This window comes from Bradyrhizobium sp. 187, assembly GCF_023101005.1.
Taxonomy (GTDB): Bacteria; Pseudomonadota; Alphaproteobacteria; order Rhizobiales; family Xanthobacteraceae; genus Bradyrhizobium; species Bradyrhizobium canariense_D.
Genome location: NZ_CP064693.1, coordinates 7436193 through 7493246 on the forward strand (window position 1 = coordinate 7436193; position 57054 = coordinate 7493246).

49 protein-coding genes, 1 tRNA gene and 1 pseudogene (1 of these 51 cut by a window edge) are annotated in these 57054 nt (G+C 63.1%); 30 read left to right on the top strand and 21 right to left on the bottom strand.

Going from position 1 to position 57054, the window contains the following annotated elements; genetic code table 11:
• The 6 genes from IVB19_RS35730 to IVB19_RS35755 form a co-directional block, all read right to left on the bottom strand.
• Window positions 1–1251: the 5' portion of a methyl-accepting chemotaxis protein gene (locus IVB19_RS35730; protein WP_204514044.1), read on the bottom strand. It extends 426 nt beyond the left edge of the window; 1251 of the gene's 1677 nt are visible here — the first part of the coding sequence; it begins with the start codon at window positions 1249–1251; its stop codon lies off the left edge, out of view.
• Between the two features lie 358 nt (window positions 1252–1609).
• Window positions 1610–2419, bottom strand: a complete 810-nt coding sequence (locus IVB19_RS35735; protein ID WP_018455898.1) for a hypothetical protein — start codon at window positions 2417–2419, stop codon at window positions 1610–1612.
• Between the two features lie 67 nt (window positions 2420–2486).
• Window positions 2487–2996, bottom strand: a complete 510-nt coding sequence (locus IVB19_RS35740) for an OsmC family protein (protein WP_018455897.1) — start codon at window positions 2994–2996, stop codon at window positions 2487–2489.
• A 69-nt stretch (window positions 2997–3065) separates the two neighbouring features.
• Window positions 3066–3851, bottom strand: coding sequence for an ABC transporter ATP-binding protein (locus IVB19_RS35745; protein ID WP_018455896.1), 786 nt, complete (start codon window positions 3849–3851; stop codon window positions 3066–3068).
• Window positions 3852–3855: 4 nt separating this feature from the next.
• Window positions 3856–4698, bottom strand: a complete 843-nt coding sequence (locus IVB19_RS35750; protein WP_247295993.1) for an ABC transporter permease — start codon at window positions 4696–4698, stop codon at window positions 3856–3858.
• Between the two features lie 231 nt (window positions 4699–4929).
• Entirely contained in the window at window positions 4930–5901 is a 972-nt protein-coding gene (locus IVB19_RS35755; RefSeq protein WP_247295914.1) for an aliphatic sulfonate ABC transporter substrate-binding protein, read from the bottom strand.
• 187 nt (window positions 5902–6088) lie between these two features.
• Between IVB19_RS35755 and IVB19_RS35760 the strand changes: the two genes are divergently transcribed.
• Window positions 6089–8878 carry a [protein-PII] uridylyltransferase gene (locus IVB19_RS35760; protein ID WP_085361945.1) on the top strand — a complete coding sequence of 930 codons (2790 nt, stop codon included), beginning with the start codon at window positions 6089–6091 and terminating at the stop codon, window positions 8876–8878.
• A gap of 24 nt (window positions 8879–8902) precedes the next feature.
• On the opposite strand, the gene IVB19_RS35765 is transcribed toward IVB19_RS35760, so the two are convergent.
• Window positions 8903–9802, bottom strand: a complete 900-nt coding sequence (locus IVB19_RS35765; protein ID WP_018455891.1) for a LysR family transcriptional regulator — start codon at window positions 9800–9802, stop codon at window positions 8903–8905.
• A gap of 159 nt (window positions 9803–9961) precedes the next feature.
• On the opposite strand from IVB19_RS35765, the gene IVB19_RS35770 reads away from it, so the two are divergent.
• Window positions 9962–10360, top strand: a complete 399-nt coding sequence (locus IVB19_RS35770; protein WP_247364288.1) for a nuclear transport factor 2 family protein — start codon at window positions 9962–9964, stop codon at window positions 10358–10360.
• 94 nt (window positions 10361–10454) lie between these two features.
• Here the strand turns inward: IVB19_RS35770 and IVB19_RS35775 are convergent, their stop codons facing one another.
• Window positions 10455–10985, bottom strand: coding sequence for a methylated-DNA--[protein]-cysteine S-methyltransferase (locus IVB19_RS35775; protein ID WP_018455889.1), 531 nt, complete (start codon window positions 10983–10985; stop codon window positions 10455–10457).
• A 90-nt stretch (window positions 10986–11075) separates the two neighbouring features.
• On the opposite strand from IVB19_RS35775, the gene IVB19_RS35780 reads away from it, so the two are divergent.
• The 3 genes from IVB19_RS35780 (at window position 11076) to IVB19_RS35790 (ending at window position 14258) form a co-directional block, all read left to right on the top strand.
• Entirely contained in the window at window positions 11076–11438 is a 363-nt protein-coding gene (locus IVB19_RS35780) for a DUF1304 domain-containing protein (RefSeq protein WP_231189569.1), read from the top strand.
• 135 nt (window positions 11439–11573) lie between these two features.
• Window positions 11574–12800, top strand: coding sequence for an ABC transporter substrate-binding protein (locus IVB19_RS35785; RefSeq protein WP_026233046.1), 1227 nt, complete (start codon window positions 11574–11576; stop codon window positions 12798–12800).
• A 231-nt stretch (window positions 12801–13031) separates the two neighbouring features.
• Window positions 13032–14258 (top strand): ABC transporter substrate-binding protein, encoded by a 1227-nt coding sequence (locus IVB19_RS35790; protein WP_085385519.1) that lies wholly within the window; start codon window positions 13032–13034, stop codon window positions 14256–14258.
• A gap of 84 nt (window positions 14259–14342) precedes the next feature.
• On the opposite strand, the gene IVB19_RS35795 is transcribed toward IVB19_RS35790, so the two are convergent.
• Entirely contained in the window at window positions 14343–14768 is a 426-nt protein-coding gene (locus IVB19_RS35795; protein WP_018455884.1) for a DUF1330 domain-containing protein, read from the bottom strand.
• 167 nt (window positions 14769–14935) lie between these two features.
• Here IVB19_RS35795 and IVB19_RS35800 point away from each other — a divergent pair, with 167 nt between their 5' ends.
• Both IVB19_RS35800 and IVB19_RS35805 read left to right on the top strand, forming a co-directional pair.
• On the top strand, window positions 14936–17149 hold the full coding sequence (locus IVB19_RS35800) for a transglycosylase domain-containing protein (protein WP_018455883.1): 2214 nt from the start codon (window positions 14936–14938) through the stop codon (window positions 17147–17149).
• Between the two features lie 355 nt (window positions 17150–17504).
• A complete protein-coding gene (locus tag IVB19_RS35805; protein WP_247295909.1) occupies window positions 17505–18164 on the top strand; it encodes a hypothetical protein in 660 nt (219 codons plus the stop codon).
• Between the two features lie 175 nt (window positions 18165–18339).
• On the opposite strand, the gene IVB19_RS35810 is transcribed toward IVB19_RS35805, so the two are convergent.
• From IVB19_RS35810 to IVB19_RS35825, 4 genes are all read right to left on the bottom strand, one after another.
• Entirely contained in the window at window positions 18340–19179 is an 840-nt protein-coding gene (locus IVB19_RS35810) for a M48 family metallopeptidase (protein WP_026233044.1), read from the bottom strand.
• A gap of 217 nt (window positions 19180–19396) precedes the next feature.
• Complete coding sequence (locus tag IVB19_RS35815; RefSeq protein ID WP_018455880.1) at window positions 19397–20725, bottom strand: polyhydroxyalkanoate depolymerase; 1329 nt, start codon at window positions 20723–20725, stop codon at window positions 19397–19399.
• Between the two features lie 121 nt (window positions 20726–20846).
• Window positions 20847–21665, bottom strand: a complete 819-nt coding sequence (locus IVB19_RS35820) for an ABC transporter permease (protein ID WP_018455879.1) — start codon at window positions 21663–21665, stop codon at window positions 20847–20849.
• Between the two features lie 109 nt (window positions 21666–21774).
• On the bottom strand, window positions 21775–22578 hold the full coding sequence (locus IVB19_RS35825; protein WP_085349757.1) for an ABC transporter ATP-binding protein: 804 nt from the start codon (window positions 22576–22578) through the stop codon (window positions 21775–21777).
• Between the two features lie 105 nt (window positions 22579–22683).
• On the opposite strand from IVB19_RS35825, the gene IVB19_RS35830 reads away from it, so the two are divergent.
• Together IVB19_RS35830 and IVB19_RS35835 are read left to right on the top strand one after the other, a co-directional pair.
• Window positions 22684–23994 (top strand): ActS/PrrB/RegB family redox-sensitive histidine kinase, encoded by a 1311-nt coding sequence (locus IVB19_RS35830; protein ID WP_018455877.1) that lies wholly within the window; start codon window positions 22684–22686, stop codon window positions 23992–23994.
• 103 nt (window positions 23995–24097) lie between these two features.
• Window positions 24098–24652, top strand: coding sequence for an ActR/PrrA/RegA family redox response regulator transcription factor (locus IVB19_RS35835; RefSeq protein WP_007598178.1), 555 nt, complete (start codon window positions 24098–24100; stop codon window positions 24650–24652).
• A 120-nt stretch (window positions 24653–24772) separates the two neighbouring features.
• Here IVB19_RS35835 and IVB19_RS35840 read toward each other — a convergent pair whose 3' ends face one another.
• A complete protein-coding gene (locus IVB19_RS35840) occupies window positions 24773–25261 on the bottom strand; it encodes an MmcB family DNA repair protein (protein ID WP_018455876.1) in 489 nt (162 codons plus the stop codon).
• Window positions 25262–25520: 259 nt separating this feature from the next.
• Between IVB19_RS35840 and IVB19_RS35845 the strand changes: the two genes are divergently transcribed.
• Window positions 25521–27218: an alpha-amylase family protein gene (locus tag IVB19_RS35845; RefSeq protein ID WP_018455875.1), complete on the top strand. Its 1698-nt coding sequence runs from the start codon at window positions 25521–25523 to the stop codon at window positions 27216–27218.
• Between the two features lie 158 nt (window positions 27219–27376).
• Here IVB19_RS35845 and IVB19_RS35850 read toward each other — a convergent pair whose 3' ends face one another.
• Window positions 27377–28975, bottom strand: coding sequence for an alpha-amylase family glycosyl hydrolase (locus IVB19_RS35850; protein WP_018455874.1), 1599 nt, complete (start codon window positions 28973–28975; stop codon window positions 27377–27379).
• 171 nt (window positions 28976–29146) lie between these two features.
• Between IVB19_RS35850 and IVB19_RS35855 the strand changes: the two genes are divergently transcribed.
• Window positions 29147–29827 carry an MBL fold metallo-hydrolase gene (locus tag IVB19_RS35855; protein ID WP_018455873.1) on the top strand — a complete coding sequence of 227 codons (681 nt, stop codon included), beginning with the start codon at window positions 29147–29149 and terminating at the stop codon, window positions 29825–29827.
• Between the two features lie 118 nt (window positions 29828–29945).
• Here IVB19_RS35855 and IVB19_RS35860 read toward each other — a convergent pair whose 3' ends face one another.
• Window positions 29946–31112, bottom strand: coding sequence for an extracellular catalytic domain type 1 short-chain-length polyhydroxyalkanoate depolymerase (locus IVB19_RS35860; protein WP_026233043.1), 1167 nt, complete (start codon window positions 31110–31112; stop codon window positions 29946–29948).
• 147 nt (window positions 31113–31259) lie between these two features.
• Window positions 31260–32665 (bottom strand): annotated as a pseudogene (locus IVB19_RS35865) (MFS transporter).
• 230 nt (window positions 32666–32895) lie between these two features.
• Here IVB19_RS35865 and IVB19_RS35870 point away from each other — a divergent pair.
• A complete protein-coding gene (locus IVB19_RS35870; protein WP_018455870.1) occupies window positions 32896–34131 on the top strand; it encodes an LLM class flavin-dependent oxidoreductase in 1236 nt (411 codons plus the stop codon).
• A gap of 64 nt (window positions 34132–34195) precedes the next feature.
• Window positions 34196–35572, top strand: a complete 1377-nt coding sequence (locus tag IVB19_RS35875) for a cytochrome P450 (RefSeq protein ID WP_247820808.1) — start codon at window positions 34196–34198, stop codon at window positions 35570–35572.
• Between the two features lie 99 nt (window positions 35573–35671).
• Here IVB19_RS35875 and IVB19_RS35880 read toward each other — a convergent pair whose 3' ends face one another.
• Window positions 35672–36514 carry an SDR family NAD(P)-dependent oxidoreductase gene (locus tag IVB19_RS35880; protein ID WP_018455868.1) on the bottom strand — a complete coding sequence of 281 codons (843 nt, stop codon included), beginning with the start codon at window positions 36512–36514 and terminating at the stop codon, window positions 35672–35674.
• A gap of 195 nt (window positions 36515–36709) precedes the next feature.
• Between IVB19_RS35880 and IVB19_RS35885 the strand changes: the two genes are divergently transcribed.
• From IVB19_RS35885 to IVB19_RS35955, 16 genes are all read left to right on the top strand, one after another.
• Entirely contained in the window at window positions 36710–37675 is a 966-nt protein-coding gene (locus tag IVB19_RS35885; RefSeq protein WP_085349750.1) for a sensor histidine kinase, read from the top strand.
• A gap of 208 nt (window positions 37676–37883) precedes the next feature.
• Window positions 37884–39620: a putative bifunctional diguanylate cyclase/phosphodiesterase gene (locus tag IVB19_RS35890; protein ID WP_018455866.1), complete on the top strand. Its 1737-nt coding sequence runs from the start codon at window positions 37884–37886 to the stop codon at window positions 39618–39620.
• 219 nt (window positions 39621–39839) lie between these two features.
• Window positions 39840–41024, top strand: a complete 1185-nt coding sequence (locus IVB19_RS35895; protein ID WP_018455865.1) for a substrate-binding domain-containing protein — start codon at window positions 39840–39842, stop codon at window positions 41022–41024.
• A 167-nt stretch (window positions 41025–41191) separates the two neighbouring features.
• Window positions 41192–41968, top strand: a complete 777-nt coding sequence (locus IVB19_RS35900) for an ABC transporter ATP-binding protein (protein ID WP_247820810.1) — start codon at window positions 41192–41194, stop codon at window positions 41966–41968.
• Window positions 41965–42687, top strand: coding sequence for an ABC transporter ATP-binding protein (locus IVB19_RS35905; RefSeq protein WP_018455863.1), 723 nt, complete (start codon window positions 41965–41967; stop codon window positions 42685–42687). The genes IVB19_RS35900 and IVB19_RS35905 overlap by 4 nt, the downstream gene beginning before the upstream one ends.
• A complete protein-coding gene (locus IVB19_RS35910; RefSeq protein ID WP_247295907.1) occupies window positions 42684–43694 on the top strand; it encodes a branched-chain amino acid ABC transporter permease in 1011 nt (336 codons plus the stop codon). Before IVB19_RS35905 ends, IVB19_RS35910 begins: the two co-directional genes overlap by 4 nt.
• The gene (locus IVB19_RS35915) at window positions 43691–44776 is read left to right on the top strand and encodes a branched-chain amino acid ABC transporter permease (protein ID WP_026233042.1); all 1086 of its coding nucleotides are present in this window, start codon (window positions 43691–43693) and stop codon (window positions 44774–44776) included. Before IVB19_RS35910 ends, IVB19_RS35915 begins: the two co-directional genes overlap by 4 nt.
• A gap of 136 nt (window positions 44777–44912) precedes the next feature.
• On the top strand, window positions 44913–48023 hold the full coding sequence (locus IVB19_RS35920) for a bifunctional diguanylate cyclase/phosphodiesterase (RefSeq protein ID WP_247295905.1): 3111 nt from the start codon (window positions 44913–44915) through the stop codon (window positions 48021–48023).
• 1 nt (window position 48024) lies between these two features.
• Window positions 48025–48759, top strand: a complete 735-nt coding sequence (locus tag IVB19_RS40150) for a sensor domain-containing diguanylate cyclase (protein ID WP_253075554.1) — start codon at window positions 48025–48027, stop codon at window positions 48757–48759.
• Window positions 48760–48770: 11 nt separating this feature from the next.
• Window positions 48771–49079: a diguanylate cyclase domain-containing protein gene (locus IVB19_RS40155; protein ID WP_253075500.1), complete on the top strand. Its 309-nt coding sequence runs from the start codon at window positions 48771–48773 to the stop codon at window positions 49077–49079.
• 74 nt (window positions 49080–49153) lie between these two features.
• Window positions 49154–49230, top strand: a tRNA-Arg gene (locus IVB19_RS35930).
• 64 nt (window positions 49231–49294) lie between these two features.
• Entirely contained in the window at window positions 49295–49825 is a 531-nt protein-coding gene (locus tag IVB19_RS35935; protein ID WP_247820811.1) for a hypothetical protein, read from the top strand.
• Window positions 49822–50505 (top strand): helix-turn-helix domain-containing protein, encoded by a 684-nt coding sequence (locus IVB19_RS35940; protein WP_247820812.1) that lies wholly within the window; start codon window positions 49822–49824, stop codon window positions 50503–50505. Before IVB19_RS35935 ends, IVB19_RS35940 begins: the two co-directional genes overlap by 4 nt.
• Before the next feature lie 129 nt (window positions 50506–50634).
• Window positions 50635–50961, top strand: a complete 327-nt coding sequence (locus tag IVB19_RS35945) for an eL24 family ribosomal protein (protein WP_247820813.1) — start codon at window positions 50635–50637, stop codon at window positions 50959–50961.
• Between the two features lie 25 nt (window positions 50962–50986).
• Window positions 50987–51235, top strand: coding sequence for a hypothetical protein (locus IVB19_RS35950; RefSeq protein WP_247820815.1), 249 nt, complete (start codon window positions 50987–50989; stop codon window positions 51233–51235).
• A gap of 221 nt (window positions 51236–51456) precedes the next feature.
• On the top strand, window positions 51457–52692 hold the full coding sequence (locus tag IVB19_RS35955; RefSeq protein WP_247820816.1) for a phage major capsid protein: 1236 nt from the start codon (window positions 51457–51459) through the stop codon (window positions 52690–52692).
• Between the two features lie 393 nt (window positions 52693–53085).
• Here IVB19_RS35955 and IVB19_RS35960 read toward each other — a convergent pair whose 3' ends face one another.
• From IVB19_RS35960 to IVB19_RS35970, 3 genes are all read right to left on the bottom strand, one after another.
• Complete coding sequence (locus IVB19_RS35960; protein WP_247820817.1) at window positions 53086–53649, bottom strand: hypothetical protein; 564 nt, start codon at window positions 53647–53649, stop codon at window positions 53086–53088.
• A gap of 277 nt (window positions 53650–53926) precedes the next feature.
• Entirely contained in the window at window positions 53927–54745 is an 819-nt protein-coding gene (locus tag IVB19_RS35965; protein ID WP_247820818.1) for a HEPN domain-containing protein, read from the bottom strand.
• A gap of 9 nt (window positions 54746–54754) precedes the next feature.
• A complete protein-coding gene (locus tag IVB19_RS35970; protein ID WP_247820820.1) occupies window positions 54755–55942 on the bottom strand; it encodes a DUF262 domain-containing protein in 1188 nt (395 codons plus the stop codon).
• A gap of 673 nt (window positions 55943–56615) precedes the next feature.
• Between IVB19_RS35970 and IVB19_RS35975 the strand changes: the two genes are divergently transcribed.
• Window positions 56616–57044: a hypothetical protein gene (locus tag IVB19_RS35975; RefSeq protein ID WP_247820821.1), complete on the top strand. Its 429-nt coding sequence runs from the start codon at window positions 56616–56618 to the stop codon at window positions 57042–57044.
• The last annotated feature ends 10 nt before the right edge of the window (window positions 57045–57054 follow it).

Consider the following 57054-nt stretch of genomic DNA (forward strand, 5'->3'; position numbering starts at 1 on the left):
CTGCTCCACCGCGCTCATCGCCGTCTCGCGCGATTTGGTCATGGCCTCGGAAATCTCCCGCACCGAGGCGTTCAGCTCTTCCGATCCGGCGGCGACCGATTCCATCATGCCGCGGACGCGCTCGTTGCCCATGCGGACCAGCACCTGTTTCGTGACGTCGGTCGCATATTTCACGACCTTGAACGGCTTGCCGTTGAGATCCATGATCGGATTGTAGGAGGCCTGGATATAGACCTCCCTGCCGCCCTTGCCGATGCGCTTGTATTCGGCCGCCTGATACTGGCCGCGGTTGAGCGCCGCCCAGAACTCGCGATAGCCATTGCCATCGCGCTCCGAGGGCTCGACAAACATGCTGTGGTGCTTGCCCTTGATCTCAGCCAGCGAATAGCCGAGGGCGCCGAGGAAATTGGCGTTGGCGGTGATGATCGTGCCGTCCATGTTGAACTCGATCACCGCCTGCGCCTTCTCGATCGCCGTGATCTGGCCCGCAAGGACGGCATTCTTCAGCTTCTCCGCCGTGACGTCGGTCGCGAACTTGGCGACGCCGAAGGGCTTGCCGTTCTCATCGAGTAGCGGATTGTAGGAGGCGAGAATCCAGACCTCGCGGCCGCCCTTGCCGATGCGCTTGAACTCGCCAGCCTGGTATTCGCCGCGGTTGAGCTTGGCCCAGAACTCGCGATAGGCCGCGCCGTCGCGCTCGGCCTGGGGCATGAAGAGGCTGTGATGCTTGCCCTGGATCTCGGTCAGCGAATAGCCAAGCGCGTTGCAGAAATTCTCGTTGGCCGTGACGATGGTGCCGTCGAGCTTGAACTCGATCACGGCCTGGGCGCGGCCGATAGCGGCGATCTTCGAAGACTCCGTCATGCTCCGGATCTTCTTCTCGGTGATTTCGGTCGCAATCTTGGCGACCATCACCGTCTTGCCGTTGCCGTCGAGCACCGGATTGTAGGATGCTTCGATCCAGATCTCACGGCCGCCCTTCGCGATCCGCTTGAACTCGCTTGCCTGATACTCGCCGCGGTTCAATGCAGCCCAGAACGCCTTGTACTCGGCGCCGTCGCGCTGGTCGGCCGGCATGAACATGGCGTGCTTCTTTCCCTTGATTTCGTCGAGGGAATAGCCGAGGGCGTTCAAGAAATTCTGGTTGGCGCTCAGGATCGTGCCGTCCATGGCAAACTCGATCATGGCCTGCGAGCGGCCGATGGCGGCGAGCTTAGCATCCGCGTCGTTGCGGGACTTGCGGCCAAACATCATTGAATCTCCAAAATCATTAAATTGCGAGACGGGATCAGGTGACGTGACGGCGCGGCACACGCGCTGAATTCCAATCGAATTCCGCCGGTAAAACTCGCGTTGCGAAGACCAAGGCGGATACGCAAGATGATTCAGTACCCATAAGATTCGAATAAAGTGCTAACGAATTCTGGGAAAAGCGATCGCCGACAGAGCAGCCTAAAGCTGCACGACGGTAGGCCTTACACGCTGCTCGGTCGGCGCTGTCACTTGAATGCTTGGTCCTTCAGGAGTTTGAAGGAAAGCGTCTCGCGATCGGTCATGGCGAGTTTTGCTACGGAAGTATCCGGCGACGCCGCGCCGCATGTCCGTAGTGTCACGGCGCTTGCCGCGCCTTGTGCTGCGTACGCCGCCCGATCCCCCACAGCGTCAGATTCCAAACAATGCAGGTGGCGAGTGCAAGCCCAAGACCGACGGCGGAGCCGAACCACGCCACCGCCACGTGCAACACCGCGATCGCCATTCCGAATCCGAGCAGCCCCCAAGCCGAATTGGCCAGCACCGCGGCGGTCGGCGGACCGCCGATTCGCGGATGCAGGATCACCATGATGCTGGAAAACACCACCGGATACAGCGCGATGATGCCGCTGATCCGGGGACCGACCCAGCCCGAGGTCGAGACGACGATTGCGACGAGGGTCGCGACCAGCGCGGCCCGCATCGGCACGTCATACCAGCGCCGCGTCACCAGCGGCATCTTTACATGGCGATAGCCCGCGAGCAGCGGAATGCAGATGCCGAACGCGATCAGATTGGCGGCGAGCCCGGCGGTGAGCGGCCAGTCGAACTGCTTGATGATCGAGGCGAACACGATCCAGACCGCGACCGCGCTTCCGCAACTCACCAGAAGGCTGCGCCGCTGCGCCAGCACCACATAGGTGAGACACATGAAGATCGTCGCGGCATTGACCGGCAAGCTCGACAGCGCGCCCTGCGCGATGAAGGCGGCATCGTGGTCGAGCGCGAGGAAGACGTAGGATGGTCCGGCCGAAACCGGCAAGGTCGCGACCAGCGCGCCGATCACCGGCCCTGAACGCTCGGTGATGATCGACGCCGTCACGACGAACGCCGCCGCGACCATCATGCGCAGAACGAGGATGAGGATGAGGTGGAGCTCGGGGGACATTTTTTTCTTTTGTCGTCCCGGGCTTCGCCGAGACGACACGAATTGTTGGGCGAGCGGCCTTCGCTCGCTACATCCGCTGCATCGACACCGAGACCTTCGGGCCGTTCTTGATGGTCTGATAGACCACGCAGTAGCGCTCGGTGAGCTTGAGCAGCAGGTCGAGCTTGTCTTGCGGCGCATCAGTATCGACGTCGAAGCGCAGACGTATCTCGGCGAAGCCGACCGGCGTCTCCTTGTCGACGCCGAGCGTGCCGCGGAAATCGAGATCGCCCTCGGCGTAGACGTTGCCGGTCTTCAAGGGTACCTCGATCGCGGTCGCGACCGATTTCAGCGTGACGCCGGCGCAGGCGACCAGCGCTTCGAGTAGCATGTCGCCCGAGCAGAGCTCGAGGCCGGAGCCGCCGGTTGCGGGATGCAGGCCGGCCATTGCGATGGCGCGGCCGGTCTCGACCTTGCAGGCGATGCCCTCGCTGTCGGTCGAGCCCTTGGCCCTCAACGTGATCATCGCGGTCTTGGGGTCGGTCTTGTAGCGCTCCTTGATCGGGGCCTGCATCTGGCGCAGTGCTGCGGCGTCCATTTTGTCTCTCCCGGGAAAATCGTCTCTACGAAGTACCGGCTTGCGATGTACCGGCTCGGAGCGAAATTGTCACCACCACATGGCCTGACCGGGACCCTGGGTTGCGTCACGGTCGGGCACGCTGCGGTCGAGCGAACGATCGAGTGACGTCAGCACACTTCGCTTGAAATTCTCGAACAGCGGCGAATTGCGGTCGCGTGGCCTGCCCAGGTTGATCTCGATCTGGTCGAACAGCCGGCCCGGCCGCGGCCGCATCACCAGCACGCGGTCAGCCAGCACCACGGCCTCGTCGACGTCATGGGTGACGAGGATGAGCGTCGGCCGCGTGTCGGCCCAGAGATCGAGCAGATGATCCTGGAGGTCCCTGCGGGTGAAAGCGTCGAGCGCCGAGAACGGCTCGTCGAGCAAGAGCACCTCGGGCTGCGGCACCAGCGCGCGGGCGATCGCGACGCGCTGTGCCTGCCCGCCCGAGAGCTCGCGCGGCCAGGCCTGCGCCTTCTCGGCGAGCCCGACACGCTCGAGCGCACGCGCCACCTTTTCACGCCGCTCGGTCGCGGGCCCATCGGCAAGACCAAAGCCGATATTGTCGGCGACGCTGAGCCAGGGCAGCAGCCGCGGCTCCTGGAAGATGATGCCGATCTTGGCATGCGGCGCGGCGATCGCCTCGTTGTCCAGCGTCACCGTGCCCGAGCTTGCGCGGTCGAGGCCCGCGATGGCGCGCAGCAGCGTGGACTTGCCGCAGCCCGAGCCGCCAATGATGGCGACGATCTCGCCTTGCCTGATCTCGGCGGAGAAGCGCGCCAGCGCCTGCACGCCGTTGGGATAGGTCTTGCTGACCCGGTCGAGCGCCAGCATCGCCTTATGCTCCCGTTGTACGCCCAAAGGCGTCCTGCCAGCGCAGGAAGGGCGCAGCCGCGATCTCGATCAACCAATCCGTGAGCTTGCCGAGGATCGCGAAGATCACGATGGCGGCGAGGATCTGCGCGGGCTTGCCGAGCTGCTGGCCGTCGAGCAGGAGATAGCCGAGGCCTTCGGACGCGCCGATCAGCTCGGCCGCCACCACGAACATCCAGCCCAGACCAAGACCGACGCGCAAGGACACGACATAGGCCGGCAGCACCGCGGGCAGCAGGATACGGCGGATCATGGCAGGCCCGGAGAGACGGAATGTGCGACCGACCTCGACGATCTTGCGATCGACGATGAGGATCGCGCCCATCACGCCGAGATAGACCGGAAAGAACACGCCGACTGCGATCAGCGCGATCTTCGAGGTCTCGAAGATGCCGAGCCAGAGGATGAACAGCGGCACCCAGGCCAGCGACGGGATCGCGCGCAGCGCCTGCACGGTCGGGTCGAGCAGCCGCCGCGCCAGCGACCAATAGCCGGATATGGCGCCGAGCAAGGTCCCCGCGACCACGCCGAACGCAAAGCCAAGGCCGACACGCCACAGCGTTGCGGCGATGTGACGGAACAGTTCGCCGGAGCGCGCAAGATCAACGACGGTGGCGAACAAGCGCGAGGGCGGCGGCACCAGCCGGCCGTTGGACCAGCCGGACCAGACCACGAGTTCCCAGCCAAGCGCGAGGGTCAGTGGCAACAGCAATCCCAGCGTCGGCCCCGCATAGCGCGACAGCCGCGAGGGCGCGGCGCTCTCGGCCGGTTCCGTAGTCTGTTGCAGGACTGGCGCGTCAGAGATCATGGCCGGTAGGAAGCGCGTCCTGTGCGAGATTGCAAGGGCGCGCGGCATTCTCGGCGTCGTCCCGGACAAGCGCAGCGAAGCGGAGCGCAGATCCGGGACCCCTAACCACGGGAAGGCGTGGCTACGGTGACTCGGAGTTGCCCCTTTGGCGCCAAACCACTTCCTGTGGTTATGGGTCCCGGGCTCGCTTCGCGCCCCGGGACGACGACCGAGTTTGCCGCCCGCCTGCCTTTAATTCGTCGGCAGCGGGACCTGATCGTCGATCAACGCATCCAGCGTCGCCTTCACATCGACCTTGGCGTCGACGACGCCGGCCTGTTGCAGGGCGAGGCCCGCGGCGAGGATCGATTCGCGCTGGGGCGCGCCGATGCGGCTGTGGGTCAGCTCGGTGCGCTCCTTGAGTTGCTTGTCGACGACAGGCTCCGGCAGCTTGGTCACGGCGATGAAGGTCTTCTTGAGCTCGTCGTAATTCGCGAGCGAATATTTGCGCGCCTCTTCGTACACCGCGAGCACGCGGCGGGCGGCGTCCGGATAGTCTTTCAAAAACTGCTCGCGCACATTGAGGATGCCCCAAGTGTTGGCGTCGGCCTTGCGATAGAACAGTTTCGCGCCGTCCTCGACCTCGGCCTGCGCCATCATCGGATCGAGCCCGGCCCACGCATCGACGTCGCCGCGGATCAGCGCGGTCTTGCCGTCGGCGTGCTGGAGCAGCACCGGCGTGATGTCCTTTTCGGTGAGACCTGCGCCAAGCAATGCGCGCACCAGGAAGATGTGCGGATCGGTGCCGCGCGTCACCGCGACCCGCTTGCCCTTGAGATCGGCGACATTAGCAATCTTGGAATCCTTTGATGTCACCAACGCCGTCCATTCGGGACGCGAATAGACGTAGATCGACTTGATCGGGTTGCCGTTGATACGCGCGACCAGCGCCGCCGAGCCCGCGGTCGAGCCGAAGTCGATCGAGCCCGCATTGAGGAATTCGAGCGCCTTGTTGGAGCCGGCCGACTGCACCCAGGTGACGGTGATGCCGTCCTTGGCGAACTCCTTTTCCAGGAGTCCCTTCTGCTTCAGGACCATCGACACCGGATTATAGGTCGCCCAGTCGATACGGATTTCCTTGAGCGGATCCGCCGCCCGCGCCGCGGGGGACATGGCAAGAGCGACCGCTCCCGCCAACAGTATGCGTCGTGTAATCCTGGTCATGCCCGACCTCCTCAAAACTTCATTGTTTTTCAATGAGTTAGATCTAGAAATCAACGAGAAAATCCATCCCTCGAAAGCGCGCCGGCTGAGAACAGCTTTGCCCAAAGCCGCACCTTTCCAGCATGGAACGACTATTGCGAGAGAATGGCGGGTGACAGCGCCGGCCGCCTCTTATATCCGGTGAGACATGGACAGCGTCGCGACTGAACACAAGGCCGAGGTGGACGATCGCTTCGACACCGCGCGGATCACCGCCGCGGTCGATGCGCTTGCCGAGAAGCACCAGGGACGCGAGGACGCGTTCCGCACGGCCATGGCGCAACTGCTCAAGGCCGAGCTGATTGCCTCGCGCGCTGCGGCACAGACGATCCTGCTGAAGGACCGTCATGGCCGGCGCTGCGCCGAGCGACTGTGCCACGTGCAGGACGAGATCATCCGCATCCTGTATTCGGCCGCGACCCGCCATCTCTACCGCTCGCCGATTCCGAGCGGTGCCGAGCGCATGGCAGTGGTGGCGACCGGCGGCTATGGCCGCGGCCTGATGGCCCCCGAGTCCGACATCGATCTGCTCTTCATCCTGCCCTACAAGCAGACCGCCTGGGGCGAGCAGGTCGCCGAGGCCATTCTCTATTGCCTCTGGGACATGGGGCTGAAGGTCGGTCACGCCACGCGCTCGGTCGACGAGTCGATCCGGCAGGCGCGCGGCGACATGACCATCCGCACCGCGATCCTGGAGACGCGCTTCCTTACCGGAGACCGGCCGCTCTATGACGAGCTGGTTGCCCGCTTCGACAAGGAGGTCGTGCAAGGCACCGCGTCCGAGTTCGTCACCGCGAAACTCGCCGAGCGTGAGGAGCGGCATCGCCGCGGCGGCCAATCGCGTTATCTGGTCGAACCCAACGTCAAGGACGGCAAGGGTGCGCTCCGCGACCTGCACACGCTGTTCTGGATCGCGAAGTACGTCTACCGCGTGAGCGACACCGACGAACTGGTCGACCGCGGCGTGTTCGACGCGCAGGAATACCGCACCTTCCGCCGCTGCGCCGACTTCCTCTGGTCGGTGCGCTGCAATCTTCACTTTTACTCCGGTCGCCCTGAAGAGCGCCTCTCCTTCGACCTCCAGCGCGAGATCGCGGTCCGGCTCGGCTACACCTCGCATCCCGGCATGCAGGACGTCGAACGCTTCATGAAGCACTACTTCCTGGTCGCCAAGGAAGTCGGCAACCTCACCGCCATCCTCTGCGCCAAGCTCGAGGACCAGCAGGCCAAGCCCGCGCCGGTGCTGAGCCGGATGATGGCGCGGCTGCGCCCCACCGCGGTGAAGCGGCGAGTGCCCGACAGCGACGACTTCATCGTCGACAACAACCGCATCAACGTCGCCGCGCCCGACGTGTTCAAGCATGATCCGGTCAATTTGATCCGCATCTTCCGCCTGGCGCAGAAGAACAATCTCGCCTTCCACCCGGACGCGATGCGCGACGTGACGCGTTCGCTCGGCCTGATCAACGCGCAGATGCGCGAGAATCCCGAAGCCAACCGGCTGTTGATGGAGATCCTGACATCCGACAACGCGGAAATCGTGCTGCGGCGGATGAACGAGACCGGCGTGCTCGGCCATTTCATCCGTGCCTTCGGCAAGATCGTCTCGATGATGCAGTTCAACATGTATCATCACTACACCGTCGACGAGCATTTGATCCGCTGCGTCGGGTTCCTCCAGGACATCGAACGCGGCGGCATCGAGGAATTCGCGGTGGCGAGCGACCTGATGCGCAAGATCCGGCCGGAGCATCGCTCCGTGATCTACATTGCGACGCTGCTGCACGACGTCGCCAAGGGCCGGCCCGAGGATCACTCGATCGCCGGCGCCAAGGTGGCGCGACGGCTCTGCCCGCGGCTCGGCTTCAGTCCGGCCGACACCGAGCTCGTGGCCTGGCTGATCGAGGAGCATCTGACGATGTCCACGGTCGCACAGTCGCGCGATCTCTCCGACCGCAAGACCATCGAGAATTTCGCCGCCGTGGTGCAGTCGGTCGAGCAGATGAAGCTCTTGACGATCCTGACCACCGCCGACATCCGCGGCGTCGGCCCAGGCGTGTGGAACGGCTGGAAGGCGCAGCTCTTGCGCTCGCTGTACTACGAGACCGAACCGGTGCTGACGGGTGGCTTCTCGGAGGTAGACCGCGGCAAGCGGCTCACGGCCGCGTATGCCGAATTCCGTAACGCCTTCGCGGAATGGCCGGCGGAAGAGCTCGACGCCTATATCGCCCGGCACTATCCGGCCTATTGGCTCAAGGTCGAGCTGCCGCGCAAGATCCGCCACGCGCGCTTCGTCCGTGCCAGCGAGCAGGCGGGCCACAAGCTCGCGATCAATGTCGGCTTCGACGAGGTGCGTGGCGTCACCGAGCTGACCATCTTCGCCGCCGACCATCCCTGGCTGCTGTCGATCATCGCAGGCGCCTGTGCCTCGGCCGGTGCCAACATCGTCGATGCCCAGATCTACACCACGACCGACGGTCGCGCGCTCGACACCATCTCGATTTCCAGGGAATACGACCGCGACGAGGACGAGGGACGGCGCGCCACACGCATCGGCGAGATGATCGAGGACGTGCTGGAAGGCAAGCTGCGTCTGCCCGAAGTGGTGGCCCGGCGCACCGTGCGCGGCAAGGCGCGGCCGTTCGTGATCGAGCCGGAAGTGACCATCAACAACCAATGGTCCGACCGCTACACAGTGATCGAAATGTCCGGCCTCGACCGCCCCGGGCTGCTCTACGAGCTGACCACCGCGATCTCGAAGCTCAACCTCAACATCGCCTCGGCCCATGTCGCGACCTTCGGCGAGCGCGCGCGCGACGTGTTCTACGTCACCGATCTCCTGGGCGCACAGATCAGCGCGCCGACACGTCAGGCCGCGATCAAGAGCGCGCTGACCCACGTGATGGCCGGCGACAAGGCGGTTCAGCCAGCGGCCTGACTTCTCTCGTCATTCCCCGCTGAATCATCGCGCCGACTTTTGTTCGGAGAATCGCAGCGCGTTCACCAGCGCAGACAGCGTCGCCGGTTGATGCCGACGACTGGGATAATACATGAAGAAGCCCGGAATTGGCGGAGTCCAATCCTCCAGCACCCGGACAAGGCGGCGCTTCGCAACATATTCGGCGACCTGCTCTTCATAAGCGAGTCCCACACCAACCCCGGCGAGCGCCGCCTGGATCACCAGGTGGGTATCGTCAATGATGAGTGGGCCGTTCACGTTGATCGTGACCGACTTTCGTCCCTGCTGAAACTCCCACCGATATGGTCCACCCGCAAGACGCAGCGTAACGCACCGATGATCGTTCAGATCCTTTGGTTTCTTGGGGATGCTTCGTGAAGCGAAATAGCTTGGCGAGCCCACTACCGCCAATCGCAGTTCGGGCGTGAGGCGAACCGCGATCATATCCTTTTGAATGTACTCGCCAAGCTGGATACCGGCATCGAACTCGCCTGCAACAAGGTCCACGGGGCCAGTGACGGTAACAACGTCCAGAACGATGTCCGGGTAGGACTCAGCGAAAGCTCTCAACCGCGGCAACAACACCATCACGGCAGCTGATCGTGACATTACGATTCGGAGACGACCTTCGGGTCGCTGCCGAACACTTCGGGCCTTGTCGAGGGCGTGACGAATTTGCTCAAGCGCCGGAGACAAGTCTTCCAAAAGAGCTGCCCCCGCAGCGGTTGGCGCAACGCTCTTGGTTGTTCGAGCGAGCAGCTGCAGCTCAAGCCGTTGCTCAAGCCTCCGGATTGTGTGACTCAAGGCAGACTGAGACACACCCAGCTTTATCGCAGCGCGCGTAAAGCTTCGTTCACTGGCCACGATTGCGAACGTCGCGAGCTCGTTCAATTCGTTTGTCATCGTCTATGAATATCGATCATAAGCCCATGCCGCGCAAGTCGGCTGGCTTCATAAACAACTATGCCGTAGGCTCCCACCCGCAATTCGACGACCTACGGTGCTTTTCTGCACGGGCGCCAGGCTGACGCTCGGCACGGCTGGCCGGGCCGGGCCGCATGAATGCCCGGTGTAACGGCTTTGAGGATGACAATGAATACGGACGTTCCCGCCTTGCACTCCCTTGCGCAAACCTATTTCGATGCTGCCTATGAAATGGATGCCGAGAAATTTGCATCCATATTTCACCCCTTGAGTTCCGTGACGAAGGTCGCCGAGGACGGCAACGTGGGCGTGACGCCGATTGCGACCTGGCTGGCAGCGGTCCGCGACATGAAAGCTCCAAAGCAACAGGGCTTCGAGCGAGACGATCAGATCCTGTCGACGGATGTTGAAGGAGAGCTCGCGCTTTTGAAGGTGAAATTGCGCATCCCGCCGCGTTACTTCACAGACCTGTTGTCGTGCTTGAAGGTGAACGGGACCTGGAAGATCGCGCAGAAAGTAATGACGTCGAACGTCTGATGGATTCGGTCACGGCGGGGGAGAGCGGCCGAAGGCTCGCTCGACGGCCCATCGCCGGCCGCCGCCAATCGCTCAACCGTTGTCAAACAGGCGCTTAGACCGCCACGCCTTCATGCCGCAGCAGCCAGCGCTTGCGCTCGAGGCCGCCGCCATACTTCACCAGAGAACCATCGGCGCCGATCAGGCGGTGGCACGGCAGCACCACGCTGATCGGATTGGAGCCGTTGGCATGGCCGACGGCGCGAATGGCTTTGGGCGTGTCGATCCTTGCGGCGAGCGCGCCGTAACTCATTGTGGTGCCGGCAGGGATTTGCGCCAATGCATTCCAGACCTTCTGCTGGAACGGCGTGCCGGCGATGCGCCAGGCGATGTCTGAGAGCTGGCCGAGATCGCCGTCGAAATAGTCCGACAGCGCAGTCCGCATGGCCGCGGGCGCGGGCTGGTCACTCAGGTCCACCAGACCGTAATGCAGGCGCAAGAGCTCGCGCATGCGGTGCTCGTAATCCTCCCAGTCGAGCGCGCGCAAGGCGCCCTCAGCGTCGGTGATCAGCAGCGCGATCCCGATCGGCGTCGCCAGCCGATCGAGGCCGAAGCTTACAGGCGGTTTGGTCGGTCGCGCGGGCATTGCGGCACCATTGCATCGAAACACGCCATCGCACTTGCCACGCCAGCCGTGCTAGCGTCCACCCGAAAGCTGACGCTGGGGGAGCTCAACTTGATCTGGATCGCGAATATCCTGGTGGCGCTGGTCGCCGCACTGCACGCTTACTTCCTGATCCTGGAGATGTTGCTCTGGGACAAGCCGCAGGGCTTGAAGGTTTTCCGCAACACGCCGGAGAAGGCAGCGATCACCAAGGTGCTGGCCGCGAACCAGGGACTCTATAACGGTTTCCTGGCCGCCGGCCTGGTCTGGGGGCTGGTGCACGGCAATCCGGCCTTCGCGTTCCAGATCAAGGCGTTCTTCCTGCTCTGCGTGATCGTGGCCGGCGCTTATGGCGCGGCGACCGTCAGCACGCGGATCCTGATCGTGCAGGCGCTGCCGGCGGCGCTCGCGCTGTTGGCCTTGTTCCTGACCTGAGATGCCATAGCGCGGCACCGCGATCCTTGCGCGGCGCCTGCCGTTCCTCCACAATCTCCGACAGCGATGGCGACCGTTGGCAATCAACGGGACAAGACCGTCGGTCGGAAATTCCGTCAGGAGGAACAAGCCCACATGAGCAATCGCAGAGCCTTCATCACCGCCACGGCGGCGCTCGCCTTCGCGTTCTCCGCCAACCAAGCTCTCGCCCAGAAGAAATACGACACCGGCGCGAGCGACACCGAGATCAAGATCGGCCAGACCGTGCCGTTCTCCGGGCCCTATTCCGTCTACGCCAATATCGGCAAGACCCAGGCCGCCTACTTCAAGATGATCAACGATCAGGGCGGCATCAACGGCCGCAAGATCAATCTGATCCAGTATGACGACGCCTATTCGCCGCCGAAGACGGTCGAGCAGGTGCGCAAGCTCGTCGAAGGCGACGAGGTGCTGTTCACCTTCCAGATCATCGGCACGGCCGCGAACGCTGCCGTGCAAAAATATCTCAACGGCAAGAAGATCCCGCAACTGCTGGCCTCGACCGGCGCCGCGCGCTTCAACGATCCGCAGAACTATCCCTGGACCATCGCCTATAATCCCAACTACGTGTCCGAGGGACGCATCTACGCCAAGTACATCCTCAAGGAGCATCCGAACGCCAAGATCGGCGTGCTCTACCAGAACGACGACATGGGCCGCGACTATCTCGCCGGCCTCAAGAGCGGTCTCGGCGACAAGGCCGCCAGCATGATCGTCGGCGAGGTGTCCTACGAGGTCACCGATCCGACGGTGGACTCGCAGGTGGTCAAACTGAAGTCGTTGGGCGCCGATCTTTTCTATGATGCCTCGACACCCAAATTCGCGGCGCAGGCGATCAAGAAGGTCGCCGAGCTCGGCTGGACGCCGGTGCACATTCTCGACATCAACGCGAGCCCGATCTCGGCGACGTTGAAGCCGGCCGGTCTCGACATCTCCAAGGGCATCATCTCCACCCAATACGGCAAGGAGCCCGGCGATCCGCAGTGGAAGGACGATCCGGGCGTGAAAGCGTTCTTTGCCTTCATGGACAAGTATTTCCCCGAAGGGGACAAGCTCAATACCGTCAACACCTATGCTTATTCAGTCGCCGAATTGCTGACGCAGGTGCTGAAACAGTGCGGCGACGACCTGTCGCGTGAGAACGTGATGAAGCAGGTCGCTAACATCAAGGACTTCACCCCGAGCTTCGCGCTACCCGGCATCAAGATCAACACCGGGCCGAACGACTACCGCGTCAACAAGCAGATGCAGATGATGAAGTTCAACGGCGAACGCTGGGAGCTGTTCGGCCCGATCATGGAGGATGCGGGTCCAGCGGGTTAGCCTCTCGGATATCTCATAGGGCGGGTTACGCCCGGCGGACTGCACTTCGCGCATCCGCCGGCGCTGCCCACCTTACAAACCTGCTGCGCAGCCGCGCATGCTACGAACTGCGGGCGCACGCCCAAACTTGCGTTGCAACAACGCCTCATCCACTATCGCCGTCAGCGGTGACATCAGGTGCGCACAGGCGCACCTGATTGATCACCGGCAACAAACATTGAGGAAATGCGAATGAGGAATGGAATGCTGCATCTGGCCACGGCAACGGCGCTGACCCTGGCGCTATCGGTCTCGGCGGCCAATGCCCAGAAGAAATATGATCCGGGGGCCAGCGATACCGAGATCAAAGTCGGCCAGACCGTGCCGTTCTCGGGACCGGCATCGGCCTACGCGTCGATCGGCAAGACCCAGGCCGCCTATTTCAAAATGATCAACGACCAGGGCGGCATCAACGGCCGCAAGATCAATCTGATCCAGTATGACGACGCTTACTCGCCGCCAAAAGCAGTGGAGCAGGTGCGCAAGCTGGTCGAGAGCGACGAGGTGCTCTTGACCTTCCAGATCATCGGCACGCCATCGAATGCGGCCGTGCAAAAATATCTCAACTCCAAGAAAGTGCCGCAGCTGTTCGCGGCCACCGGCGCCTCGAAGTTCACGGACCCGAAGAACTTTCCGTGGACGATGGGCTACAACCCTAACTATTTCGTCGAGGGCCGCATCTACGGCCAGTACATCCTGAAGGAATATCCAAACGCCAAAGTCGGCGTGCTCTATCAGAACGATGATCTCGGCAAGGACTATCTGAACGGCATCAAGGCCGGGCTCGGCGACAAGGCCGCCAAGATGATCGTCAACGAGTCCTCCTACGAAGTCTCGGACCCGACCGTCGATTCGCAGATCCTCAAGATCAAGGATGCCGGCGCCGATCTGTTCTTCAGCGCCAGCACGCCGAAGCAAGCGGCGCAGGCGATCAAGAAGATCGGCGAGATCGGCTGGAAGCCGGTGCAGATCGTCGACATCAACGCCACCTCGGTCGGCGCGGTGATGAAGCCTGCCGGTCTCGACGCCGCCAAGGGCGTGATCAGCGTCAATTACGGCAAGGATCCGCTCGATCCGACCTGGAAGGACGATGCCGGCCTGAAGAAGTATTTCGACTTCATGGCGAAGTACTATCCGGACGGCGACAAGGATTCGAACTTCAATACCTACGGCTACGGTACCGCCCAGCTTTTGGCCCACGTGCTGCAGCAGTGCGGCGACAACCTGACGCGCGAAAACGTCATGAAGCAGGCGGCTTCGCTGAAGGACGTGACCAGCGATATCGCCCTGCCCGGCATCAAGGCCAACACCTCGGCGACCGACTACCGCGTCAACAAGCAGCTTCAGATGATGAAGTTCAACGGCGAACGCTGGGAGCTGTTCGGCCCGCTCCTGGAAGATGCGGGTCCGGCGGGTTAGTTTTCTCGGAGCAAGCAGGTGAGGCGTGGATGGCCGAGTCAAGCCCGGCCATCCACCTTGAGGAGGGAGTTCCGCCGACGCCGCTCAGGCCGGCACCTCGCCAAAGTTCTTGCCCACCGGCAGCACCGCGTGCCGAATGAGCCGTGAATCCTCCACGGCGGCCTGCCTGTGCTTAACCGCTTCGCGATAGACGGGATCGCGGATCATCTCGACGAACGCGGCGACGCTTGGGTATTCGGCGATGAAGCAATGGTCCCAGCGCTCAGTCTCGGGGCCGATCAGCATCAACTCGAATTTGCCTTGCCAGACGATGCGGCCGCCGAGGCGTTCGAACACCGGGCCGCTCTCGCGGCCATAGGCCGCATAGGCTTCCGCGCCGCTCGCCTTGCGGCCATCTGGATAGGCTGCCTCCTTGCGTAAGCGCACCAGGTTGAGCATGTGGATCGGGCCGGGACGGTCGTTGTCCCGGAACTGCGCGAAAATCTCCTTGGTTGGATCGATGTGGCCCATCTGAGTTTCCTTTTCTTTTATGCCGGCGATCCTAGCTCTGCCGACCTCCCAGCGGAACTGCGGCCAGCGAATGCCGCACCTCCTAATCGCGCGTTAAGCTCTGGGTAACCGGGCCTTAAACAGCGACCGCTAGCGTGCGGCGGGGCGGGCTGACCGGGCGTTTGCGTATGGGGTTGGGAAAGAAAAAGGGTGGGCGGAAGGAGCCGTTGTTCGGCTTGCCTGCGGCACTCGCCGATCTGCGCCTGACCGCGGCCGACCGCATTCCTGGCGGCGATGAGAAGCCGAAGAAATCAACGAAGTCATCTGCCAAGCGCAAGAGCGAGGATGCCGGCGACGAGCCGCCGCGCGAGCGGAAGGCGCCAGCCGGCCGCGGCAGCCCCAAGCGGCGATCGAAGTCACGCATCGGCGCGAGCCTTGGTCGCCTGGTCTATTGGGGCGCGGTGCTGGGCCTATGGGGCGCCATCGCCGTGATCGGCGTCGTGATCTATGTCGGCGCTCATCTGCCGCCGATCCAGTCGCTGGAAATCCCCAAGCGGCCGCCGACGATCCAGATCGTCGGCATGGACGGCAGCATGCTGGCGCAACGCGGCGAGATGGCCGGCGCCAACGTCTCGCTGAAGGATCTGCCGCAATATCTGCCCAAGGCGTTCATCGCCATCGAGGATCGCCGCTTCTATTCGCATTTCGGCATCGATCCCGTGGGCATCCTCCGCGCGCTCGTCACCAACGTGCTCCATCGCGGCGTGTCGCAGGGCGGCTCGACGCTGACGCAGCAATTGGCGAAAAACCTGTTCCTGACCCAGGAGCGCACCATGGCGCGCAAGCTGCAGGAAGCGGAGCTCGCGATCTGGCTGGAGCGCAAGCATTCCAAGAACGAGATCTTGGAGCTCTATCTCAACCGCGTCTATTTCGGCTCCGGCGCCTACGGCGTCGAGGCCGCCGCGCAGCGCTATTTCGGCAAATCGGCCAAGAACGTCACCGTCGCGGAAGCGGCGATGCTGGCCGGTCTCGTCAAATCGCCCTCGCGGCTCGCGCCTAACCGCAACCCCGAGGGCGCAGAAGCGCGCGCGAAAATCGTGCTCACGGCGATGGCGGATGCCAAATTCATCACCGAAGCGCAGGCGCAGGCCTCGATCGGCCAACCCTCCTACAATGTGAAGCCGGTCGGCGCCGGCACGGTCAATTACGTCGCCGACTGGATCGGCGAGGTGCTGGACGATCTGGTCGGCCAGATCGACGAGAGCATCAAGGTCGAGACCACGATCGATCCGAAGCTCCAGAGCGTGGCGGAAGCCGCCATCATCGACGAGCTCGCGGCCAAGAGCGTGAAATTCAATGTCAGCCAGGGCGCACTGGTGGCGATGACGCCCGACGGCGCGGTTCGCGCCATGGTGGGCGGGCGGAACTATTCCGAGAGCCAGTACAACCGCGCGGTCACCGCCAGGCGCCAGCCGGGCTCCTCGTTCAAGCCGTTCGTGTACCTGACCGCGCTCGAGCAGGGGCTGACGCCCGACACGGTCCGCCAGGACGCGCCGATCGAGGTCAAGGGCTGGAGGCCTGAGAACTACACCCACGAATATTTCGGCGCGGTGACGCTGACCCAGGCGCTCGCGATGTCGCTCAACACGGTCGCCATTCGCCTCGGCCTCGAGGTCGGGCCGAAGAACGTGGTGCGCACCGCGCACCGGCTCGGCATCTCCTCGAAACTCGAGCCCAACGCCTCGATCGCGCTCGGCACCTCCGAAGTCTCGATGGTCGAGCTGGTCGGCGCCTATGCACCCTTCGCCAATGGCGGCTTCACGGCGACGCCGCATGTCGTCACGCGGATCAGGACGCTCAGTGGCAAGCTGCTCTACATGCGCCAGGCGGACGAGCACAACCAGGTGGTCGACCCGCGCTATGTCGGCATGATGAACGCGATGATGCGGGAAACGCTGATCAGCGGCACCGCCAAGAAGGCGGAGATCCCGGGCTGGCCAGCGGCCGGCAAGACCGGCACCAGCCAGGACTACCGCGACGCCTGGTTCATCGGCTACACCGCCAACCTCGTCACCGGCGTGTGGCTCGGCAATGACGACAACTCGCCGACCAAGAAGGCCACCGGCGGCGGCTTGCCGGTCGAAGTCTGGTCGCGCTTCATGCGCACAGCGCACGAGGGCGTGCCGGTAGCAGCCTTGCCGAGCTCTCCAGGTGGCTGGGGCCTGTCGAACCTGGCGCAGGCGACGTCGCAGGTGTCGCCGCCAACAGCGGCAGCGCCCGGACCCGCACCGGCCAGCAACGGCGGCTATCGCCCACCCCCCACGCGCGCCAATGCGCGACCGGAGGCAGCCGCAGGACTCGATGGCTGGCTGATGGACCGGCTGTTCGGCGGGAATCGCTAGCGCCGACCTGAGGTCCGGGTGACCTCAAAACAAAAACAAGCGAAAACAACCCCATGCACAGTAGCCGAGGATAACGAAATCAACGGCTTGCGTGAGGCGCAAGACGGCTGATTCTGACAGCAAAGCCATTTGACACCTCGGGCAAAACAGAACCGTTCCGCCATCATCCCGAACGCGGCCGCTATCTCGGCTCTCCCGGTTCGCCACCGGTGTCGTCTTCGGCAAGTCCTGCCTACCATGGCAAAATCGGCCGATCCCCGCAGCTCCCGGAACGCAAAAACACCAGTCTCTTCAAGCTCCGGTCGGCGGCCCGGGATTTGCTCTCACAGGTTGAGCAAGTATCGGAGAGCGTTCCATGATGTCGGGTGTATCCAGCGCGGCGTTGCCTCATCTGCGACCCGCATCAACGTCCGCTTCGAATAGGACATCGAGTCTTCAGCCGGCGGGACCGGATGCGACTGATGCTGCGACCGACGGCTTTCGGATTGACGTCTCGCAGGTCAAGCCCCTGACAGGCGCCAAGTCGATATCGGCGGCGGACAATCCTCACCTGCGCGACCTCATGGCATCGAACTGGCTGATGACCCATGACACGAGCGCAACTCAGTCGGTCGTCTCGGACGATGCCCCTGAGAACACCTATGCTCAGGTGAAGGTCGACGGCAAGGTGGTCGCCACCCTGTACAATGGCGGGTCCTCAACGATGACCAACGAGGCGGCTGGAAAGATCGGCAAGCTGGAGGATCCACCCGATCTGAGTGGACCGGATCTGGCGCAGTGGCGGGCCGACAGATACGCCGAGCGGCTCGGTGGCACCGTTGAAAAAGCTTCCACCGCGATCACGCAATCGCAATGGACCCCGCGTGAAAGCAGCTCCGCAACCTATAGCCGCGATCAACTCGACGCAGCCTTCCAGGCGATGCTGGCCGAGGGCCAGAAGGCCGGCGTGCAATTGCAGTCATCCTATCTCGCCTCGCGCACGCAGCCGGGGACAAGCGCGGATGTCAGCGCCTGAGCAGAGGGATGAATTGAGTACGCGCGGACGTCGCTGCATTCTCAACTGTCATTCCCGCGAACGCGGGAATCCAGTACGCCGCGGCCTCTCGGTTCAATAACAACCGCCTCGGAACACTGGATCGCCCGGTCGAGCCGGGCGATGACAGCGTCAGATGGAGGTTGGCAGCGAGGGCCTAATCCTCGACCCCGTAGCGGTGCAGGTCGTTGCCGTACGTATCGAGCCACTTCTTGGCGCGCTCCATCGACGGGCAGACCTTGCCGCAGACGCGCCAGAACCGCGCCGAGTGGTTCATCTCAACGAGATGGGCGACCTCGTGGGCGGCGAGATAGTCGAGCACGTAGGGCGGCGCGAGGATCAGGCGCCAGGAGAACGACAGCGAGCCGGCCGAGGTGCAGGAGCCCCAACGACTGGATTGATCGCGGATCGAGAGCCGCTTGACCTTGACGCCGAGCTCGGCGGCATAGGATTCCGCCGCACGCTGAAGGTCGCGGCGAGCCTCGCGCTTGAGGAAGTCGCTGATGCGACGGTCGGCATGCTCGACGCCGCCGGCGACGCAGAGAATGCGCTCCCCGCTGTCGCGCACTTCCGTCCACACCGTACCGCGCGTGCCGGCGCGATGAACGATGCGATGGGCCGTGCCGCGAAGTGGTATCACTGTGCCAGGCTGGAACGGCGCGGCCTTCGGCAAACGGCCGAGACGTGCCGCGATCCACGCGCCGTGGCGCTGCGCGAAGTCTTTTGCTTCGGCGAGCGTGCCGCGCGGCGGCATGGTGAGGATGGCTTCGCGATCGCTCGGATGAATTCTGAGCGTGTAACGGCGCGCGCGGCGATGCCGGCGCAGTCGAATCGCAAAATATTGCGATCCATGGGTGATCAGGAGGGTCTTCGGCTCGTGGGGCCGCCGATAGAGGAGTGCGCGAGTGGCCATGTCTGTCAGTCCGGGGGGCAGGAGAGCGCCCGGATTCTGCCATAACCGCCGCCAGGGAAAGCGCTCGGCGCAAAAACAAATCATTTGCCCAATATACAGGGGTCTGGCGTCCGGGAGACCCTACAGACTGGGGTTGGAACCGGCTTTTTTCGCCCCCGTTCGGCGCATGTGGCACCCCCAAGGGGTGAGGTTGGACTCACTCCTACAAAGCTACCTAAATACCGCGAATCTAGCGGGAACTCGCCCCTGTCGGAGCCTCCGACAGGGCGTCGATTTTCAGCGGGAAAGCCGAAAAACGCGATTATTCGGCCGCGAGAGCCTGCAATGAGCTCGGATTCGCCGCCGAGACCATGAAGTCGTGGATGCGCGGCACGATTTCCGATTTGAAGCGCGAGCCATTGAACACGCCGTAATGTCCGACGCCCTTCTGGACGTAATGAACGCGGCGGTGATCGGGAATCGAGCTGCACAATGTGTGCGTTGCTTCGGTCTGACCGATGCCGGAGATGTCGTCGTTCTCGCCTTCGACGGTCATCAACGCGACGCGCGTGACCTTGGAGGGATCGACGCGTGTTCCACGATGGGTCATCTCGCCCTTCGGCAGCGAATGCTTCACGAACACGGTGTCGACGGTCTGCAGGTAATACTCGGCGGAGAGATCCATCACCGCGAGATATTCGTCGTAGAAGTCACGATGCTTGTCGACGAGGTCGCCGTCGCCCTTTACCAGGTTGGCGAATAGCTGCTTGTGGGCATCCATATGCCGGTCGAGATTCATGCTGATGAAGCCGTTGAGCTGCAAGAAGCCCGGATAGACGTCGCGCATCATACCCGGATGCGGGAACGGCACCTTGGTGATGACGTGGTTGCGGAACCAGTCGATGCCGCGCTCCTGGGCCAGGTTGTTCACCGCAGTCGGATTGCGCCGGGTGTCGATCGGGCCGCCCATCAGCGTCATCGAGGTCGGCACAAAGGGATCGCGTAGCGCTTCCATAATCGAAACGGCAGCGACGACGGGAACCGAGGGCTGGCACACCGCCAGCACATGCGTGTTGCCGCCGAGGACATGCAGCATCTCGATGACGTAGTCGATGTAGTCGTCAAGATCGAAGCGGCCGTCGCTGAGCGGCACCATGCGGGCATCGGCCCAATCGGTGATGTAGACCTCATGCGCCGGCAGGAAAGCCTCGACGGTACCGCGGAGGAGCGTCGCGTAATGGCCGGACATCGGAGCGACGATCAGCACGCGTGGATGCGGACTGCGCAGTGGACGGGCGAACTTGCGATCGAAGTAGAGCAGGCGGCAGAACGGCTTTTCCCAGACCGAGCGGACCTCGACGGGAACGCGGATGCCGTTGACCTCGGTGTCGTTGAGGCCCCATTCCGGCTTGCCGTAGCGGCGGGTGGTGCGTTCGAACAATTCGCAGGCCGCGGCAACCGACTTGCCAACCTCGGTGCGTGCCCAGGGGTTCAGCGGATTCTGAAACAGGAGCTTGGTCGCGTCCGTGATCGCACGCGCCGGATTGAGAGAGGCTTGCCCCATCTCGTACATCCAGTACATCGGCGTCGTCAGGACAGGACTGCCTTCGGCCACCAGGGGCGGCGCCCCGCCAAACTCACCAATCGGCATCGCTATATTCCTCTTCGCATCGCAGCATACTGCCGAATGCGTAATATTGCGTCAATGCATGGTTCCGTACATCTACGTGGCCGAGGTGCCCAAACCGGGCAGAATCCACGAGAAAGTGACGTTATTCGCCGCCTGACAGCAGCGAGCCCTGCATCCTGGCGCTGCGCAAAAGGGCAAGGAATGCCCCAAAAGATGCAAGCAACAGCACCGCGTTGATGGCCAACGCGCTCAGCATCAGATCGGTCCTGAAGGTGTTTTCGATCAGCAGCGCGCGCATCCCTTCGAACACGTAGGTCGGCGGCAGCGTCCAGGCGATGTATTGCAACCAGACCGGCAGCACGCTGACGGGATAGTAGACGCAGGCGAGCGGCATGATGCCGAACATCAAGGTCCAGACGATGCTCTCGGCGCCGAGGCCGTTTCGCAGCACCAGTCCGGAGACGAAAATGCCGACCGACCAGCTCGTGAAGATCAGATTGCAGAAGAACGCGATCAGCGGCACGCCGAGCGCATAAACATTGAAGTGAAACAGGAATAACGCGAGCAGCGTCATGGGGATGACGCCGATCGCGAGCCGGATCAGGCTCATGATCATCAGGGACAGCAGAAATTCGATCGGCTTCAACGGGCTCATCATGAGATTGCCGAGGTTGCGCGCCCACATCTCTTCCAGGAACGAGATCGAAAAGCCGAGCTGCCCGCGAAACAGGATGTCCCAGAGAATGACGGCGCCGATCAGGGTGCCGCCGGCACGCGCGAAGAAGTTGGCATTCTGCGCGATGTAAAGCTGCAGAAAGCCCCAGGTGATGACCTGCAGCGCCGGCCAGTAGAGCAGCTCGAGCAGCCGCGGCCAGGACGACAGCAACAGGTACCAATAGCGCAGGATCATCGCGCCAATGCGGTGGACGGAGATGCCGCGGTGGAGGGAGAGTTCGGTCATTGCGGCACCGCGTAGCCCGAATGAGCGAAGCGATATCCGGGACCTTGCTGGCGGCGTTCCCGGGTATCGCTTCGCTCACCCGGGCTACGGTCGCAACATACGGCCTGGCTCATCGTGCCACCTCCTGCGCGCCGTTCACCCTTCCGCGCGCGACGTCCAGAAACACCTCTTCCAGCGTGGTGCGGTTGTAGCGGGCCATGATGGCTTCGGGCGTATCGTCGTCCTCGATACGGCCGCGCTTCATGATGATGACGCGATCGCAGAGCCGCTCGACCTCGAGCATGTTGTGCGACGCCAAGAGGATGGTGGCGTTGTTCGCCATGCGATAACGCTCCAGATGCCCCCGGACCCAGTCGGCGGTGTCGGGATCGAGCGAGGCGGTCGGCTCGTCCAGCAACAGCAGCTCGGGCTGGTTGATCAGCGCCTTGGCAAGCGCAACGCGCGTCTTTTGTCCTGCGGAGAGCTTGCCGTTGGCGCGGTCGATGAACTCGGTGAGATCGAGATCGTCGGCGAGCTCAGCGATGCGATCGGAGAGGTTCTTCACCGCATAGAGCTTGCCGAACACCGTGAGGTTCTGACGCACCGTGAGCCGCATCGGCATGTCGACATAGGGGCTCTCGAAGTTCATCCGACCCAGCACGGACGCGCTGTCCTCCGGCATCCGATGCCCGAGCACCTGCACGCGGCCGGAGGTCGGCAGCACGAGGCCCATGATCGTCGCGATGGTCGTGGTCTTGCCGGCGCCGTTGCCGCCCAGCAGCCCGGTGATGCTGCCGCGCGGAAGCGAAAAGGAGATGTCGTCGACGGCGCGGGTCTGCTTGTAGACCTTGACCAGGTGATCGACCGCGATTGCCGCGGAGAGGCTGCGATCCGCGACAGTCGGCCAGCTTGAAGCCTTGTCATTCTCCGTCATGCTGGGCGTTCTTCTGCTATTGCAGCGGAGAGCGCAAGGCTTGTAATCCGGCGGTTCCGTGAGCCGCGCGCTTGTGATCGAGAAGGCACCGCCCCATTGGCCGAAATGACCGAACTTGCCGCTTCCGACTTTCGCCCCGCGCAGCGGCATATCCGCCTGGATACGATCCTGCGACTGCGCTGGCTCGCGGTGCTCGGCCAGCTCGCCGCGATCTTCATCGTGGCGCAGGGGCTGGAATTCAATGTCGAGATCGTTCCCTGCGTCAGCATCATCGCCCTGTCGGCGGCGCTCAATCTGGCGCTCCAGACCGTGTCCAATCCGCTGCAGCGGCTGGAGCCGATGCAGGCGGCCGGACTGCTCGCGCTCAATATCGTGGAGCTGGCGGGTCTCCTGTTCTTCACCGGCGGACTCCAGAACCCGTTCTCGTTCCTGTTCCTCGCGCCCGTGCTGATCTCCGCGACGGCGCTGCCGGCCCGCTTCACCTTCGGCCTCGGCGTGCTGGCTGTCGCCTGCGCCTCGGTCCTGTTCTTCTTCCATCTGCCGCTGCCCTGGGATTCTGATGATCCGCTGGTGCTGCCGCCGATCTATCTCGTCGGCGTCTGGCTCTCGATCGCGCTCGCGATCGGCGTGACCAGCCTCTACTCGTTCCAGGTCACCGAGGAGGCGCGCAAGCTCGCCGACGCGCTGGCCGCGACCGAGCTGGTGCTGACGCGCGAGCAGCATCTGACCCAGCTCGACGGCCTGGCCGCAGCCGCAGCGCACGAGCTCGGCACGCCCCTCGCGACGATCTTCCTGATCTCGCGCGAGCTGGAGAAGACGGTGAAGGAGCCGAACTTTGCCGCCGACCTGAAGACCCTGCGCGAGCAGACGCAGCGTTGCCGCGACATATTGAGCAAGATCACCCAGCTCTCCTCCACCGGCGCGCCGTTCGACCGCATGAAGCTGTCGGAGCTGATCGAGGAGGTGGTGGCGCCGCACCGCGATTTCGGCGTCGATATCAAGGTGCGCATCGCCGTCGCCATCGTGGCCGAACCGGTCGGCTCGCGCAATCCGGCGATCCTCTACGGCGTCGGCAATATCGTCGAGAACGCGGTCGATTTCGCCCGCACCACCGTCGAGGTGAATGCGTGGTGGAACAAGGACACAATCGAGCTCGTGATCTCCGACGATGGTCCCGGCATTCCGCCTGACATCCTGAACCGGATCGGCGAGCCCTATTTGTCGCGGCGGCGCAGCAAGGACGAAGGCGGCGGCCTCGGGCTCGGCGTGTTCATCGCGCGCACCTTGCTGGAGCGCACCGGCGCCAAGGTCTCGTTTACCAACCGGACCTTTCCGGACCATGGCGCAGTGGTCCAGATCACGTGGCCGCGAGACCGTTTTGAGGCTATCGAGACCTTCGAAGAAACAATAGGATAGGCCGCGACCTTGCGTCGCACAACGGGGCCGATCGACCATTGGCGCCCTTGGCACCGCCCGATTGCGCCGCCATATGTAGACGCGCTGGAGAGAGGACCAAACCTTGAACGCCATCGCCGAACTGAACGAACAGACCGACCGCTCGCTGCTGATCGTGGAGGACGACAAGCCGTTTCTGGAGCGGCTGTCGCGCGCCATGGAAACGCGCGGCTTTGCGGTGACGTCATGCGACACCGTCTCGGACGGTCTGGCGCAGATCGGCAAGGCGGCGCCGGCATTCGCCGTGGTCGATCTGCGGCTCGGTGATGGCAACGGTCTCGACGTGGTCTCGGCGCTGAAGAAGAAGCGCCCCGACGCCCGCGCGATCGTGCTGACCGGCTATGGCAACATCGCCACCGCCGTCACCGCGGTGAAGATGGGCGCGGTCGATTATCTCTCGAAACCCGCGGACGCCGACGACGTCGTCGCGGCGCTGCTATCGACCGGCTCGGACAAGTCCGAGTTGCCGGCGAACCCGATGTCGGCCGACCGCGTGCGCTGGGAACACATCCAGCGCATTTACGAGATGTGCAACCGCAACGTCTCGGAGACGGCACGCAGGCTCAACATGCATCGGCGCACGTTGCAGCGGATTTTGGCCAAGCGCGCGCCGCGATAACGGTGCCGTAGGGTGGGCAAGGCGCAAAGCGCCGTGCCCACCATGTCTGCTTCAATCTTTGACCTGGATGGTGGGCACGCTCCGCTTTGCCCACCCTACGGCATCGCGCTCGCGGCGCCGCTATTCCCAAAACTCCGCATGCCCCTGCGGATCGACCAGCCGGTTGATCCGCAACGCCGCCGCCATGGCGAACCGCACCGTCATCTGCTTGCGCGTGGCCGCAGCGAGCTTGTGCTCGGGCGCCTCGCATTGCAGGTGCGCACCATAGGCATCCGCGATGATCAAGCCGGTATCTTGCGGAAAGATCTCGCAAGGCAGGTCCTGCGTGAAGGCGAAGAACAGCCGGTCGCAATGCGCCCGGTATTCGTGCCATTTCTGATCGGCGCGCAAATCCTCCACCGACGATTTGATCTCGACGATCCAGACCTCGCCGCGTTCGTTCAGCGCGACGAGATCGGCGCGTCGCCCCGAGGGCAGCGGCAATTCGCTGATGCAGGTGAAGCCGAGCGAGCGCAGCAACCGCGCCGTCCCGCGCGCGATCGCCAGCGCCGTCTCGGATTGTCGGCGGTCCGGCGGCGGTACGAGGGCAATGCGGGCGGTGTTGTCCATCGGGGGAGGATAGCCGATTCCTCCGTCGTCGTCCTGGCCTAGTGCGCAATTGCGCACGGGAGCCAGGACCATGACCCCAAGGGATCGTTGGTGCACGAGGGGATCACCACCAGTCCTCGTCAAATTTCGGCCTGTGGTATTCGGTCCTGGATCTGCGCTTCGCTTGTCCAGCACGACGGCGGGGTACGGAACCGCTCTCGCTCTTAACACTTATCACGCAGCCGCCGCACCTCGGCGGAACCACCGAGGCTGCGCGCGCATGATCGACGATCTCTGGTACAAGAACGCCATCATCTATTGCCTGTCCGTCGGCACCTATATGGACGCCAACGGCGATGGCATCGGCGATTTCAAGGGCCTGTTGCGCCGGCTCGATTATCTGCACGGCCTCGGCATCACCACGATCTGGCTGATGCCGTTCCAGACCTCGCCCGGCCGCGACGACGGCTACGATGTCGCGGATTATTACAGCGTCGATGCCCGCTACGGCACGCTCGGCGATTTCGTCGAGTTCACTCATGGCTGCAAGCAACGCGGCATTCGCGTCATCATCGATCTCGTCGTCAACCACACCTCCGACCAGCATCCCTGGTTCAAGGCGGCGCGGAGCGACAGGAATTCGCCCTACCGCGATTGGTATGTCTGGTCCGACAAGAAGCCGGCCAACGCCAATCAGGGCATGGTCTTTCCCGGCGTTCAGAAATCGACATGGACGCGCGACAAGGAAGCCGGCGCCTGGTACTTCCACCGCTTCTACGATTTCCAGCCCGACCTCAACACCTCGAACCCGCGCGTGCAGGCCGAGATTTTGAAGATCATGGGCTTCTGGATCCAACTCGGCGTCTCGGGCTTTCGGATGGATGCCGTGCCTTTCGTCATCGCGACCAAAGGCGCCAAAGTGAAAAAGCCGGCCGAACAATACGACATGCTGCGGACGTTCCGTGAATTCCTGCAATGGCGGCAGGGCGATGCCATCATCCTCGCCGAGGCCAACGTGCTGCCGAAGACGGACATGGAATATTTCGGCCGTGATGCCGACCGCATGCATATGATGTTCAATTTCCAGGTCAACCAGCATCTGTTCTATGCGCTGGCCTCGTCCGATTCCCGCCCGCTGGGGAAAGCGCTGAAGGCGACCAAGCCGCGGCCCGCCTCGGCGCAATGGGGCCTGTTCCTGCGCAATCATGACGAGCTCGATCTCGGGCGATTGACCAAGGCGCAGCGCGACACCGTGTTCAAAAGCTTCGGTCCTGACAAGGACATGCAGCTCTACGACCGCGGCATTCGCCGTCGCCTGGCACCGATGCTCGGTGGCGACCGCCGGCGGCTCGAGCTCGCCTACAGCCTGATGTGCACGCTGCCGGGAACGCCCGTGATCCGCTACGGCGACGAGATCGCGATGGGCGATGATCTTTCGCTCCCCGAGCGCAATTGCGCGCGCACGCCGATGCAATGGTCGACGGAGCCGCATGGCGGCTTCACCACCAGCGACAAGCCGGCCTTGCCCGTCATCGACGAAGGACCGTACGGCTATCCGCACGTCAACGTCGCCAAGCAGCGGCGCGATCCCAACTCGATGCTGAACTGGACCGAGCGCATCGTCCGCATGCGCAAGGAGGTGCCGGAGATCGGCTGGGGCGATTTTTCGATCATCGCGACGCGCGATCCCGCCGTGTTCATCATGCGCTATGACTGGCGCAACAATTCCGTGCTGTTCGTGCACAATCTCGACGAGAAGCCGCGCGAGATCGCGTTCTCGGCGGGGCTGCCAGGCGAGGCCGGCGCGCACCTGATCAATCTGCTCGCGGAGGACCACAGCCACGCCGACAAGCGCGGCCAGCACCGCGTCGTGCTGGAGCCCTATGGCTATCGCTGGTACCGCGTCGGCGGATTGGACTATCTGTTGAAGCGGAGCGATATCGACGGGACGGTGCGAGGGAACAAGCATCCGGGGTAGTCAGTGCGACCACGCACTCCGTTGTCGTCCTGGCGAAAGCCAGGACCCATTACCCCAATAGGTGATTGTTGTACGAAGCTATCACCACGAATCTTCGTCAAACCACTCCCTGGGGCAATGGGTCCTGGATCTGCGCTTCGCCTTGTCCAGGACGACGGTCAGGGTGGCGTGATGATCACGCCCTCGTTGCCGCGCAGATCCAGCACGCCTTCGATCCGCTCTCGCTCGCGATCCAGGAATGTCGACAGCAGAATCTCGCTGCCGAACCTGATCGCGCTGGTGGTGACCGCGATCGGCTCAGGGCCGAGATTGAGCACCACGGTCACCGCCCTGCCCTCGGCCTCGCGGCGATAGATCAGGAGATCGCCTTGCGCGGCAAGCGGATGATAGTCGCCCGCGACCAGCGGCGGACAGCCCTGCCGCAACGCGATCAGACGCTTATAGAGCGTCAGGATCGAACGTGAATCGGCCTCGAGATCGACGACGTTGTTGCGGATGTGATCCTCCGGCAGCGGCAGCCATGGCCTGACGTCCGAGAAGCCGGCGAAGTTGGAAGAATCCCACTGCATCGGTGTGCGGCAGCCGTCGCGGCCGACACCGATGCCGGGCACGTTCTTCTCGAAGGGGTCGCGCACGTCCTCGGGCGCGATCGCGAGCTGATGCATGCCGATCTCGTCGCCATAGTAGAGCGTCGGCGTGCCACGCAGCGTCAGCAGCAGCATGGCGGCGACGCGGGCCTGCTCCGGCCCGACGCGGCTTGCGACGCGTGGACGGTCATGATTGCCGAGCACCCAGTTCGGCCAGGCGCCCTTCGGCAGCGCCTTCTCGTAATCCTCGACGATTTTCTCGATCGAGCGCGCGCTCCAGAAGGTCGAGAGCAGCGCGAAGTTGAACGGCATCTGCGCGCCGGTGAGATCGTTGCCGTAATAGGCCATGAGGCGATGCAGCGGCAGATAGATCTCGCCGATCAGGACGCGGGCATCATAGGCATCCGTGACGCGGCGCATCTCGGCGATGACGTCGTGCACCTCCGGCTGGTCGGTGGAATATTGCGTCATTATCTTTTCGTTCGGCGGCCGGCCCTCGGCATAATGCGGATTGGGCGGGTTGTCGCGGAACTCGGCGTCCTTAATCAGATGCCAGATCACGTCGACGCGAAAGCCGTCGACGCCTTTCTCCAGCCAGAACCGCATCACGTCATAGATTGCCGCGCGGACATCGGGATTGCGCCAGTTGAGATCCGGCTGCTGGGCGAGGAAGGCGTGATAGTAGTATTGGCCGGTGGTCTCGTCGAACTGCCACGCGCTACCGCCGAACTCGGACAGCCAATTATTCGGCACGCCGCCACCCTCGTCCGGGTCGCGCCAGATGTACCAGTCGCGTTTGGGATTGTCGCGCGAGGAACGGCTCTCGACGAACCAGGGATGCTGGTCCGAGGTGTGGTTCGGCACGAGGTCGAGGATCAGCTTAAGGCCGTTGTCGTGCGCGGCGGCGAGAAGCGCATCGAGATCCGCCATCGTGCCGAACAGCGGCTCGATGCCCGTGTAGTCGGAGATGTCGTAGCCGAAATCGGCCATCGGCGAGGGGAAGATCGGCGACAGCCAGATCGCGTCGACGCCGAGCGATTTCACATAAGGTAGCCGCTGCAAAATGCCGGCGAGATCGCCGACACCGTCGCCGTTTGAATCCTGAAAGGAGCGCGGATAGACCTGATAGAAGATGCCGTCGCGCCACCAATCGCTGCCGCCCTGAGCCATGCGGGAAATCCATCCAAAACTGCTTGTTGCGCGGGAGAACGCGGAAGGAGCGCTCCGGTTCAAACCAGCAGGCGAATTGGGACGGCCGTGTGACGATGTCTGCGGTTGTTCCCAGGCCCCGGGGAGAAATCTTTTGCTTGGCGGCATGGCAAAAATCGGCATTGTGGCGCCATGACCGAGCAAAACGAGACACAAGCTGAGGCCAGCGCGAAGGCAGGCGCGATCATCGTCCCCGTGACGCTGTTCGAGCAGAATTGCACCATCATCTGGGACGAGCCTTCCAAGAAGGCCGTGGTGATCGATCCCGGCGGCGACGTGCCGAAGATCCTGGACGCCATCAAGCAGACCGGCGTCACCGTGGAGAAGATCTGGCTCACCCACGGCCATATCGACCATGTCGGCGGCGCGGCCGAACTGCGCGACGAGCTGAAGGTGCCGATCGAGGGCCCGCACGTCGCGGACAAATTCCTGCTCGACAACGTGGTCGAGAGCGGCGCGCGCTTCGGCATGACGGGGGTGCGCAATTTCGAGCCGGACCGCTGGCTCGACGAAGGCGACAGCGTGGCCATCGGCGATCTCCAGTTCGAGATCTATCATTGCCCCGGCCACTCGCCCGGCAGCGTGGTGTTCTTCAACAAGGACTTGCGCTTCGCCCATGTCGGCGACGTCCTGTTCGCGGGCTCGGTCGGTCGCACCGATCTGCCCGGCGGCAGTCACGCGACGCTGATCGACTCGATCAAGACCAAGCTGCTGCCGCTCGGCGACGATGTCGGCTTCATCTGCGGCCATGGCGCCGGCTCGAGCATCGGCCAGGAGCGGATGACAAATCCGTTCATCACCGGCGAGATGTGAGCGCCTATTCCGCGGCGTCTGCGAACGCCGCGGGCTGGCTCAGGTTGCGGTCACCCCATTCGCGGATCGCAGCGACGACGGGCACAAAACTCCTGCCTTATCGGCGCGACGGCCTGAGTTACTTCATCAATCCCGCGGCCGTGAGCGCGCGCGTAATGATCTGGCCGAGATCGAAGCCGCGGGCCTCCTCGCGCTTCGGCTCGGCCGGCTCTTCGGCGATCGCGGCGCGGATCGAGCGCGCCAGATGCGGCGCGGGCGAGCGGGCCGGCGTCGGCTTTGCCTCCGCCTTCTTCGCAGCGTCGGGAATCCAGCCGGTGAGGCCGAAGAATTTGGCGATGTGATAAGACGAGGAGATGCCGGCCTCGATCAGGAACGCGCCTTCCACGCCATAGCGCTGGTCGTTGTCGGCAAGGCCGAGCGGCGTGCCGTGGGCCATGTCGGTGATGGCGTAGGACTCGACGAGCGTCTCGCCGTCCTTGTTCCACCAGGCCTGGCGCGGATAGCCGTCGATGTCAGTTTCCGCCATCGGCGCCTCGGGCAGATCGTGCAGGTCGAGCCATTGCTTGACGATCTCGTTGGCATTGCCGGGATTGACGGTGCGATCGGCGCTGCCGTGCCACACCGAGATCCTCGGCCAGGGCCCGCGATGATTCGAGGCCCGCCGCACCAGATCGCCAAGTTCACGCGCCGGCCGCTCCGGGGAATGAAACATGCCGTCGAGCGCCTCGCGCAGATTGGTCGCGATGCCGTAGGGAAGTCCCGCGATCACCGCACCGGCCGCGAAGACTTCAGGGTAGGTCGCGAGCATCACCGACGTCATGCCGCCGCCGGCCGACAGGCCCGTGATGAAGATGCGCTTGGGATCGACGCGATGCGTTTCCGTCATATGCGCGATCATCTCGCGAATCGAACAGGCCTCGCCACTGTCCCGCGCCGTGTCTTCCGGATGGAACCAGTTAAAGCAGGTGTTGCTGTTGTTGATGCGCTGCTGCTCGGGCATCAACAGCGCGAAGCCGTAGTGCTCGGCGAGCGTCGACCATCCGGCACCGAGGTCGTAGCTTGCCGCCGTCTGGCCGCAGCCGTGCAGCACGACGACGAGCGCGCGCGGCTTCTGCAGTTGCGGCGGCACGAACGCGAACAGGCGCAGATTGCCGGGATTGTCGCCGAAGCCCGTGACCTCTTGCAACGGACTGGACGCATCGGCGCTCCGGCCAAACTCGGCGAAGCGCAATCCGTCCAGCTTTGGCAGACGTCTCAAGAGATCGACATTTCTGGTTAACGACACGGCAGCTCCTAGCAGGCGACGTTCAACGTCCACCCAAACCAAATAGTTGCTGCAGCGCAAAATAAAAAGACCGTGTGCTGTCGATGAGGTGCTAAATCTCAGGAAAGCCTGCAGAAATCAGCACGCATTAACCGCAATGCCTCAACTTCATGCAGATACCCGGCGCATCCACGCCAGGAATGCGGCGCAGATCATGATTAATGTTGCGAACAGTGCGAGCGAGACGAGAAATCCTGCGCGCGCTGATTGCACCGCTTCGACGGCGAAAAACATGGCGCCGATTGCGGCCACTCCGGCCGCATTTCCGACTTGCGCCGTGGTGCCGTACATGCCGGAGGCAGAACCGGCGGCCACAGGCTTCACCGTCGAGAGCACCGCGCCGGAGAGCGGCGCCATCACCAGCCCCTGACCGTAGCCGAACACGATCATGGTGAGCGCGAGCAGGAGCGCGGACGGCGCGTCGACAGAGAACGCGACCAGCGCAAGGGCCGCGAGGCCCGCGATCTGAAGCGCGCAGCCTTCGATCAAGACCCTGGTGCCGCGATGGCGCGCCCGTGCGCCACTATGGCGCGAGGCCACGACGAAAGCGAGCGCGAGCGGAATGAAGGCCATGCCGGCCGCGAGCGGCGGGATTTCAGCCCTCGCTGCATGAACAGCGTCATGACCAGATAGAACGAGAGATTGGCGGAGAAGAAAAAGAACGCCGCGCCAAGGCCGCGCAGGAAAGCGGCGTCCGCCAGCAGCGAGAGATCAATCAGCGGCATGCCGCCGGCGCGTGTCACCGCATGCTCCAGCTTCGGGAACCCCAGGAGGATCGCGGCGCCGACCGCCATCACCAGCCACAGCCACGGTGCCCAGCCGACATCGTGACCCAGCAGCAGCGGACCGATCATGCACAGCAATCCGGCGAACAGGACGATGCTGCCCGTGATGTCAAGCCGTGTGCCGGCGCGATGCGGTGCCGAGGGCATGATGCGCCAGGCCGCCACCGCGATCACGAGACCGCACGGCACATTGACGAAGAACACCGAGCGCCAGCCGGTGCCGGCGAGATCGATCGTGACCAGGAGACCACCGAGCAGAAAGCCCGCGGCACCCGCGAGTCCCAGCACGATGCCGTAGATGGCGAAGGCGCGGTTGCGCTGTTCGTCGGTGAACAGGAGATGCAGCGTCGCCAGCACCTGCGGCACCATCAGCGCGGCGGAGGCACCCTGCGTCAATCGCGCGACGATCAACTCCGAACCGGATCGCGCCAGTCCGCACCACAGCGACGTCAGGGTGAAGCCGAGCAGACCTGCCAGGAACACGTTCCTGGTGCCGTGAATGTCGCCAAGCCGGCCGCCGGTGACGACCAGCGTGGCATAGGCGATCAGGTAGATCGCGATGACGGATTCGATCTGAGCCGGCGACGCCTTCAACTCGACCGCGATGGTGGGAATGGCGACGTTGACCACGAAGGCATCGACGCCGAACATGAACTGGGCGGCCACGACGATCGCCAGCACCCACCAGCGACGCGACGTGTCGACCTGCTTTGTGACGGTTTGATGCATCGGCGCGTGATCCTCGGATGTCCTTGCCGATCATCTCAGACCGCATGCGGCGCCGCGATTACCTCGAAGGTAGGATCCTCGCGCGTTCCGCCTCTCTCAGCGTGCCGGGAGAGGAAGACGACATACGCATGGCTGCATTCCGCCGCGCGGGACATCGCACGATTGCGTTCGCTGTCTCCAGCACGTAGCTTCGCGCCACAAACAAAAAAATGTAAGCCGGAGAGAACGCCATGGCGCGCCTGAAGTTCGGAGCCTTCCTTGCCCCGCATCATCCGATCGGGGAGCATCCGATGCTCCAGTTCCGGCGCGATCTCGACCTGGTCGAGCAGTTGGATAGCCTCGGTTATGACGAGTTTTGGTGCGGCGAGCATCATTCCTCCGGCTGGGAGATGATCGCCTCCCCCGAGATGTTCCTGGCGGCCGCCGGCGAGCGCACCAAGCGGATCAGGCTCGGCACCGGCGTGGTGTCGCTGCCCTACCATCATCCCTACAACGTCGCGCAGCGCATGGTGCAGCTCGACCACATGACCGGCGGCCGCGCCATCTTCGGCTCGGGTCCCGGCGCGCTCGCCTCCGACGCGCATACGCTCGGCATCGATCCGATGACGCAGCGCGACCGCCAGGACGAAGCGATCGGCGTGATCCGCCGCCTCTTCAGCGGCGAGCGCGTCACGGCGAAGAGCGACTGGTTCACCATGAACGACGCCGCGCTGCAGCTCCTGCCGTTGCAGGAGGAAATGCCCTTCGTCGTGGCCTCGCAGATCTCGCCCTCCGGCATGACGCTCGCCGGAAAATACGGAATCGGCATCATTTCGCTGGGTTCGATGACGACTCAGGGGCTGATGTCGCTGCAGCAGCAATGGCAGTTCGCCGAGGACGCGGCGAAAAAGCACGGCACCAAAGTCGATCGCGCGAACTGGCGCGTGCTGCTGACCTGGCACATCGCCGAGACCCGCGAGCAGGCGCGCCGCGAGGCCGGCCCCGGCCTAATGCGCTGGCACAATGAATATAATGTCGGCACGCTGCAACGGCCCGGGCTCACCGCGTTCGCCTCACCCGACGAGGCCGTGGACAAGACCGCTTTCGTCGACGGCGCGGCCTCCGTCATCGGCACGCCCGACGACCTCGTCAAGATGATCAAGAACGTGATGCAGGTCTCCGGCGGAATCGGCGCCGTCATCGGCTTCGTGCACGACTGGGCCAATCCGGAGAACACGCGCCGGAGCTGGGACATGGTCGCGCGCTACGTGGTGCCCGAGATCAACGGCTACATCGACGGCTTGCGCAAGTCGCAAAAATTTGTGATCGAGAACCGCGCGATCTTCGAGCGCGCGGGACAGGCCGTGATGGCCAAGATCATGGAAAACGAAAAGGCCGCCGAGGCGCTGAAGGTGACCGGCGCCGGCCGCGTTGCGATTCCGGCCGTCAATGCGCCGGATTTGCAGAAGGAAGCGGCGAAGCGGTAAGCGCGGAGTCATCGCAGCTGGATTGTGTTATGTTGGCCGGGTCTAGCCAACCGGAGCAATCGTCATGTCGATGCAGAATGTGGCCGCCCCTGCGCACGGCTTCACTCCGCCCAAGCGCAACGAGCTGACCCACATCCCCGGCGACGAAGGCTGGCCGATCATCGGCAAGACCTTCCAGGTGCTCGCGGACCCCAAAGGGCATATCGAGGCGAACGGCGCCAAATACGGCCTCGTCTATCGCACGCATTTCTTCGGCGAGACCAATATCGTGCTGCTCGGCCCCGAGGCCAACGAGCTCGTGCTGTTCGACCAGCAAAAGCTGTTCTCCTCGACCCATGGCTGGAACAAGGTGCTCGGCCTGTTGTTTCCGCGGGGATTGATGCTGTTGGATTTCGAGGAGCACCGGCTGCACCGCAAGGCGCTGTCGGTCGCATTCAAGTCCGGCCCGATGAAGTCGTATCTGAGCGATCTCGACCGCGGCATCGCCGCCCGCGTCGCGCAGTGGAAGGCCAAGCCCGGCGAGATGCAGCTTTATCCGGCGATGAAGCAGCTCACGCTCGATCTCGCCGCCGCGTCCTTTATCGGCGCCGATATCGGGCCGGAGGTCGACGAGATCAACCGGGCCTTCGTCGACATGGTCGCCGCTGCCGTCGCCCCGATCCGCCGACCGCTGCCCGGCACGCAGATGGCGGCCGGCGTCAGGGGACGCAAGCGCATCGTGGCTTATTTCCGCGAGCAGATTCCGCTGCGACGCGGCAATCTCGGCGGTGATGATCTGTTCTCGCAGCTCTGCCGCGCAACCCACGAGGACGGCGCGCTGCTCTCGGAACAGGACATCATCGACCACATGAGCTTCCTGATAATGGCGGCGCACGACACGCTGACCTCGTCGCTGACGTCGTTCATTGGCGAACTCGCGGCAAATCCCGGCTGGCAGGACAAGCTTCGCGCGGAAGTCATGGCGCTGGGGCTCGCCCCTGACGCGCCAAGCAGCTTCGACGATCTCGAAAAGATGCCGCTGTCGGAGATGGCGTTCAAGGAAGCGCTGCGGATCAAGCCGCCGGTGCCCTCGATGCCGCGCCGAGCCGTGCGCGATTTCAGCTTCAAGGGTTTTTCGATTCCGGCCGGCACTGCGATCGGCGTCAATCCGCTCTACACCCACCACATGAAGGACATCTGGCCGGAGCCGGATCGCTTCGATCCGCTGCGCTTCACCGAAGAGGCCCAGCGCAACCGCCACCGCTTCGCCTGGGTGCCGTTCGGCGGCGGCGCGCATATGTGCCTCGGCCTGCACTTCGCCTACATGCAGGCCAAATGCTTCGCGCGGCACTTCCTGCAGAACATCGAGGTGTCGCTGGAGCCCGGCTACAAGCCCGACTGGCAGATGTGGCCGATCCCGAAGCCGCGCGACGGATTGCGGGTGCGGGTGAAGGCGGTTTGAGCATCGCAGTCGTCATTGCGAGCGAAGCGAAGCAATCCAGACTGCGTCCGCGGAAGCGGCCTGGACTGCTTCGTCGCTTCGCTCCTCGCAATGACGAAACTATCCGCCCCCCTGATCGAACGCCTTGCGCAGGGCCACGTAGCCCTGCTGCTGCTGGCTCCAGTTGCGGCCGCCGGTCATCGCGCCGTCGATGACGAGGTCATGGCCGTTGATGAAGCTGGATTCGTCGCTGGCCAGGAACACCGCAGCATGGGCGATGTCATCGGGAAGGCCGGCGCGCGGGATCGGCTGCGCGGTCTTGTAGACCTCGCGCATCACCGCCGGCGTCTTCTCCGCCGCGTCGGTCGAAAGCCCGAGCGCCTTGCCGAAAATGCCGGTCGCGATGGCGCCGGGCGAGATCGAGTTGACGCGGACGTTGGATTCGCCGAGCTCCATCGCCACGCATTTGGTGAGATGGATCACCGCCGCTTTGGCTGCACCATAGACCATCGATGACGAGAAGCCGGCAAGACGGCCGGCGATGCTGCCATTGTTGATGATGCTGCCAGATCCCTGCTTCTTCATGTGCGGCGCGGCGTGCTTCATGCCGAGCATGACGCTGCGCAGCAGGGTCGCCATCGCCGCGTCAAAGCGCTCGACCTCGAGGCCTTCGATGCCGCCGGTCTGCGCCGGACCGCCGGCATTGTTGAACAGGCAGTCGATGCGGCCGAATTTGTCCACCGCGAGCGCGATCACCGCCTGCATCTGCGCTTCGACCGTCACATCCGTCTGGCGGAAGACGCAATTCGCCCCGAGCTGCTTCGCCAGCGCCTCGCCTTCCGGTATGCGCCGGCCCGCGATCACAATTTTGGCACCTTCGGCAACGAAGACTTCTGCAGTCCGCAACCCGATCCCGCTCGTCGCGCCCGTGATCACCGCGACCTTGCCATCCAGCCTGCCCATGGAATGTCCCTGTTTTCGAACCCCTTGACGCCAAATGGCGGACACCGATCGACGACGGCGCCGCGACGGTCGGCGCCGCGGCAGGCACTATTCCTGCCGGCTTCCGACAAGGCAAGCTTTGCTTGGGGCCGGCGACATGCGTAACATTCCTGGCGATCGCTCGATTGTCGAACGCATATCGCGACCGGACTGCGCATGGGGAAGCTGATCGACGAATTCCGCAAGGGCTGGCAGGGCGTGGCACCGCCGTCGCTCGGCCTGAGCCTTGCGTTTGCGGTCGCCTGCCTGCTGGTTGCGACGCTGGCGCGCTGGGCCCTCGCCCATGTGCGGCCCGACGTCTATTTCACGCCGTATTTCCCGGCCGTGTTCTTTGCAGCCGCGTTCGGCGGCTTCCGCATCGGCATCATCACGGCGCTGGTGGGCGGCGTGCTCGGCGTCGTCGTGAATTTCGGCGATGCCTTTGCCGATAACGCGCGATTCGCCCTGCTGGCGCTGTATTGGGCGGTCTGCGCGCTCACCATCTGGGGCGTCGAGCACTATCGCTCGCTCCTCGTCGAGCAGCGGCGGATTTCCAGACGCCTGATCGAGGAAGAAGACTACCGCAAGCTGCTGGTCGACGAGCTCCAGCACCGGCTGAAGAACAAGCTGTCGACGGTGCATGCCGTGCTGCATCAGGTGCTGCACGATCAGCCGCAAATCTGGGCCCGGATCGATCCGCGGCTGCGGTCGCTTGCCGCGACCGACGATTTGATCTCACGGATCGACAAGGCCGGCTGCGACATTCGCGACCTCCTGATCTCCGAGCTCGGCCCTTACGGCCATGTCCGCTTCACGCTCAACGGCGACCGGCTGTTCCTGCCGCCGAAACTTGCGGTCACGCTGTCCCTGATGTTTCACGAACTCGCCACCAACGCGGGGAAATATGGCGCGTTCTCCGCGCCGCGCGGGTTGTTGCAGGTGTCATGGACCGTCAGCGACGATCGCCTGACCGTGACCTGGGATGAAACCGAGGGTCCGAGCGTCGACAAGATCTCCGAGCCGGGTTTCGGCACCAAGCTGTTGAAGTCGGCGCTGTCGGCCTTCGACGGCAAGACTGAGGTTTCCTATCTCAGGACCGGACTTCATTGCACCATGCAATGCCGTATCCCCAAGGACGGTTAGACGCGGCGCCAACGAAACCCGTTCGCGCGCGTCGTTCGCGGTTTCACCGGACGCGTTGACGCCCTGTTAATGACGATAGGCTGCGCGCGTCGCATCGCCGCAAAACACCACCGTAATTCTCCGGGCCCCTTAACCAAACTTAAGAGGGAACCGCGCAAGATCGCGGCCATTGCAAAGGCGCGCTGAAACAACAAGATTCATGACTTCTATGAACGACAACAAATATTCCGGCGCGAGCGAAGCCGAACTCGGATTTCTCAAGGAAATCGTTAGAATGCTGCCTGCCGGCCTGACCGTGCAGGACGCGCAAGGCGAACTTCTCCTGGTCAACGATGTCGCGGCTGCCCAGCTCGGCATGGACGGCAGCCGCCCCTCGCGCGATCTAGCGTCGCGCCTCGAAGCCTGCCGGCAGGCCCTGAGCTCCGGCCAGGCGGTCGTCGCCGAGGAAGCGCTCCACGACGGAGCCGCACGCCAGGTGCTGCTGACCACCCATCGTCCGGTCCGCCTCGACGGACGCGAGCTGCTGATCTCGGCCTCCTCTGACATCACCGAGCAGAAGAATTTCGAAGACCAGCTGTTCCGCTCGGCCTATTTCGACGATCTGACCGGCCTGCCCTCGCGGCGCGTGATCGAGCATCGCGCCACCAGCCTGCTCGCGCAGGGTCGCACGGGCGATCGCTTTGCGCTCGCCTTTCTCGACGTCGACAATTTCAAGCACATCAACGACTATTACGGGCACGCCGTGGGCGACGCCCTGCTGGTCGAACTGTCGAAGCGGCTTGGACGCGGCTTGCGCGACTCGGACATGCTGTCGCGCATCTCCGGCGACGAATTCCTGCTGCTGCTATCGCCGATCCAGAACCAGGAGGAAGTCGCCGAATTCATGCAGTCGACGCTGGAGCGGCTGACCGCGCCGTTCTTCATCGACAATTCGGAAGTGTTCGCCTCAACCTCCGTCGGCATCAGCCTCTACCCCGATCACGGAAGCAGCTTCGAGACACTGCGCCAGAACGCCGACATCGCGATGTACCGCATCAAGAATGACGGCAAGGGATCGGCGGCCTTCTTCGATTCCAGCATGGAACGCGAGGCGCTGGCGCGGATGAAGATCGAGCAGTCGCTGCGGCAGGCCATCCTGGAGAAGCGCTTCTGCTGCGCCTTCCAGTCCAAGGTCGACATCCGCACGCAGGACGTGAAGGGCATCGAGGCCCTGGTGCGGCTGCGCGACGACGAGGGCGTGATCCAGGCGCCCGGCTCGTTCATCAATCTTGCCACCGAACTCGGGCTGATCGACGAGCTGACCCATCTCGTGCTCGCCGAGATCGTCAAGTCGATCGACCTGATCAACGAGACGTTCGGTGCGGAAGCGACCATCAGCATCAACGTCGCGGCCAAGCAGGCCGGCAACCCGGAATTCATGCGCAGCTTTGCCCAGGCGCTCGACGACACCGGCTTTCCGCAGCGCTTCATGATCGAGGTGACGGAAGACGCCTTCGTCGCCAAGAATCATTTCCAGGCCGAGATCCTGCCGATGTTCCGCAAGCTCGGCGTCGCCATCTCGATCGACGATTTCGGCACCGGCTATTCCTCGCTCTCGGCGCTGGCCGACATCACCGCGGACGAGATCAAGATCGACCGCTCCTTCATCACCGATATCCATAAGCGTCCACGCAACCAGGGCATCCTGCGCGCGATCGAATCCCTGAGCGAAGCGCTCGGCATGACCGTGATTGCCGAAGGCATCGAATCCTACGAGGAGCTCGCCTACCTCCAGGCTGCGACCAAGATCCGTTACGCGCAGGGCTATTACTTCTCCCGGCCGATCTTCCTGGAGGAGCTGAAGCTCGCAACGCCCATTTCCAGCGAAGCACGCGCCAGCGTCACAAACCGCTCGACGCAGCAGAACCGGCAGGGCTATTCCCGCGCGAACGGATACCGGCGGTAACCCCGGGCCTGAGTCGTTACTTTGCAAAGCCTGAGCAACCCGTTCCACGGGTGAGGTCAACAATTGCATCTGCCGATTTCTTCGGCAGAAGCGATCCGGCTCGGCCGGGCCGGACAATATCACACATGCCCGTCGCGTGGTCCGCCGGAAGGTGGAATTGCAATGTCCGCACGGTTGTGCAAATCGCTATGGCCAAAGAACTCATCAGGAGGGACCATCGTGCGCCGATCGCTCATCTTAACAACAACCATCCTCGCCCTCGCCGCGGGCACCTCCGCACAGGCCGACGATCTCAAGATCGCGCTGATCTATGGCAAGACCGGCCCGCTCGAGGCCTATGCCAAGCAGACCGAGACCGGCCTGCAGATGGGGTTCGAATACGCCACCAAGGGCACCATGACGCTCGACGGGCGCAAGATCGTCGTCATCACCAAGGACGACCAGGGCAAGCCGGATCTCTCCAAGGCCGCGCTCGCGGAAGCCTATCAGGACGACAAGGTTGACATCGCGATCGGCACGACCTCGTCGGCCGCGGCACTCGCGATCCTGCCTGTCGCCGAGGAAAACAAGAAGATCCTGATCGTCGAGCCCGCGGTCGCGGATCAGATTACCGGCGAGAAGTGGAATCGCTACATCTTCCGCACCGCGCGCAACTCGTCGCAGGACGCGATCTCGAACGCGGTCGCGATCGGCAAGCAGGGCGTCACCGTCGCGACGCTGGCGCAGGACTACGCCTTCGGCCGCGACGGCGTCGCCGCCTTCAAGGAGGCGCTCGGCAAGACCGGGGCGACGCTCGCCGCCGAAGAATATGCCCCGACCTCGACCACCGACTTCACCGCGGTCGGCCAGCGCCTGTTCGACGCGCTGAAGGACAAGCCGGGCCGCAAGGTGATCTGGGTGATCTGGGCCGGCGCCGGCAATCCGCTGGCGAAACTCCAGGACATGGATCCGAAGCGCTACGGCATCGAACTGTCCACCGGCGGCAACATCCTGCCGGCGCTCGCCGCCTACAAGGGCCTGCCCGGCATGGAAGGCGCGACCTATTATTTCTACGCGATCCCGAAGAACCCGGTAAATGACTGGCTTGTCGCCGAGCACCAGAAGCGCTTCAACGCGCCGCCGGACTTCTTCACCGCGGGCGGATTCGCCGCGGCGATGTCCGTCGTCGCCGCCGTCACCAAGGCGAAGTCGACCGACACCGAGAAGCTGATCACGGTCATGGAAGGCCTGGAGTTCGATACGCCCAAGGGCAAGATGATGTTCCGCAAGGAAGACCATCAGGCGCTGCAGAGCATGTATCACTTCAAGGTCAAGGTCGATCCGAATGTCGCCTGGGCCGTGCTCGAGCCGGTGCGCGAGCTGAAGATCGAGGACATGGACGTTCCGGTCAAGAACAAGCGCTGATCTTTCTTCCTTCACCTCTCCCGCTTGCGGGAGAGGCCGGGAGAAGGCTCTGTCCTCTTGGGGTTCTCGCCTGAGGAGACACCCTCTCCCACCCTCTCCCGCAAGCGGGAGAGGGAGCGCAGCCTGATCGCGGACAAATTCTCCTCTCATCATTTGCCAGATCCGCCATGACGCTGACCCTCGAAACCCGCGACCTCACCATCCGCTTCGGCGGCCATGTCGCGGTCAACAGCGTCACTTGCAGCTTCCGCCCGGGCGAACTCACCGCGATCGTCGGCCCGAACGGCGCCGGCAAGACCACTTATTTCAACCTGATCTCCGGCCTGCTCCGCGCATCGAGCGGCAGCATTCTGTTCGACGGCACCGACATCACCCAGCATTCCGCGCCGATGCGGACGCGCGCAGGCCTGGGGCGCGCCTTCCAGCTCACCAACCTCTTTCCGAATCTGTCGGTGGAGGAAAACGTCCGCCTCGCGGTGCAGGCCGCCAACGGCACTCACTACGACATGTTGCGGCCCTGGATGGTCCGCCGCGATCTGATCGCCCGCGCCGATGCTATCCTGGATCAGGTCGCGCTCGGCGGCCGCCGTGGCGTCGCCGCGACCGCACTGTCGCATGGCGATCAGCGCAAGCTCGAGGTCGCGCTGATGATGGCGCTCGAGCCAAAGGTGTTCATGTTCGACGAGCCGACCGCGGGCATGAGCATCGACGAGGTGCCGGTCGTGCTGAACCTGATCGCGCAGCTCAAGCAGGACAAAAGCAGGATCATTCTCCTGGTCGAGCACAAGATGGACGTGGTGCGATCGCTCGCCGACCGCATCATCGTGTTGCATAACGGGCAGCTTGTTGCGGACGGCAGGCCTGCCGAGGTGATTGCGTCACCGATCGTGCAGGAAGCCTATCTCGGCGTCGCGCCCAATAAAGTTGCAGGGAGCGCAGCATGACCGATCTGTTGAGGCTCTCCGGTGTTCACACTCATATCGGCCGCTATCACATCCTCCAGGGCATCGATCTCGCTGTCGCGCAGGGGCAGACCACGATGCTGCTCGGCCGCAACGGCGCCGGCAAGACCACGACGTTGCGCACCATCATGGGCCTCTGGCAGGCCTCCTCCGGCGAGATCAGCCTCGCCGGCGAGCGCATCGAGAGCCGTGCGACGCCCGACATCGCGCGGCTCGGCGTCGGCTACGTGCCGGAGAGCATGGCGGTGTTCTCCGACCTCACGGTGAAGGAAAATCTGGTGCTGGCGGCGCGCGACGGACCACTCGACGACGCCCAGCTGGACTGGATTTTTGGCTTCTTCCCCGCGCTGCGCCGGTTCTGGCTGTCGCGCGCGGGAAGTCTCTCGGGCGGACAGAAGCAGATGCTGTCGATTGCCCGCGCCATCATCGAACCCCGCAAGCTCCTGCTGATCGACGAGCCGACCAAGGGGTTGGCGCCGGCGATCGTGATGGCGCTGATCGAGTGCCTGAAGGAGATCAAGCGCAAGGGCGCCACGATCCTGATGGTCGAGCAGAATTTCTTTGCCGCCCGCGAGCTCGGCGACAACGTGCTGGTGATGGACAACGGCACCATCGTTCATCGCGGCGAGATGGCGGCCTTGGCCTCAGACGTGCCGCTGCAGGAGCGGCTGCTCGGCCTGAGCCTGGAGACGCATCAATGACCGAGCTCGCCGCAACCGATCCGCTGCCGAAGCCGAAGCGCGACATCGCGCCGATCCTGCTGCCGATCGCGGTCGCCCTGGTGATGATCCCGCTGATCGGCTCGCCCAGCACCTGGCTGACGCTGACGGCCGCGAGCCTCGCGATGGGCATGATGATCTTCATCATGGCCTCCGGCCTGACGCTCGTGTTCGGCCTGATGGACGTGCTCAATTTCGGCCATGGCGCCTTCATCGCGGTCGGGGCCTATGTCGCGACCCTGGTGCTGGCGCCGTTCGCCGCTTCCCTCCAGGCGGATTCGCTGTGGACTAACCTCGCGGTGCTGGCGCCGGCGGCACTGCTGTCGATGGCGGTATCCGGCGCGCTCGGGCTGGTTGTCGAGCGGGTGCTGATCCTGCCCGTCTACGGTCAGCATCTGAAGCAGATCCTGATGACGACGGGCGGCCTGATCGTCGCCGAGCAGACGCTCTATGCGGTGTGGGGGCCGCAGATCATCCCGACGCCGCTGCCGACGTCGCTGCGCGGCTCCTTCATCCTCGGCGACGTCGCGATCGCGAAATACCGCGTGCTGGCGACGCTGATCGGCCTCGCCGTCTTCATCGCGATCCAGCTCGTGCTCAACCGAACCAAGCTTGGCCTTCTGATCCGCGCCGGCGTCGAGAACCGCGAGATGGTCGAGGCGCTCGGCTATCGCATTCGCCGTCTGTTCCTCGGCGTGTTCATGACGGGATCGGCGCTCGCCGGCCTCGGCGGCGTGATGTGGGCGCTGTATCGCGAGCAAGTCCACGCCTCCATGAGCGACGACCTCACCGTCCTGATCTTCATCGTCGTCATCATCGGCGGCCTCGGCTCGATCGGCGGCTGCTTCATCGGCGCGATCCTGGTGGCGATGATTGCCAATTACGGCGGCTTCCTGGTGCCTAAGCTCGCCCTCGTCTCCAATATCCTGCTGATGGTCGCCATTCTGATGTGGCGGCCGCGCGGCCTCTATGCGGTGACCAGCCGATGATGATCCTGTCAGGCGATCCGCCGCGCAGCCGCGTGCTCACGCTCGTTCTCGTCCTCATCATCCTGGCGCTGGTGGCGACGCCGTTCCTGTCTCCCGGGGCGAAGGCGCTGAACGTCGCGGCCAAGATCTGCGTCTTCGCCGCGCTGGTCGCCTCCTACGACCTCCTGCTCGGCTATACCGGCTCGGTGTCATTCGCACACACCATGTTCTACGGGATCGGCAGCTACGCGATCGCGATCGCGCTGTACGGGATGGGCCCGAATTGGGGCGCGGTCGCAACCGGCATCGTGGTCGGCCTGCCGCTTGCCGCGCTGCTTGCGCTTGCGATCGGACTGTTCTCGCTGCGGGTTGCCGCGATCTTCTTTGCCATGATCACGCTCGCGGTCGCATCCGCCTTCCAGGTGCTGGCCTCGCAGCTGTCCTGGCTGACCGGCGGCGAAGACGGGCGCAGCTTTCAGCTGCCCGAGCTGCTCAGGCCCGGCACGGTGCTGATCTCGAAGAACGTGCTGGGATTCGAGGTCAACGGCCGCCTCCTGACCTACTATCTGGTGTTCGCCGTCTCGGCCCTGATGATCCTCGCTTTGCTGCGGGTGGTGAACTCGCCGTTCGGGCGCGTGCTGCAGGCGATCCGCGAAAACCGCTTCCGCGCCGAGGCGCTCGGCTTCCGCACCGTTTTCCACCTGAGCTACGCCAACTGCATCGCCGCACTGGTCGCCGCCGGCGCCGGCATTCTCAATGCACTGTGGCTGCGCTATGCCGGTCCCGATACCTCGCTCAGCTTCTCGATCATGCTGGACATCCTGCTGATGGTCGTGATCGGCGGCATGGGCACGATCTACGGCGCGATCATCGGCGCCACCATCTTCATCCTCGCCCAGAACTATCTGCAGGCGCTGATGGGCGTCGCCTCCAAGGCGGCCTCGGAAGCCGGCCTGCCACTGCTGCCGGGGCTGTTGCATCCAGACCGCTGGCTGCTGTGGCTCGGGCTGCTTTTCATCGCCAGCGTCTACTTCTTTCCGACCGGCGTGGTCGGACGGCTGCGCAATCTCGGCGGCGACAAGAGCGCGAGCGGATCGCATTAACGCGTGATTCATGATGCAGCGCGGCGGCTCGCTCGGCGCAACCGTATTCGTGCAACGAGATTAACCCCCAGGTAACTGGCTTTCCTAAGCTTTACGCCATTTGTGCGGTGTATTCCTGTCCTTCCAGGGGGAGGGAATGCGCCAGGTCTTTGCAGAGATTGCGTCACGAATGTTCCTAGCCGCGAAGCACGGCTGGGAGGCAGCCATCCGGCGCGGACCGGTGCTGTGGCTTACTTTGTGCGGCGTGTTGCTGGTCGCCGGGATCTTCGCGGTGACCGCCATGGCCGTCGGCGAATTTCGCGAACGTACCCTGACCAACCGCGAGCGCGAGCTGGAAAACACGGTGCAGCTGATCGCGCGGCACTTCGATCAACAATTCGAAGATGCGGACGTCGTCGCCGCCGATGTGATCGGGCAGATGAATCTGCCGGAGATCAGTTCCGCCACGGCTTTCCGCGAGCGCATGTCCGGACCCGCGACGAACCAGATGCTGCGGAGCAAGATCAGCTCGGTGTCTTATCTCGGCGACATCGCGATCTACGATGCCGACGGCGAGCTGATCAACTGGTCGCGAGCCCAGCCGCTGCCCAAGATCAACATCTCCTCGCGCGCCTACTTCCAGACCTTCAAATCCGATCCGATGGCCGAACCGGTGATTCTGGAGTCGGTCCGCAGTTTCATCATCGGCAAATGGACCACGATTGTCGCACGTCGGCTGAGCGGCGTGGACGGCAGCTTCCTCGGCACGATGGTCCGCCGGATCGATCCGGACAGCTACCAGAACTATTTCGCATCCGTTGCGCTTGCGGAGGGCACGGCGATCTCGCTGTTCGACCGCAATGGCAAGATGCTGTCGCGCTACCCGCATGTCGAAGAGCTGATCGGCAGGGACTTCAAGGACGCGCCGCTGATGCGCAAGATGCTGGCCGAAGGTGGCCGGCACACCCTGCGCGTCAGGGGCCCGATCGACGGCGACGAGCGCCTCGGCTCCGGCGCCTCGCTTTCGCATTTCCCGCTGGTCATCGTCGCGACCAACACCACGAGCGCGGCGCTGGCCGACTGGCGGCAGCAGACCGGTTTCATGGTCACCACCGCCGCGCTTTCGGCGACCGTGATTGCGCTGATCCTGTTCCTGATCGTTCGCCAGATCAGCCGTCAGAATCGGGAGGCGCAGCAGCGGCTGGAAGCGGAGCGAGGGCGGCTCGACACCGCCTTGAACAACATGTCGCAAGGGTTGATCCTGTACGATGCAGCCGGATACATCGTCACCTGCAACCGCCGCTACGCCGACATGTTCGGCCTCTCCCACGACGTCATCAAGCCCGGCTGTCACATCCGCGAGGCGATGTATCATCGCAAGGAGCGCGGCGCGTTCGAAGGCGATGTCGAGGCATTTTGCGCCGACGTCATGAGGATCGTCGCGGAGGGCACGGTCTCCACCAGAAGCCATCACTTGCCGAGCGGCCGCGCTTTCCAGGTCATCAACACCCCACTCGCGCAGGGCGGATGGGTGGCCACGATCGAAGACATCACCGAACGCCGCAATCTGGAGCAGGAACGCGACCGCAACTACATGTTCCTGCGCGAGATCATCGACCACATCCCATCGCAGATCACGGTGAAGGATGCTCAAACGCGGCAATATCTGCTGGTCAACCGGACCGCGGAAGAGCAATTCGGCCAATCGAGTGAAAACATCGTTGGCAAGACTCCCTTCGACATTTACCCGGATGCCTCCGCCAGAGTCGTCACCGACGACGACAGCAAGGCGCTGCAGATGACCGAGGGATTGTTCAAAGACGAACATGCCTGGCAGAGCCAGGCCAAGGGAATGCGCTACATCACCTCGACCCGGATCGGGATCCGCGACAATTCCGGCGAGCCGCGTTACCTCATCAACGTGGTCGAGGACGTCACCGAACGACGGCGCGCCGACGAGAAGATCGCGCATATGGCGCATTACGATGCGCTCACCGACCTGCCCAACCGGACGCTATTCCGCGAGCAGATCGAGCGCGAACTTGAGAAGGTCGGCGGCGGCAGTCAGTTCGCGCTGCTCTATATCGACGTCGACGAGTTCAAGGGCATCAACGATTCGCTCGGCCATCACGTCGGCGACGAGCTGTTGAAGGGAATCGCCGCCCGCATCCGCGGCTGCCTCGGACAGGACGACCTGATCGCGCGGCTCGGCGGCGACGAATTCGCGGTGATCCAGACCGGCATCAAGTCGTCCGCCGACGTGGTGTCATTCGTGACGCGGATCTTCGAGGCGATCCGCCGGCCCTATCACTGCTTCGGCCATCAGCTCTCCACCGACGCCAGCATCGGCATCGCGATGGCGCCGCAGGACGGCACCGATCTCGACCAGCTCATCAAGAATGCCGATCTCGCGATGTACGGCGCCAAGGCCGGAGGACGCCGCGCTCACCGCTTCTTCGAGCCGGAGATGGATGCGAGCGCCAAGGCGCGCCTGAGCCTGGAGCAGGATCTGCGGCAGGCCCTGGTGAACGGCGGTTTCGAGATCCACTATCAGCCGCTGGTCGACTTGCGCACCAATGAGGTCACAGGCTGCGAGGCGCTGCTGCGCTGGCGGCATCCCGAGCGCGGCATGGTGTCGCCGGCGGAGTTCATTCCGATTGCCGAGGACACCGGCCTGATCAACGAGCTCGGCGACTGGGTGCTGCGCATGGCCTGCAACGAGGCCGCGACCTGGCCGGCGCATGTGCGTGTCGCGGTCAACGTCTCGCCGGTGCAGCTCAAATGCGACACGCTGGCACTGCGGATCGCCGGCGCGCTCGTCGCTTCCGGACTTGCCCCCTCCCGGCTCGAGCTCGAGATCACCGAGGCCGTGCTGATCCGCGACGACGAGGCGGCGCTCTCGATCCTGCACCAGCTCCGCGCCATCGGCGTGCGCATCGCGCTCGACGATTTCGGCACCGGCTACTCCTCGCTCAGCTATCTGAAGCGCTTTCCGTTCGACAAGATCAAGATCGACCGCTGTTTCGTCGCTGATATCGCCGAGACGAGCGGCGCGCCCGTGATCGTGCAGGCGGTGGTGAACATCGCCGCCGCCAGCGACATGACCACGGTCGCGGAGGGCGTCGAGACCGAGGCGCAGCGCGAGATGCTGCGTGCGCTCGGCTGCACGGAGATGCAGGGTTATCTCTTCAGCAGACCGAAGCCGGCCAGCGAAGTGCGAAAGCTGTTCGGTTCGAGCCATGCCTTGCCGGTGGCGGCGGTGGCCTGAGATGGCGAAGCCGGGGAAAACGCCAGCCAAGACGGTCGACGTTGCGGATTCCTATGCCGTGCGGCTGATGCAGCATCTGGTGGTGCCGACCTTCGTGATCGACCCCAAGCGCCGCGTCGTGATCTGGAACAGGGCCTGCGAGCGGCTGACCGGTGTCGCCGCCTCCGAGGTGATCGGCACCAATAAGCACTGGCAGGCCTTCTACGAGACCAGGCGCCCTTGCCTCGCTGACCTCGTCGCGCTCGACCGCCCGGAACAGCTGCCGGCGTTCTATTCGGAATATGCCGCGCGCGGTCATAACGGGCTCGGCTTCAGCGCCGAAAACTGGTGCGTGATGCCGAAGCTCGGCAGCCAGCTCTATCTCGCCATCGACGCCGGCCCCATTCACGACGAGGCCGGCCATCTGATCGCGGTGGTGGAGACTTTGCGCGACCTTGCCGACCAGAAGCGCGCCGAGATGGCCCTGAAGGAGCTTGCCACCAAGGACGGGCTGACCGGCCTGTCGAACCGCCGCGCGTTCGACCAGATGCTGATGAGTGAATGGGCCCGCGCCCAGCGGACGCAGAAGCCCATGGCGCTGCTGTTCGTCGATGTCGATCATTTCAAGCTGTTCAACGACCGCCACGGCCACCAGAGCGGCGACGAATGCCTGCGCGCGGTCGCGTCCGTCGTCAGCCGGTATGCCGTGCGCCCGCCGATCTCGCCAGCCGTTAGGGCGGCGAGGAATTCGCGCTGATCCTGCCGGACATGGGTTGCGATGCCGCCTGCGCCATCGCCGACGAAATCCGCTGCGCGGTGATGGCCCTGCGGGTCACCCACGGCGCCATCGGTGCCGGCGAGCACGTCACCCTGAGTGTCGGCGTCGCCAGCCACATTCCGGACGAAACCGACGACAGCCCCCAACGGCTGCTGGGCGCGGCCGACCAGGCGCTCTATGCGGCCAAACGGCTCGGCCGCAACCGCGTCATGTGCTCCGAACGGCTGCTCGCCGAGTTCGCCAAGCTCGGGCGGGACGGCGTGCCGGTTCCTGACCGCGCGACTCGTAAATCAGCCTAGCCCAAATCAGCCTGGACGAAGCCGGCGGAAGCGGTTGCCCACCCTCCGCCAATCGGCTAAATGAACCTCGACTAGCACCCGTAGCTCAGCTGGATAGAGCGTTGCCCTCCGAAGGCAAAGGTCACACGTTCGAATCGTGTCGGGTGCGCCAGTTTTCCGCACTTTCAAACTCATCAGTCCGCAGAATGTCCGCGTAATCTGTTCGCAGGGCGTTCTTGCAGCCAAAGAACCTGTTCTGCGATGGAACGGGTTTTGCCGTCGCGCGCAAAGTCGTTCGAGGGCGAAAGAATTCTGCCAAAAGCGAAGAATTCTCTGAGCGTCACCGCTGCGGCTTCCGGAAACAACTGTTCCTTGTCGGCACAGTTGTTCGCCGCCACGCGCTACCGAAAAACACTTCCAGTACGGAAGGGTTTTGCAGGCCGGCACGCCTCGCGGAGGCAGTCGTGAAACCGGGCGGCTGGAAGCATAACCAAGAAACCAACACCAAAATAGCGGCGACCAGGCGTGCGCAGCTGAGCGATCCTGCGGAGCGCGCCAAAATAAGCGAAGCGACCAAGGCCCGCATGGCTGATCCGGCCGTACGGCAGCGCATTCGTGAGGGAATGCTGAGGGCCAGCGGCTCAGCCGACGAGCTGCGGACGCTGCGCGCTGTCTGGCGCGCAACGCGCACCACTGTTCGGGCGCGGTTCATGGCCGAACTGCTCGAGCCGGTCTGTCGCTCCGGTCGCGAGGACGATCAGTCATGAGCTGGCAGGCTACCGCTTGGGCTGCAAAGCAGGTAACAGGCTCGGCTTCGAACAAGATAACCTTGTACGCGCTGGCGAACTATGCGGACGACAAGGGCATTTGCTGGCCCACGCAAGAGACCCTCGCTAGGGACACTGAGCAAAGCGTCGATACCGTCCAGCGGCGCATCAAGTCGCTCGTTAAGCTCGGCCTGATGCGCGTCGAAACGCGGCCCGGCGGCCGCGGCCAGTGGGATGGCAGAAAGTATCACCTGGCGATGGGTGTTGCAGAAATGTCCGAGCCGCAATCTGCGGTACGGTCAAGGCCGGCAAATGGGCCCGCAACCAAGCCTCACCATGCCGCACCAGACCCGGTCACCGTACCGCACCAGGCCCGCCCACCATACCGCACAGCTGTGCGGCATAAACCTTCAATAGAACATCCAATAGAACCTTCAGCGCGAACAACTGCGAATTCCGCTGACGAGCGTCTGCGGGCTTTCCAAGGGAAGTGCGAGCCGACAGAGGTCGTCCAGAACCGCATAGCTCAGCGGCTTGGATCGGAAGGTTGGTTGATTCTAGGCGAGCTGAGCGATGCGCAGCGCGCAAGGCTAACCACGCTGCAGCGTCGTGGTCAGCTCGATGATGCCGCCCTGGCTAGCTTCGCCGCAGCTGCGCGCCTGGCGCGGCCGCCACCATGACGGCGAGCCTCTGACCTGGGGGGTGGGTCAAAAGTCACTGGATCTGCAGCGCTGAGACCGGCCTCTCTCTCATTCGCAGGTTTTTTTCCTGCCTGGACCGCATTTTCGGACCTCCGACGGACGATCGACATGACCGCTCAAAAAAGGTGTGAGACAGATCAAGGCCTTACAGGCGATGCTCAGACGTCGACATCGATCGAGGGCCTCGATCGGACGAATAAATTCCCGCAGCTCTCGCTGCCGCTCGCGCAGTCGACTTCCTGCGATGTCTGCGGAAAACCGTTCGAAATTGTTCGCCGCCGTGGCCGGCCGCAGCGGTTCTGCAGTGATCCTTGCCGCACCGCGCAGGCGAAAGCGCAACGATCGGATTGGTCGCGCCTGAATTGGGCGTTGCGTAGCGCCGCGAGACGAAACCTCTCAACCTCAAACGGAGAAACTCCCGATGTCGAAGCCTGAAAACGCAAATCGCACAATCGTCAGCATGCTTGCGACCAATCCAGCCACCATTGAGCAGAACCTGGCTCGCGTTTGGCATCGCCACCTCGACGACCTGGTCGCTGTTGGCGTGCCGGCCGAGATGGCCGAGCAGTCGATGTTGGCAGCCGCGCTGGTGCGCGCAGCGCGATCGGAAGGCGGCGCCGCCGTAGTTTGTCGCCTGCGCGATGCTGCCGACGCCTTCGAGCGCGAGCTGCTCACCGCGGAGGCGCAGCGCCGTCAAAATTTCAATTGACAGCATTTAGAAAAATAATCGAGCTTGACCGCGTCTCAGCCGCCGCGCGTTTCGATTCGGCGGCTAGAGACCCGACACGCGCGACGCTGTCGAAGCCCATGCCAGGCGCTGGGACCGGACAACAAGCCGGAATCACTTTTCCCCGTTGAAATCACCTCGCTCGAGGCGAGCGCAAGCTGTCACAACGCGAGATCATCAATCCCGCTCGAAAGGAGCGCACCATGACTACCATTCGCATGAACCCGCGGCGTACAATGCCGCACGTTGCCATTGCCGCACTCGCGGTTAACCAGCCGCGGTCAGTTGTCGGCTTTCCGAGGAATGAAGCCGACCCCGTACAGCGCGTGCTGAGCGAGATCGGCGCGGAAGTCGCCCGGATCGGCGGCGACGCGCGTACCCGCATTGAAGCTGCTCAAAGGCGCATCGACGAGCTCGAAACCCGCAACCGCGATGTCGAGCAGCTTTTGGCCGATGGAGCTCATCGCGGCGGCCGCTTCGGCGGCAGCTCGAGTGAGTCGCCTGGCGAGATCTTCATCCGTTCCGAGGCCTTCAAGAATTTCGGCGGCTCGGCCGGCCGCGGGAATATTTCTGCGGTTGTGCAGGCCATCACCTCCGCCAGCACGTCCGCTGGCGGGATGATCGCTCCCGATCGGCGCAGCGAGATCGTCGGCCTGCCAAAGCGCCGGCTGACGATTCGCGGGCTGATCGCGCCAGGCACCACGAACAGCAATAGCGTCAACTATGTCCGGCAGACCACCCGCACCAACAATGCCGCGGTGGTGACCGAGGGCGCCCAGAAGCCCGAATCGGTGTTTGCCTGGACCGAAGCCGACGCGCCCGTGCGCACGATCGCCCATTGGGTTCCCGTGTCTCGCCAGGCGATGGATGACGCTCCGATGCTGCAGTCGACGATCGACGGCGAGCTGCGCTACGGCCTCAGCGTTAAGGAGGAGGAGGAGCTTTTGCTCGGAAGCGGCGCCGGCCAGCACATCTACGGCATCGTCCCTCAGGCGACCGCTTACGAGACCAGCCGGAACATCACTCTCGATACGGCTTTCGATACGCTCGCGCATGCGATCGCGCAAAGCGAGGTGGCGTTGCTGCCGGCGACCGGCATCGTGTTGAATAACAACGACCTCGAGTCCTTGAAGATCATCAAGGACGGCGATGATCGTTACATCGGCGGCGGCCCATTCGGACCGCCGATAACCACGATTTGGGGCCGGCCTGTTGTCGGAACGCCGGCCATGGCCACCGGCGAATTCCTGGTCGGTGCCTTCCTCGACGGTGCGCAGATCTTTGACAGGCTAGACGCTGAGGTGCTCGTCAGCTCGGAAGATCGCGACAACTTCATCAAGAACATGCTCACGGTTCGCGCCGAGGAGCGGCTCGCGATGGCAGTCAAGCGGCCGGCCGCGTTCGTGCACGGCGCGTTTCCGGCTGGCGCAGGCGTTTAATTGAATTCGGGGCAGACATTGACGCTGCCGCAGCCCGGCGAACAACGAAAAGAATCCTGCCTGCCCCGGTGATGTGACGCATGGGTTCAAGGATTCAAGGCTGGCATAGTGGGGGCGACCTTCTCTCGGAAGGAAGCGTCGCCCCCTTTTTTGTGGCTGAACTTTTTTCAATTCTAACTGCATCGATCTTTCTCATGCCGCAACTCAACAAAGGAACACCATAATGGCAATTTTCGCAGGCTGCCGCGACAGGCATCGCCGCCACGCAACGGCCGGCCCGCATCCCCTCAAGACAGCGCCGCGGGCATTTCCATGCGAGTGCTAAGGCACCGGCCCGACAAGATCCGATCATGCGACCCGCGCTCCCAAGCAGACTGAGCCGTCCTTTAGGCGCTAGCCGTACCCCTTCACCGGCTTCTTCTTTATCGAGCCATCGGCATTACGCGGAACGTTTGCATCCGCGATGCGGTCGATCGCCTTCCTAAGCCCAGCCAAGTCCTTTTCGTGTGAGCCCAAGAAGCCGGTGCACAGACTAGAAGCCAAGATCACGATCATCTCGTCGGGATCGTCTTTATGCGTCTCTGCGACTTCTTCTGGGGCCTCCGAACAGAATAGCTTGCGAACCTTATCCATCCGGGACGCCCGTTTCTTCGGCTCAAGATTGTGGGCCACCTCGTTCCGCAGCTCCGCTATCGCGTGCATGAGCTTCCAAATCGACATCTCGTCCTCACGTAGCGAATATGCGCGCACAATCTCAACCTTTTGGAAAAAGTTCATGCGGGCGTCGAGGAGGATATCCGGGTGGAAAAAGATCAGCCGGATGATGTTGTCGATCGCGCTCTCCATGATGAGATGGCTCTTGAGCACGACCAGGGTGAAGGCGTCGACCTGTTCGAGGTGCTTTTTAAATTGCTGGACGTACTTATCATCCGTCGGGTCTTTGGCTTGTTCAACCATCCTATTTGTCCTTCAGGCGGCGATAGGCAACTGCAGTCCCATGGGCCGATCGTCGAATTAGGCTCTTTCGTGCACGGCGGACTGCACCACTGGCGGCACCGTCTTGAACCTCAATCACTCTAGTGGCACGTCGGGCACCATCGGCGCGCCGCTTGCGGGAATGTTCTCCGGTTCGCCGCAGGGCGGCACCAGTGCGCCACTTCGGATCGTGTAGCCAAACGCTGGTAGCGGAGTGCGTGGTGCGGGTTGCACCCTAGAGAAGTGGACTTGGCAGTCTTTAATGATGATCACGCTTGGTCCACCTCCCTGGCGATGTCCAGGACGACCACCATGACGATTGCGGCTTTGCTTCCGGCGCAGGGGTGCGAGGCACGACTTGAGGCATGATGTTGTTCATCGTTTCCGCAAGAGACCTACCGATCGCGTCAAACACGTCGACGTCGTGCAATATTTGAGCGGGGCCACTCGACCGAACCAGCCGAAGAGAATGCGCAATTTCGTTTCGACGCTCGAAAAATTCGTTGAGGTATTTTAGCAGTTTGCCATGGGTCTTTCCCTGCTCGCTTTCGCCGAAATTGTCGATCAGCGGAGCCTTATCGGATATTTTTGAGCAGATGTCAGTCACGTTGCTTAGTTTGAATAAGGCGTTGATTTCATTTGGTCGCATATTGTTTTCGTTGTGTATCAGATCAGCATATATGTCCTGGGATAGATCGCCGTTGCAAAACTGATGCACCGCGTTGAATCGCGTGAGCGCGAGTGCAAGCTCTGCATCACTTGAACCGTTTGGATTGCCTGCACTCACGTCGATACGCGTCAATGTAGCAAGCGTTCGCCGCCACGCTGTCGGCGCGATGTTGCGAGGAAGATCTTCAAATCTTGTCGCGCTCTGGATCACAAGCTTAGCGCAAGTGAGGGCCATCTCTCGAACGTACTCCTCGAACGTAGCGGCCAACAACAGCGTCGCCGAGTTCGCCGCCGCGACCCGAGTCTTTGGAGTACCCTTGAGCGGATCGTCAAACGCCACAACGAGTGATCTGATTGCCGCCAGGTCTTCCATGAATTCTTCAGTTGCGAGAGCAAACTCATTGGCCATTCCAGCTTCTCATGGCCTCAGAATAGCGCGCACCAGGGAAATGCGCTCGCGGACCGACCGAGCTGTATTTCCCCTGGCGGTTAGGACGGTCAGACGATCAGTATCCATCATCGCGCTCATCATACGCTCCTGGACGCCAGCTTTGTCGGCTAGCATCGCGGCCGCATGGTCCCACAGCATGTTGGTGGCCACCATGGACGCATCGTAGATCGCAGCCGAAATCCGTTCGCGCCCCTTGTCGTCTGGCGGCAACAGAAACGGCCGTTTATCGAAAAGATTGTAAAGAAAGGCGAAACGTTGCTGATACTCTTCCTTCAAGCTGTCTGCTTCTGCATCTGAGACCTGGCGCTGCATCGCACGATCAAGCATCGCCCGCATTGATCCGCGGATGTTTGGTTCATCCTTCAGCGCGAAATAGCGCAAGACCAACTGACAGTCTCCCATCGAGGCGTAAAGACCGTTGAGTTGCCTGCTCGGATTCTCGTAATACTCGTTTGGGTCTGCTTCGATGTATGGTGGAATGTCGAAGACTTCTGTGAATAAACGGAAGCGGGTGAGCTCAATTATAATCCTGTTGAATGGTCCTGGATTGAGAGCGTTACGTATCTCTTGAGGGTTCAATTTGGTGCCGCCAGTATTCAGGCGATCGAAAATGAACCGGCGCAAATCGGTCATCGTGAGATTGCCTCTCGCGGATTTTTCCATTTCGCTTTCCAGGAGCAGCACAATGGCCGATAGGCTTCCTCGATCAAGAGCGCGTTTGATCCGTGGAGGGCACCGCGAGTAGCGCAGGCCATTCAGCGGCGCTAAAACTGGTAAGCCGGACAAAGCAAAGTCGCCGGCAATGAATTCGCGCACTGCATTTAGCCGTTGCTGTCCGTCCATGACCTCGTAGCGAGCGGCATCGCTCTCGTAAAGAAACACGGGGGGCACTGGAATATTCAGTAGCAGAGATTCTATCAACTTAGATTTTTGCTGCGCACTCCAGCGCAGTCGCCTCTGATATTCAGGCCGAATGTTAATCACCTCTCCCCGATCGATCAGATCGCGAATTTGAGGAAGAAAGAAATTATTGGTTTGATAGACGATTCGGAACGCGTTCTTCGCGAAGAATTCGTCGGCGTCAACTTGCGGGCTTTCAGCTGACTGCGGATCTAAAAGATCTTCAGGGTCGCCCATTATAACTTCTATCGGCATAGCTTAATCTCCTGAAGACTTTGCGATTTTTGACCGCTGGCGCCCATGCCGCGGCTCTCGAGGGCAAACTACATTAGCTCATGCCCGCGCGAAAGCCGCCCAGGGACGGCTTGCAATCGGCTGCAAATCAGTGAATCTGTCCGTGGGCTTGGAAACCCGGACCAGAGCTATAGCCGCACATCCTTGGTCAGGATGCTCCCGATTGGCGTCGGGGGTGACGGCTGAACTAGGTGGTCTCTGTGAGAACCGCCTAAACGGACGCACTTGGCGGTGCGGCTCCGAACCCTGCTTTTATGGCCGGGGTCGGGCGTGCTGTCCAGCCGGGCAACCGGTAAAAGCGCTCGGCTCGTCGCTCTGGCGAGTTTCCAACCCCCGGCTGCAGCGGCTGTCCCGCTGCGCGGGCCTTGGAAAGCCCGACAACAGAGCACGCAACATGACACTTCAACGACCGATGTTTCCGCCTTCGGCGGATCTCAGCGCCTATTTCGATCGCTCGGCCATGCGCCCGGCTGCGGAGCGGCGGCCTGGCGGGCTTAGCGGCCCTGCCGCGCTGCCAACGGCCACGCCGCACGTCCAAGGCTGTACGGGCTTCCCAGCCGCCTCTGCGGCAATATCGGGCTTGCCCGGCCAGCCGGCCGCGGCGGAACGGTCACTGGTAACCCGGAGAAGCGTCATGTCTGCGTTGAGTTCAACTGCTGCCCTGCCCCTCATCACCACGCCGTCGATTGCGACTGCGCCCACTAATGGCATTCCTCACGAGCTCGCCGCCAGGTTTGCTGATTTCTATGGACGGTGGCGCGAGCAGAGGGGGCGTGACGAGTTCGCGACGGTCGAGGATCCAGAGCTTACCAGATGGGAGGCTCTGAATTCAGAGCTCGCCGTTCTGCAAGGCCGAATCATGAGCTGCCAGCCGCAAACAGTCGATGACATCGTCCTGCAGGCTCGGCTTTGCGCACTAATCAACAGTGAGCTATGGACCGACGCTGCAACAGTGGAAGCGGCCGACGCCGGCGCGCGCTCGCACCGTCAGCTGCTCGAGAATATCGCAGCATCGAGCGGCGCCGAGCTGCTGCCTGGTGTCGAGACCATTTCGCTGGCGTGAGTGCAGAACA

What these genes read in the sequence shown, in the direction of transcription:
- IVB19_RS35735 (WP_018455898.1), bottom strand. Translation starts at nt 2,419, where the DNA reads ATGTCCCCCGAGCTCCACCTCATCCTCATCCTCGTTCTGCGCATGATG.
- IVB19_RS35740 (WP_018455897.1), bottom strand. Translation starts at nt 2,996, where the DNA reads ATGGACGCCGCAGCACTGCGCCAGATGCAGGCCCCGATCAAGGAGCGC.
- IVB19_RS35745 (WP_018455896.1), bottom strand. Translation starts at nt 3,851, where the DNA reads ATGCTGGCGCTCGACCGGGTCAGCAAGACCTATCCCAACGGCGTGCAG.
- IVB19_RS35750 (WP_247295993.1), bottom strand. Translation starts at nt 4,698, where the DNA reads ATGATCTCTGACGCGCCAGTCCTGCAACAGACTACGGAACCGGCCGAG.
- IVB19_RS35755 (WP_247295914.1), bottom strand. Translation starts at nt 5,901, where the DNA reads ATGACCAGGATTACACGACGCATACTGTTGGCGGGAGCGGTCGCTCTT.
- IVB19_RS35760 (WP_085361945.1), top strand. Translation starts at nt 6,089, where the DNA reads ATGGACAGCGTCGCGACTGAACACAAGGCCGAGGTGGACGATCGCTTC.
- IVB19_RS35765 (WP_018455891.1), bottom strand. Translation starts at nt 9,802, where the DNA reads ATGACAAACGAATTGAACGAGCTCGCGACGTTCGCAATCGTGGCCAGT.
- IVB19_RS35770 (WP_247364288.1), top strand. Translation starts at nt 9,962, where the DNA reads ATGCCCGGTGTAACGGCTTTGAGGATGACAATGAATACGGACGTTCCC.
- IVB19_RS35775 (WP_018455889.1), bottom strand. Translation starts at nt 10,985, where the DNA reads ATGCCCGCGCGACCGACCAAACCGCCTGTAAGCTTCGGCCTCGATCGG.
- IVB19_RS35785 (WP_026233046.1), top strand. Translation starts at nt 11,574, where the DNA reads ATGAGCAATCGCAGAGCCTTCATCACCGCCACGGCGGCGCTCGCCTTC.
- IVB19_RS35790 (WP_085385519.1), top strand. Translation starts at nt 13,032, where the DNA reads ATGAGGAATGGAATGCTGCATCTGGCCACGGCAACGGCGCTGACCCTG.
- IVB19_RS35795 (WP_018455884.1), bottom strand. Translation starts at nt 14,768, where the DNA reads ATGGGCCACATCGATCCAACCAAGGAGATTTTCGCGCAGTTCCGGGAC.
- IVB19_RS35800 (WP_018455883.1), top strand. Translation starts at nt 14,936, where the DNA reads ATGGGGTTGGGAAAGAAAAAGGGTGGGCGGAAGGAGCCGTTGTTCGGC.
- IVB19_RS35805 (WP_247295909.1), top strand. Translation starts at nt 17,505, where the DNA reads ATGATGTCGGGTGTATCCAGCGCGGCGTTGCCTCATCTGCGACCCGCA.
- IVB19_RS35810 (WP_026233044.1), bottom strand. Translation starts at nt 19,179, where the DNA reads ATGATTTGTTTTTGCGCCGAGCGCTTTCCCTGGCGGCGGTTATGGCAG.
- IVB19_RS35815 (WP_018455880.1), bottom strand. Translation starts at nt 20,725, where the DNA reads ATGCCGATTGGTGAGTTTGGCGGGGCGCCGCCCCTGGTGGCCGAAGGC.
- IVB19_RS35820 (WP_018455879.1), bottom strand. Translation starts at nt 21,665, where the DNA reads ATGACCGAACTCTCCCTCCACCGCGGCATCTCCGTCCACCGCATTGGC.
- IVB19_RS35825 (WP_085349757.1), bottom strand. Translation starts at nt 22,578, where the DNA reads ATGACGGAGAATGACAAGGCTTCAAGCTGGCCGACTGTCGCGGATCGC.
- IVB19_RS35830 (WP_018455877.1), top strand. Translation starts at nt 22,684, where the DNA reads ATGACCGAACTTGCCGCTTCCGACTTTCGCCCCGCGCAGCGGCATATC.
- IVB19_RS35840 (WP_018455876.1), bottom strand. Translation starts at nt 25,261, where the DNA reads ATGGACAACACCGCCCGCATTGCCCTCGTACCGCCGCCGGACCGCCGA.
- IVB19_RS35845 (WP_018455875.1), top strand. Translation starts at nt 25,521, where the DNA reads ATGATCGACGATCTCTGGTACAAGAACGCCATCATCTATTGCCTGTCC.
- IVB19_RS35850 (WP_018455874.1), bottom strand. Translation starts at nt 28,975, where the DNA reads ATGGCTCAGGGCGGCAGCGATTGGTGGCGCGACGGCATCTTCTATCAG.
- IVB19_RS35855 (WP_018455873.1), top strand. Translation starts at nt 29,147, where the DNA reads ATGACCGAGCAAAACGAGACACAAGCTGAGGCCAGCGCGAAGGCAGGC.
- IVB19_RS35870 (WP_018455870.1), top strand. Translation starts at nt 32,896, where the DNA reads ATGGCGCGCCTGAAGTTCGGAGCCTTCCTTGCCCCGCATCATCCGATC.
- IVB19_RS35875 (WP_247820808.1), top strand. Translation starts at nt 34,196, where the DNA reads ATGTCGATGCAGAATGTGGCCGCCCCTGCGCACGGCTTCACTCCGCCC.
- IVB19_RS35880 (WP_018455868.1), bottom strand. Translation starts at nt 36,514, where the DNA reads ATGGGCAGGCTGGATGGCAAGGTCGCGGTGATCACGGGCGCGACGAGC.
- IVB19_RS35885 (WP_085349750.1), top strand. Translation starts at nt 36,710, where the DNA reads ATGGGGAAGCTGATCGACGAATTCCGCAAGGGCTGGCAGGGCGTGGCA.
- IVB19_RS35890 (WP_018455866.1), top strand. Translation starts at nt 37,884, where the DNA reads ATGAACGACAACAAATATTCCGGCGCGAGCGAAGCCGAACTCGGATTT.
- IVB19_RS35900 (WP_247820810.1), top strand. Translation starts at nt 41,192, where the DNA reads ATGACGCTGACCCTCGAAACCCGCGACCTCACCATCCGCTTCGGCGGC.
- IVB19_RS35905 (WP_018455863.1), top strand. Translation starts at nt 41,965, where the DNA reads ATGACCGATCTGTTGAGGCTCTCCGGTGTTCACACTCATATCGGCCGC.
- IVB19_RS35910 (WP_247295907.1), top strand. Translation starts at nt 42,684, where the DNA reads ATGACCGAGCTCGCCGCAACCGATCCGCTGCCGAAGCCGAAGCGCGAC.
- IVB19_RS35915 (WP_026233042.1), top strand. Translation starts at nt 43,691, where the DNA reads ATGATGATCCTGTCAGGCGATCCGCCGCGCAGCCGCGTGCTCACGCTC.
- IVB19_RS35920 (WP_247295905.1), top strand. Translation starts at nt 44,913, where the DNA reads ATGCGCCAGGTCTTTGCAGAGATTGCGTCACGAATGTTCCTAGCCGCG.
- IVB19_RS40150 (WP_253075554.1), top strand. Translation starts at nt 48,025, where the DNA reads ATGGCGAAGCCGGGGAAAACGCCAGCCAAGACGGTCGACGTTGCGGAT.
- IVB19_RS40155 (WP_253075500.1), top strand. Translation starts at nt 48,771, where the DNA reads ATGGGTTGCGATGCCGCCTGCGCCATCGCCGACGAAATCCGCTGCGCG.
- IVB19_RS35940 (WP_247820812.1), top strand. Translation starts at nt 49,822, where the DNA reads ATGAGCTGGCAGGCTACCGCTTGGGCTGCAAAGCAGGTAACAGGCTCG.
- IVB19_RS35945 (WP_247820813.1), top strand. Translation starts at nt 50,635, where the DNA reads ATGACCGCTCAAAAAAGGTGTGAGACAGATCAAGGCCTTACAGGCGAT.
- IVB19_RS35950 (WP_247820815.1), top strand. Translation starts at nt 50,987, where the DNA reads ATGCTTGCGACCAATCCAGCCACCATTGAGCAGAACCTGGCTCGCGTT.
- IVB19_RS35955 (WP_247820816.1), top strand. Translation starts at nt 51,457, where the DNA reads ATGACTACCATTCGCATGAACCCGCGGCGTACAATGCCGCACGTTGCC.
- IVB19_RS35960 (WP_247820817.1), bottom strand. Translation starts at nt 53,649, where the DNA reads ATGGTTGAACAAGCCAAAGACCCGACGGATGATAAGTACGTCCAGCAA.
- IVB19_RS35965 (WP_247820818.1), bottom strand. Translation starts at nt 54,745, where the DNA reads ATGGCCAATGAGTTTGCTCTCGCAACTGAAGAATTCATGGAAGACCTG.
- IVB19_RS35970 (WP_247820820.1), bottom strand. Translation starts at nt 55,942, where the DNA reads ATGCCGATAGAAGTTATAATGGGCGACCCTGAAGATCTTTTAGATCCG.
- IVB19_RS35975 (WP_247820821.1), top strand. Translation starts at nt 56,616, where the DNA reads ATGTCTGCGTTGAGTTCAACTGCTGCCCTGCCCCTCATCACCACGCCG.